This window comes from Paraburkholderia tropica (assembly GCF_900109265.1).
Lineage (GTDB): Bacteria > Pseudomonadota > Gammaproteobacteria > Burkholderiales > Burkholderiaceae > Paraburkholderia > Paraburkholderia tropica.
In genome coordinates this window covers 1-56,343 of the sequence record NZ_FNZM01000004.1, presented here as the reverse complement: position 1 = coordinate 56,343, position 56,343 = coordinate 1, and the positions used below count along the sequence as shown (strand labels likewise).

Annotated in this window: 54 protein-coding genes and 1 pseudogene (1 of these 55 only partly in view); 34 read left to right on the top strand and 21 right to left on the bottom strand. The window is 56.6% G+C overall.

What is annotated here, in order from left to right; all coding sequences use genetic code 11:
• Both BMY06_RS06990 and BMY06_RS40105 read right to left on the bottom strand, forming a co-directional pair.
• Positions 1-545 carry the 5' portion of a response regulator transcription factor gene (locus BMY06_RS06990; protein ID WP_074982305.1) on the bottom strand. 145 nt of this gene lie to the left of the window's left edge, so 545 of the gene's 690 nt are visible here — the first part of the coding sequence; the start codon lies at positions 543-545; the stop codon falls past the left edge of the window.
• Positions 546-645: 100 nt separating this feature from the next.
• A pseudogene (locus tag BMY06_RS40105) lies at positions 646-843 on the bottom strand (N-acetylmuramoyl-L-alanine amidase family protein); the annotation flags it as partial.
• Positions 844-921: 78 nt separating this feature from the next.
• Between BMY06_RS40105 and BMY06_RS40100 the strand changes: the two are divergent.
• Positions 922-1,059 carry a hypothetical protein gene (locus tag BMY06_RS40100; protein WP_234774723.1) on the top strand — a complete coding sequence of 46 codons (138 nt, stop codon included), beginning with the start codon at positions 922-924 and terminating at the stop codon, positions 1,057-1,059.
• A gap of 432 nt (positions 1,060-1,491) precedes the next feature.
• On the opposite strand, the gene BMY06_RS38065 is transcribed toward BMY06_RS40100, so the two are convergent.
• The 5 genes from BMY06_RS38065 to BMY06_RS06960 form a co-directional block, all read right to left on the bottom strand.
• A complete protein-coding gene (locus BMY06_RS38065; RefSeq protein ID WP_080180204.1) occupies positions 1,492-2,526 on the bottom strand; it encodes a transposase in 1,035 nt (344 codons plus the stop codon).
• Positions 2,527-2,596: 70 nt separating this feature from the next.
• The gene (locus BMY06_RS06975; protein WP_074982301.1) at positions 2,597-3,472 is read right to left on the bottom strand and encodes a TniQ family protein; all 876 of its coding nucleotides are present in this window, start codon (positions 3,470-3,472) and stop codon (positions 2,597-2,599) included.
• Positions 3,472-5,106: an AAA family ATPase gene (locus tag BMY06_RS06970; RefSeq protein WP_074982299.1), complete on the bottom strand. Its 1,635-nt coding sequence runs from the start codon at positions 5,104-5,106 to the stop codon at positions 3,472-3,474. Before BMY06_RS06970 ends, BMY06_RS06975 begins: the two co-directional genes overlap by 1 nt.
• On the bottom strand, positions 5,087-7,297 hold the full coding sequence (locus BMY06_RS06965; protein WP_074982298.1) for a cell envelope integrity protein TolA: 2,211 nt from the start codon (positions 7,295-7,297) through the stop codon (positions 5,087-5,089). The genes BMY06_RS06970 and BMY06_RS06965 overlap by 20 nt, the downstream gene beginning before the upstream one ends.
• Before the next feature lie 294 nt (positions 7,298-7,591).
• Positions 7,592-8,446, bottom strand: coding sequence for a heteromeric transposase endonuclease subunit TnsA (locus BMY06_RS06960; protein WP_074982296.1), 855 nt, complete (start codon positions 8,444-8,446; stop codon positions 7,592-7,594).
• Between the two features lie 471 nt (positions 8,447-8,917).
• Between BMY06_RS06960 and BMY06_RS06955 the strand changes: the two genes are divergently transcribed.
• From BMY06_RS06955 to BMY06_RS06935, 5 genes are all read left to right on the top strand, one after another.
• On the top strand, positions 8,918-9,148 hold the full coding sequence (locus tag BMY06_RS06955) for a DUF6471 domain-containing protein (protein WP_074982294.1): 231 nt from the start codon (positions 8,918-8,920) through the stop codon (positions 9,146-9,148).
• 1,283 nt (positions 9,149-10,431) lie between these two features.
• A complete protein-coding gene (locus BMY06_RS06950; protein ID WP_074982292.1) occupies positions 10,432-10,812 on the top strand; it encodes a hypothetical protein in 381 nt (126 codons plus the stop codon).
• 52 nt (positions 10,813-10,864) lie between these two features.
• A complete protein-coding gene (locus BMY06_RS06945; RefSeq protein ID WP_074982290.1) occupies positions 10,865-11,308 on the top strand; it encodes a hypothetical protein in 444 nt (147 codons plus the stop codon).
• Positions 11,309-11,490: 182 nt separating this feature from the next.
• Positions 11,491-11,736 carry a substrate-binding domain-containing protein gene (locus BMY06_RS40635; RefSeq protein WP_074982289.1) on the top strand — a complete coding sequence of 82 codons (246 nt, stop codon included), beginning with the start codon at positions 11,491-11,493 and terminating at the stop codon, positions 11,734-11,736.
• A 244-nt stretch (positions 11,737-11,980) separates the two neighbouring features.
• Positions 11,981-12,961 carry an NADPH:quinone oxidoreductase family protein gene (locus BMY06_RS06935; RefSeq protein WP_074982287.1) on the top strand — a complete coding sequence of 327 codons (981 nt, stop codon included), beginning with the start codon at positions 11,981-11,983 and terminating at the stop codon, positions 12,959-12,961.
• Positions 12,962-13,015: 54 nt separating this feature from the next.
• On the opposite strand, the gene BMY06_RS06930 is transcribed toward BMY06_RS06935, so the two are convergent.
• Complete coding sequence (locus tag BMY06_RS06930; protein WP_074982286.1) at positions 13,016-13,549, bottom strand: DUF1097 domain-containing protein; 534 nt, start codon at positions 13,547-13,549, stop codon at positions 13,016-13,018.
• Between the two features lie 311 nt (positions 13,550-13,860).
• Positions 13,861-14,526, bottom strand: a complete 666-nt coding sequence (locus tag BMY06_RS06925; RefSeq protein WP_074982284.1) for an SDR family NAD(P)-dependent oxidoreductase — start codon at positions 14,524-14,526, stop codon at positions 13,861-13,863.
• Positions 14,527-14,658: 132 nt separating this feature from the next.
• Between BMY06_RS06925 and BMY06_RS06920 the strand changes: the two genes are divergently transcribed.
• The 7 genes from BMY06_RS06920 to BMY06_RS06890 all read left to right on the top strand — a co-directional run bounded on the left by BMY06_RS06920 (position 14,659) and on the right by BMY06_RS06890 (position 21,712).
• Positions 14,659-15,597, top strand: coding sequence for a LysR family transcriptional regulator (locus BMY06_RS06920; protein ID WP_074982658.1), 939 nt, complete (start codon positions 14,659-14,661; stop codon positions 15,595-15,597).
• Positions 15,598-15,804: 207 nt separating this feature from the next.
• Positions 15,805-17,367 carry an amidase gene (locus BMY06_RS06915; protein WP_080180202.1) on the top strand — a complete coding sequence of 521 codons (1,563 nt, stop codon included), beginning with the start codon at positions 15,805-15,807 and terminating at the stop codon, positions 17,365-17,367.
• A 54-nt stretch (positions 17,368-17,421) separates the two neighbouring features.
• Positions 17,422-18,132: a nitrile hydratase subunit beta gene (gene nthB / locus BMY06_RS06910; RefSeq protein WP_074982282.1), complete on the top strand. Its 711-nt coding sequence runs from the start codon at positions 17,422-17,424 to the stop codon at positions 18,130-18,132.
• 13 nt (positions 18,133-18,145) lie between these two features.
• Positions 18,146-18,760, top strand: a complete 615-nt coding sequence (nthA, locus tag BMY06_RS06905; RefSeq protein WP_074982280.1) for a nitrile hydratase subunit alpha — start codon at positions 18,146-18,148, stop codon at positions 18,758-18,760.
• Between the two features lie 11 nt (positions 18,761-18,771).
• Positions 18,772-19,143, top strand: coding sequence for a nitrile hydratase accessory protein (locus tag BMY06_RS06900; RefSeq protein WP_080180201.1), 372 nt, complete (start codon positions 18,772-18,774; stop codon positions 19,141-19,143).
• Positions 19,144-19,282: 139 nt separating this feature from the next.
• Positions 19,283-20,344, top strand: a complete 1,062-nt coding sequence (locus BMY06_RS06895) for a HoxN/HupN/NixA family nickel/cobalt transporter (RefSeq protein ID WP_074982278.1) — start codon at positions 19,283-19,285, stop codon at positions 20,342-20,344.
• 243 nt (positions 20,345-20,587) lie between these two features.
• Positions 20,588-21,712, top strand: a complete 1,125-nt coding sequence (locus BMY06_RS06890) for a porin (RefSeq protein ID WP_074982276.1) — start codon at positions 20,588-20,590, stop codon at positions 21,710-21,712.
• A 132-nt stretch (positions 21,713-21,844) separates the two neighbouring features.
• Here the strand turns inward: BMY06_RS06890 and BMY06_RS06885 are convergent, their stop codons facing one another.
• Positions 21,845-23,401 carry an amidase gene (locus BMY06_RS06885; protein WP_074982274.1) on the bottom strand — a complete coding sequence of 519 codons (1,557 nt, stop codon included), beginning with the start codon at positions 23,399-23,401 and terminating at the stop codon, positions 21,845-21,847.
• A gap of 296 nt (positions 23,402-23,697) precedes the next feature.
• Here BMY06_RS06885 and BMY06_RS06880 point away from each other — a divergent pair, with 296 nt between their 5' ends.
• The 6 genes from BMY06_RS06880 to BMY06_RS06855 all read left to right on the top strand — a co-directional run bounded on the left by BMY06_RS06880 (position 23,698) and on the right by BMY06_RS06855 (position 29,567).
• Positions 23,698-24,921, top strand: a complete 1,224-nt coding sequence (locus tag BMY06_RS06880; RefSeq protein WP_074982272.1) for an urea ABC transporter substrate-binding protein — start codon at positions 23,698-23,700, stop codon at positions 24,919-24,921.
• A gap of 36 nt (positions 24,922-24,957) precedes the next feature.
• Positions 24,958-25,824: a branched-chain amino acid ABC transporter permease gene (locus BMY06_RS06875; protein WP_074982270.1), complete on the top strand. Its 867-nt coding sequence runs from the start codon at positions 24,958-24,960 to the stop codon at positions 25,822-25,824.
• Positions 25,821-26,951 (top strand): branched-chain amino acid ABC transporter permease, encoded by a 1,131-nt coding sequence (locus BMY06_RS06870; protein ID WP_080180199.1) that lies wholly within the window; start codon positions 25,821-25,823, stop codon positions 26,949-26,951. Before BMY06_RS06875 ends, BMY06_RS06870 begins: the two co-directional genes overlap by 4 nt.
• 13 nt (positions 26,952-26,964) lie before the next feature.
• Positions 26,965-27,681, top strand: a complete 717-nt coding sequence (locus BMY06_RS06865; protein WP_080180198.1) for an ATP-binding cassette domain-containing protein — start codon at positions 26,965-26,967, stop codon at positions 27,679-27,681.
• Positions 27,678-28,400, top strand: a complete 723-nt coding sequence (locus BMY06_RS06860) for an ABC transporter ATP-binding protein (RefSeq protein WP_074982269.1) — start codon at positions 27,678-27,680, stop codon at positions 28,398-28,400. The genes BMY06_RS06865 and BMY06_RS06860 overlap by 4 nt, the downstream gene beginning before the upstream one ends.
• 270 nt (positions 28,401-28,670) lie before the next feature.
• Positions 28,671-29,567 carry an alpha/beta fold hydrolase gene (locus BMY06_RS06855; RefSeq protein ID WP_074982267.1) on the top strand — a complete coding sequence of 299 codons (897 nt, stop codon included), beginning with the start codon at positions 28,671-28,673 and terminating at the stop codon, positions 29,565-29,567.
• A gap of 54 nt (positions 29,568-29,621) precedes the next feature.
• Here the strand turns inward: BMY06_RS06855 and BMY06_RS38520 are convergent, their stop codons facing one another.
• Positions 29,622-30,875 (bottom strand): DUF4427 domain-containing protein, encoded by a 1,254-nt coding sequence (locus BMY06_RS38520; protein ID WP_074982266.1) that lies wholly within the window; start codon positions 30,873-30,875, stop codon positions 29,622-29,624.
• A 580-nt stretch (positions 30,876-31,455) separates the two neighbouring features.
• Between BMY06_RS38520 and BMY06_RS06845 the strand changes: the two genes are divergently transcribed.
• From BMY06_RS06845 to BMY06_RS06830, 6 genes are all read left to right on the top strand, one after another.
• Positions 31,456-32,982, top strand: a complete 1,527-nt coding sequence (locus tag BMY06_RS06845; protein ID WP_074982264.1) for a CoA-acylating methylmalonate-semialdehyde dehydrogenase — start codon at positions 31,456-31,458, stop codon at positions 32,980-32,982.
• A gap of 96 nt (positions 32,983-33,078) precedes the next feature.
• Positions 33,079-33,363: a YciI family protein gene (locus tag BMY06_RS06840; RefSeq protein WP_074982262.1), complete on the top strand. Its 285-nt coding sequence runs from the start codon at positions 33,079-33,081 to the stop codon at positions 33,361-33,363.
• A gap of 160 nt (positions 33,364-33,523) precedes the next feature.
• Positions 33,524-33,961 carry a hypothetical protein gene (locus tag BMY06_RS38515; RefSeq protein ID WP_124263078.1) on the top strand — a complete coding sequence of 146 codons (438 nt, stop codon included), beginning with the start codon at positions 33,524-33,526 and terminating at the stop codon, positions 33,959-33,961.
• Entirely contained in the window at positions 33,954-34,508 is a 555-nt protein-coding gene (locus BMY06_RS06835; protein ID WP_216822698.1) for an acyl-CoA thioesterase, read from the top strand. Before BMY06_RS38515 ends, BMY06_RS06835 begins: the two co-directional genes overlap by 8 nt.
• A 45-nt stretch (positions 34,509-34,553) precedes the next feature.
• Positions 34,554-34,739, top strand: coding sequence for a hypothetical protein (locus tag BMY06_RS38510; protein ID WP_124263077.1), 186 nt, complete (start codon positions 34,554-34,556; stop codon positions 34,737-34,739).
• Positions 34,739-36,244, top strand: a complete 1,506-nt coding sequence (locus tag BMY06_RS06830; protein WP_074982261.1) for an amidase family protein — start codon at positions 34,739-34,741, stop codon at positions 36,242-36,244. Before BMY06_RS38510 ends, BMY06_RS06830 begins: the two co-directional genes overlap by 1 nt.
• Before the next feature lie 70 nt (positions 36,245-36,314).
• Here BMY06_RS06830 and mmsB (BMY06_RS06825) read toward each other — a convergent pair whose 3' ends face one another.
• Positions 36,315-37,208 carry a 3-hydroxyisobutyrate dehydrogenase gene (gene mmsB / locus BMY06_RS06825; RefSeq protein ID WP_074982259.1) on the bottom strand — a complete coding sequence of 298 codons (894 nt, stop codon included), beginning with the start codon at positions 37,206-37,208 and terminating at the stop codon, positions 36,315-36,317.
• 332 nt (positions 37,209-37,540) lie between these two features.
• Between mmsB (BMY06_RS06825) and BMY06_RS06820 the strand changes: the two genes are divergently transcribed.
• Together BMY06_RS06820 and BMY06_RS06815 are read left to right on the top strand one after the other, a co-directional pair.
• Entirely contained in the window at positions 37,541-38,464 is a 924-nt protein-coding gene (locus tag BMY06_RS06820) for a LysR family transcriptional regulator (RefSeq protein ID WP_074982257.1), read from the top strand.
• Positions 38,465-38,642: 178 nt separating this feature from the next.
• Positions 38,643-39,617 (top strand): quinone oxidoreductase family protein, encoded by a 975-nt coding sequence (locus tag BMY06_RS06815; RefSeq protein ID WP_074982255.1) that lies wholly within the window; start codon positions 38,643-38,645, stop codon positions 39,615-39,617.
• A gap of 76 nt (positions 39,618-39,693) precedes the next feature.
• Here the strand turns inward: BMY06_RS06815 and BMY06_RS06810 are convergent, their stop codons facing one another.
• The 3 genes from BMY06_RS06810 to BMY06_RS06800 all read right to left on the bottom strand — a co-directional run bounded on the left by BMY06_RS06810 (position 39,694) and on the right by BMY06_RS06800 (position 42,106).
• The gene (locus BMY06_RS06810; protein ID WP_080180195.1) at positions 39,694-40,632 is read right to left on the bottom strand and encodes a helix-turn-helix domain-containing protein; all 939 of its coding nucleotides are present in this window, start codon (positions 40,630-40,632) and stop codon (positions 39,694-39,696) included.
• 382 nt (positions 40,633-41,014) lie between these two features.
• Positions 41,015-41,416, bottom strand: coding sequence for a VOC family protein (locus tag BMY06_RS06805; RefSeq protein ID WP_074982252.1), 402 nt, complete (start codon positions 41,414-41,416; stop codon positions 41,015-41,017).
• 63 nt (positions 41,417-41,479) lie between these two features.
• The gene (locus tag BMY06_RS06800; RefSeq protein WP_124260563.1) at positions 41,480-42,106 is read right to left on the bottom strand and encodes a TetR/AcrR family transcriptional regulator; all 627 of its coding nucleotides are present in this window, start codon (positions 42,104-42,106) and stop codon (positions 41,480-41,482) included.
• A 197-nt stretch (positions 42,107-42,303) separates the two neighbouring features.
• On the opposite strand from BMY06_RS06800, the gene BMY06_RS06795 reads away from it, so the two are divergent.
• Positions 42,304-43,380 carry an NADH:flavin oxidoreductase gene (locus tag BMY06_RS06795; RefSeq protein ID WP_074982249.1) on the top strand — a complete coding sequence of 359 codons (1,077 nt, stop codon included), beginning with the start codon at positions 42,304-42,306 and terminating at the stop codon, positions 43,378-43,380.
• 67 nt (positions 43,381-43,447) lie between these two features.
• Here the strand turns inward: BMY06_RS06795 and BMY06_RS06790 are convergent, their stop codons facing one another.
• The gene (locus tag BMY06_RS06790; protein WP_074982247.1) at positions 43,448-45,631 is read right to left on the bottom strand and encodes an FUSC family protein; all 2,184 of its coding nucleotides are present in this window, start codon (positions 45,629-45,631) and stop codon (positions 43,448-43,450) included.
• Positions 45,632-45,930: 299 nt separating this feature from the next.
• Here BMY06_RS06790 and BMY06_RS06785 point away from each other — a divergent pair, with 299 nt between their 5' ends.
• The gene (locus tag BMY06_RS06785) at positions 45,931-46,866 is read left to right on the top strand and encodes a LysR family transcriptional regulator (protein ID WP_244144363.1); all 936 of its coding nucleotides are present in this window, start codon (positions 45,931-45,933) and stop codon (positions 46,864-46,866) included.
• A 17-nt stretch (positions 46,867-46,883) separates the two neighbouring features.
• Here the strand turns inward: BMY06_RS06785 and BMY06_RS06780 are convergent, their stop codons facing one another.
• Positions 46,884-47,561, bottom strand: a complete 678-nt coding sequence (locus tag BMY06_RS06780; RefSeq protein WP_124260565.1) for a gamma-glutamylcyclotransferase — start codon at positions 47,559-47,561, stop codon at positions 46,884-46,886.
• Positions 47,562-47,819: 258 nt separating this feature from the next.
• Between BMY06_RS06780 and BMY06_RS06775 the strand changes: the two genes are divergently transcribed.
• Together BMY06_RS06775 and mmsB (BMY06_RS06770) are read left to right on the top strand one after the other, a co-directional pair.
• Complete coding sequence (locus tag BMY06_RS06775) at positions 47,820-49,469, top strand: MFS transporter (RefSeq protein ID WP_244144364.1); 1,650 nt, start codon at positions 47,820-47,822, stop codon at positions 49,467-49,469.
• Between the two features lie 144 nt (positions 49,470-49,613).
• Entirely contained in the window at positions 49,614-50,519 is a 906-nt protein-coding gene (mmsB, locus tag BMY06_RS06770) for a 3-hydroxyisobutyrate dehydrogenase (protein WP_074982246.1), read from the top strand.
• Between the two features lie 109 nt (positions 50,520-50,628).
• On the opposite strand, the gene BMY06_RS06765 is transcribed toward mmsB (BMY06_RS06770), so the two are convergent.
• Complete coding sequence (locus BMY06_RS06765; RefSeq protein ID WP_074982244.1) at positions 50,629-51,402, bottom strand: short-chain dehydrogenase/reductase; 774 nt, start codon at positions 51,400-51,402, stop codon at positions 50,629-50,631.
• A gap of 630 nt (positions 51,403-52,032) precedes the next feature.
• Here BMY06_RS06765 and BMY06_RS06755 point away from each other — a divergent pair.
• Positions 52,033-53,049 carry an L-dopachrome tautomerase-related protein gene (locus BMY06_RS06755; protein WP_161495533.1) on the top strand — a complete coding sequence of 339 codons (1,017 nt, stop codon included), beginning with the start codon at positions 52,033-52,035 and terminating at the stop codon, positions 53,047-53,049.
• A gap of 149 nt (positions 53,050-53,198) precedes the next feature.
• Here the strand turns inward: BMY06_RS06755 and BMY06_RS06750 are convergent, their stop codons facing one another.
• The 3 genes from BMY06_RS06750 to BMY06_RS06740 all read right to left on the bottom strand — a co-directional run bounded on the left by BMY06_RS06750 (position 53,199) and on the right by BMY06_RS06740 (position 55,091).
• On the bottom strand, positions 53,199-53,900 hold the full coding sequence (locus tag BMY06_RS06750) for a hypothetical protein (protein ID WP_124260566.1): 702 nt from the start codon (positions 53,898-53,900) through the stop codon (positions 53,199-53,201).
• Between the two features lie 47 nt (positions 53,901-53,947).
• Positions 53,948-54,511 (bottom strand): hypothetical protein, encoded by a 564-nt coding sequence (locus BMY06_RS06745; protein ID WP_124260567.1) that lies wholly within the window; start codon positions 54,509-54,511, stop codon positions 53,948-53,950.
• A 376-nt stretch (positions 54,512-54,887) separates the two neighbouring features.
• Complete coding sequence (locus BMY06_RS06740) at positions 54,888-55,091, bottom strand: cold-shock protein (RefSeq protein ID WP_074982234.1); 204 nt, start codon at positions 55,089-55,091, stop codon at positions 54,888-54,890.
• 373 nt (positions 55,092-55,464) lie between these two features.
• On the opposite strand from BMY06_RS06740, the gene BMY06_RS06735 reads away from it, so the two are divergent.
• Positions 55,465-56,145 (top strand): type VI secretion system Vgr family protein, encoded by a 681-nt coding sequence (locus BMY06_RS06735; RefSeq protein ID WP_080180194.1) that lies wholly within the window; start codon positions 55,465-55,467, stop codon positions 56,143-56,145.
• Positions 56,072-56,343: transposase (locus tag BMY06_RS06730; RefSeq protein ID WP_143064410.1), on the top strand; the 272-nt coding region annotated here is incomplete at its 3' end. The genes BMY06_RS06735 and BMY06_RS06730, both read left to right, overlap by 74 nt.

The window sequence follows — 56,343 nt, the reverse complement described above, 5'->3', positions numbered from 1 at the left end:
AGCCACAGCGCTTCCTCGAGACGCGCGCGGGCCACCACCGACGGGCTTTCCTGCATGAGAATTTTCAGCAAGGTCATGGGCGCGGGCGGCAGACGCAAGGTTCGGCCCGCGCGCGCGAGCTCGCGCGTGTCGAGATCGAGCACGAGGTCAGCGACCTGCAGCGAGCGCGCGACCGAGCGTTTGCGCGGACGCTGCGAGAGCGCCTTGACGCGCGCGCCGAGTTCGGCGAGCGCGAACGGCTTCACGAGATAGTCGTCGGCGCCGGCGTGAAAACCCGCGAGCCGTTCGTCGAGCGTGTCGCGCGCCGTGACCATGATGAGCGGCGTTTCGCATTGCGCGTCTTCACGCAGGCGGCGGCACAATTCGTAGCCGTCGAGCCGCGGCAGCGCGAGATCGAGAATGATGACGTCGTATTCGTTGCGCGTGGCGAGCGCATAGCCTTGCACGCCGTCGAGCGCGCAATCGACCATCGTGTTTCGGGCACCCAAATAGCTGGCGATATTGCCGAGAATATCGGGGTCATCTTCAATCGCGAGAATTCGCATGGTCGATGCACGGAGAAAAGTGGCTGAAATCGCGGGCATTTTAACAGCGCACCGCGAAACAAGCTGTCCTGAACGTCGATGTGCGATGTGGTCGCGAGATTCAAACGGTGACGTTGCGCTTAAGCGGCGGATGACTGGCGAAATATTGACGGATGCCGTCGTAAATCGCATCGGCCATTTGCTGGCGGTAAGCCGGAATCTGGAGTTTGCGTTCTTCGTCCGGGTTGCTGATAAACGCGGTCTCCACCAGAATCGATGGAATATCGGGCGCTTTCAGTACGGCGAATCCGGCCTGTTCGCGGCGCCGGCTTATCTCGAAGCGCATGGCACGCCGGTCGATGTGGTCGATTTGAGTTGTCACGAATTCGCCTCGTATGTGAACGACCTGATTCAACTCGATACGGTGCGCTGGCTCGATGAAGTGGTGAGCAATCCGCGTCTGTCGTTCCAGTCGTCGAGCATGATTGCGCAATTGTTTGCGGCGATGTCGGCGGCGGGCATCGTCATGCATTAAATCGGTGACGCAGTTTCTTCAGGAAACGATCGCCCGCGACTATCCGTTGCCACGCAGCGCTCAATACATTCGTGAGTGAGGTGGTGAAACGCGAGGGTCTGTGGTGGCCGGCATTCGATAGTTGTCCAGCGAACGGCCTCTAAGCGACTGAAAATATTGAGATTGTAAAAAATGCATGGCGTGTCGTTTTGGAAACAAATCTGGTCTGCGACACGTCGAATCACCAACTTGTGGTTGCAAACGAAAGCTGTCCTGAAATCGCTCTTAGTGTTGTCCCACAGGGAAGACCGGGCTGGATGTTTGTTGCGATTTGGGTCAGTCGGCCTAGAGTCATTTTATATAGCGACACAAAAAAAGACCGCCCGGTTGGGCGGTCTCTAACAAAGCCGTGCCGATGCTAGTCAGCCGTCAGACTTCGACCTCTGCTTGGCGTTATGCTGCTCTGGCGACAGTGGATTTTTGTTTTCTCATTTCGATGATGGTTGCGACGAGCTCGTGCCATTTTCCAGACTGTCGATAGTCTCGATAGAGCGAACTCACGGCCGAAATTGTTCCGTGTTTTGAATTTACCGAGGTCCAACCGACTCCCGTTCCGAGCTTTTCCAAAATTGCGCCTACAAACGCGCGCGCTTGTTCGCCGCTCCGACATCTAGGTCCAGTTGGAAACAGGTATGCGACACACGCCCACTCATCATCGGAGAGCTCCCAGCCAGCAGGGCCTTCAATAATGTCAGGGTCCGCGAGTATCGGGTTGAGGCGCTCCCCTGGTGCCGGCTCTCTGAGCCGGAAATGTTGTGGTTGCCGGCCGGCCCAGTCAAAAGGTGCTTCAAGTGGAACACATTTTGCAATGTTCAAGCCCGACACAAAAAATTTTCGTCCCCTAAGACAACCTTTTAGACAGATATCTATCTCAGCTGTTGGCAACTTGATTCCGACGATTCCGGAAGTAGCGCTGGTATAAACCGAGTCAAATGCGGCTCGAGCAGAGGGGAAGCAGTAAAGCCATCGAAGTCGCTCGAAGCTGGTGTCGCCAACCGGGACATGTTGTCGAAGCTTTCGAGGGAGAAGTGCAACAGACATCGAACCATTGGCGCTCACGGGAGCGAGTAGCATATCGAGTCCTGAAGGTCGAAACAGATATTCAAAGACAGTCGCATTCGGTTTGAACAATGCCTTGAGCACAAGTATCGCTGGCAACACTAAGCGAAGCCCGTTATGGTCGACCTCAAAAATCTGGTGCCTGTTAGCGTCGGGGTTGGCTTTAATAGCCATTTCTGAGAAGTACTCGGTGGCATCCACGACCTTCCATCGTGAAAAGCACGTTGCTCCGGACATCCGGCTGGTGCTTGCCCCGGGTATGGCAGCTTCCCAAGTAGCTTCGACGTTCATCCATTCAGTATCACTATCTCCTTTCACCATCTTTGCTGCCAATACTCCATTTCTTCGTTCAATCCCTTGCAGCCACATGTCCTGCGCTCCATAGTTGTCTATAGAGCGTGTAGCTATCAGCAAAAGAAATTGCGATGCTGGTCGTCTTCTAAAATTTTAGGAAAAGACGTAGCAGGATGTGGCGAAGCTGAAACAGTGGAGAAAGGCGTGCACCGTGAGCGAGGCGAGCTGGCCAGGAATCCGAGCCGACCGAAGATAACTGAAGGCCGACCTTGTCGAGGAATCGGTCGCCGTAAAAGCGCTTGAAATCAAGCACACATTGCAGCACGTCCCAGCAGCATTGCCGATTGTTGGCGTCAATTTTCTCTGCGTATCGCTGATATTCATTGCTGACATCGTTCCAGGTCTCTGCGGGTAACGCTATTGACTCGAGCACGACAGCGGCGAGTCGCTGCAATGTTCGCGCGTCGAGCCCCCAGTCGACTGGTGAACCGTCTACTTCTTGTGGAAGCTTTGCGTTTACGTTTGACAGCTTTGGTAACACGGAGATGCCGGAGACGCATAGTGGCTCACCGTGTTGAGGGCATACGAACACGCCCGGGAGCGCATGCAGGCGATGCCAATAGCTTTCACCGATTTTCTTACATTCCTCAGCGCGACATTGCTTGCAAAACCGCCGACGGGACATGTCTTCGACGTGTAGGCCTAAGGAGGCGCGCAGGCGGACGCTGTTTCCTCGTGCCGTGGCGGTCAGAAGCTCGCGTTCTAGGAGGGACCGCCTTTTTGTTGGCAATGCTATTGCCGCATAGGGAAACACAGTGTGGTTAAGCAGCAGCTCGCTCGAAGAAAGATTGGTTAGACGCGATAACCCTTGGAAGAACGACGGGTACAGGTAAAACAGGTCACTTGACCTGTCTTCCAGGACTTTGACGAGCGATGCCGGGGCAAGCCCGAGATGATGGCAAGCCCGGATGAGCACGCTGCCAAGCAGCTCATCCGGATAAGGTGTCGGAAAATAACGCATTAAACGTAGCCGAGCAACTCGTGCAGGGGCCGTGCTGCTCCCATGGCGACGAGTTCGTCGAAGGTTGTCGTGTCGCTTTCACTCGCTCGATGAATGGCGTTCCGATAATCGTCCGGCGCAAGTTCTACGAGCGCGGCTGCATCGATTGCCCGCTTCTTTTTCCCGCGAACGGGAGCAGGAGGCTTCGCAAGCTTCAGTGCCGCACTGGTGGCGTCGACGAGGCCGACCGCTTTGCCTTCCTTCGCGACTTTTGAAGCCATTGAAAATGCCCGGTCTTCGTTGATGCCCGCCTCGACCAGTATGCTGGCGACACGCGGTACCAAGGCAGGATTGTCGGCAGTAAGCGCCGCTCCACGCTGACGCACGCCTTCATAGGCGTTAAGGGCATCGTCGAGCAGCGATGTGAATTCAGGTGGTGTGATGTCTTCATAGCGGCAGCGGGCGTCGATATCACCGGTTTTGAGCGCATCGACGATTGGTGCGACTCGCGAGAGCTCGTTGGACATGATTGCGGCGAGAGTCTCAATGGAGAAAGTCTCGGTACCATCGAGGACGCCCCGCCATTGTGCGCACATGAACAACTTGACGGCAAAGTCCGGGATTCCCTGGCAACATTCGTACATGAAGTTGGACATGACGTCATCGAGTTCCACTGGCTTCTGCAGCCACTGAAACGGCCAAAGAGTCGAGATGAGGTCCTCCCACTCACCGGGCTCGTTCAGGTCGCCGCTTCGCGACAACGCATCCCAGGTGGGAAAGCCAGCACCGCTGCTGCGGCGAGCAACGCTGGCATCGACCCCAAGAGCTTTGAGTGCCTTCATTGTGCCAGCGAACACGACGGGAACGCTAAGCTCGTTCGCGCTCGTTACCAGTGAGGCCATAAGCGCCCCGTTCGTCTTGCCGGCATTCCGCAGATTTTGGATTTCGTCGATTACCAGCACCCCGACATAATGGTTGTGCAAGGCACGTGCGCAGTGATTCAGCAGTACATCTGCTGCCAAAGATGGCTTGTACAGTTGGAAGTAATTTGCATCTGGCACGAGCAGGTCGAGCTTTCTCAGGATAGAGAGGGCCAGGCCTTTAACTGAAATGCCGTCGTGCGGACATTCGATGTGCAAGTACGGAATCTGCATGACTCCGTCTGAGTGAAGAATAGCCTCCGGATAGCGGAGAAATATACGGCGCACGGTTGTAGTCTTGCCAGTCCCAGGAAGTCCAATTAGGGCTGACGATAGCTGGGGATTTGCCTTGCGTTTACTCTGGGTCGGAAAGGCGCGACCCTCCTGTTTTGCCTCGTAGAGCCGTTGATAGGTCTCAATGTGTTCCTTCGAACGGATTCCGCGACGCGAATAGCCGGTTCGCATAAGCGTGTCAAACGCGCGCGCGAGACTGAGGTGTCGTTGCAGTGGCCGCAGAAGATGGGCGAGTTCCGCCACCATGCAGAGGCGCTCGCTCGCGGACCAGTCACGTTGCTCAACGGAGAACTCCGGAAGCTCGAACAGCTCCTCCGCGAGTTGCTCGTCCGAAGGAATGGGCGGGAGTGCAGCAATGAGCGCGTTATCGCGGAACTGAGGGATACGTTGTTCCGTGTATCGGGCTTCGACACAGTAAGGATTAAAGATGGGTGAGTTCATGCGTTTTCTCCTGTGCTTTTCGGCGCAGCAAATTATCGATAGGCGAGCGCGGGCGTTCGGCCGCCGCCTCAACTAGTGTTCTCGGTTGTTGGTGAGCGCCGACTCCGACGTGGTCTGACGGGTGCAGCGTTATCACATTGCGGACAGGCTTCAACTCGCTGCTTGTGGGCGGCAAAGTTGTCTCTGCTCGTCGACGACGGCTCTTTTCGGCATTGCGTTCAGCGGCGGTATCTGCTTTTCGCGCGGAGCGCGCCCCGCCTGTTCGAGCCTGTTTGGTCGCGGCTTTTGCTCTTGTTACGATAGCTTCTGCCCTTTGCCGTCGGTTCATTTCAGCCTGATTGGCCCCATCTTCGAGCAATTTCTCCGCCCGTTTCTCTTCTGCGAGGACGTATTCGACCTCTGCGAACGAGTAACCTGAGAAGCGGGCACTGTCTTTGGCCAATTTGCACTTGAACGTTCGTCCCTTGGAGTGAACAATGATGTAGTCAACTAGTCGGAGGTCGTAGGAGCAGTGCACCTCCGGTGCCTTTCCAAGGCCTGCATTGACCATCCATTGTCGAACGGTCGGGTCGTCGTCTACGGACTTGTAGACGCAATTTTCGAATTCAATGCCCTGCTGCGTCACTTTTGCCTTCTTGCTTTTGGGGGCGTCTGTTGTTCGAGGCAGCAATTGCAGGTGAAGATAGTCGTATGTGTAATTGGCACCGGCACATCCATTGTGCTCGACTTCCTTTTTCCAAAGCTGAATCGGAATTGCATTCCACCCAGAGAGGACTTGTGCGGGTGATAGCGGGTAGTTTTTCATCACCGTCGTGTTGTGCTTTATTACTTGACCCAAGATAAGCGAAGTACATTCTTCGACCGTCAAAGCTGCATCTAGATGATATTTCGTCCCGCGACGTTTGACAGCTTCCATAGGAGGCTCGTAACCTGGTGCCAGGTCCTTAATCGCGCAGTGAGCGGCGTGGAACCCTGCCTCCACCACGCCCTTTCCGATAGGGAGAAGAGACTGTGTGTTCGAGATGATGGCCTCCATGCCGTCGCATATGCGGTCACTGTTTCGTGAAGCCATTTCCCCTCGGTCACCGAGAAACTTCGCGGGAAATATTCCGTTGGCGGGCCAATGAGCGGGGTCGTATGGGTGACCGTATTTCTCACACAGTGCATGCTTGTCCTCAGCAATGCTTAGTATTGCGAGCATTGCGCCGGTCCACGACGCGTTTTCGAGACCGAGATAGAATCCGACAATCAGACGCGTCTTGCGGTCGTGTATCAGGTACAGGGTCGGTTTTCCGATGATGCAGTGCCGATTGGCTTCAGCTACCAAGAAGATATCGAAGACGGTCGCATCAATTTCATAGATGTGACCGGGCGCGACAGCTTCTTCGAGCGAACTACCGGTCATCGGCTTATTTTCACGGTCGAAGTTCTTATCGCCCTTTTTACCGCGCTTCACATCCTCCGGGGTAAAGCACGTTTTGAGGATATGTCGAAACTGATGGATAGAGGGATGTTCGCCCTCGGGACGCTTCACGAGGTCCCCGTTTCCGTCCCTGAACGAGTAGTGTTTGGCTATCAGGTCAATATGGACGCCCTTGAGCGAAGCGTGCTCTTTTTTTATGTAGCGCTTTTCGATGAAGTCTTTCGCCCGCTTGATATCTTCGGTGCCCATCTGGAATACGTTGTATCGGCCGTACTCTGGCGTACGCCCACGGCCACTCGTTCCTGACGTTTGATTCAGGCCATTGCGTGCGCTTCCAGGAATCAAAACATACTTGCTCTGTCCCTGTGACCACCATTTGTTTAGATACTTATAAATGGTTGTCTTGGAAATGCCAAGTTCTTCGGCGCGTGCACGTACAAGCCGATTGCGTTTAGTCCCGTCAAGGATATCCGCATTCTCAGACCCATCTGCATTCAGAAGCAGGGGCTTAATCGCCTCGTATGCCGCATTGGCGCGATTGCGTGCATTTTCGGAGTAAAACGCAAAGTCGGGCGACTTCGAGCAAGTAGTGGATTTCGCGTCGAATTGAGAGTGACTACGGAGAACGCCAAAGTCGCGCTCGACAGGCCACGAGTGTGCCTTGGACAGATTTACGACCCAGCCAGAGGTGGGAGAGGAGGTTTTGACGACACGATATTGGCAGCCGTCGTTGCCATTAAAAATGTCGTTTTTCAAAAGGACCTGCATGATAGTCTCTGTGTATGTTGTGACGGTGGATACGCCGATTTGCTAGAACGCTCGGTTCGTTTCCGCGATTGCATTCTCGACAGTCTGAACGGACTGGTCGTAGGTGAGCGATGAATCGAGGCAGGTTGATTCCCGTGAGTTCCTGTGGAACGGACGAGTTCTAAACGTGCGGACGTTCTGGAAAGTGAGGCGTTGAACAGCAGACTCGACGGCGCCTTTTGAGTAAGGATTGCTAGGAAACATGAGATATGTCCTTGTAGTTGGATGAATTGCAGGTCTGGTTTGGTTCGTGCGTCACTGCCCGACGGCTCGCTGAGAAGCGCAATCAGGTTCAACAAGGAAGCTTTGGAGTGGAAGCTTTGCTACATCAGAGTTGCGCAGGTCGCATTTCAGCCTGTGGCCCCACAGAAGCGTTCGAGCGGCTCGTGACGCGTCGCCACTTCGCAATCCGTGGCGTTCATCGAACGCCTGGCAATACTCGGCGAGGGCTCCTTTGTACGAGGTGTTCGCGAGTTCGTAGAGCATCTGGTCGGATTTCTCTTTGATGTAGCCGACGTACGCTTCGTCTTCGCCGGTCTTCGCGATTCCCCCGCGAATCCACTCGATGTTTTTGACCAGTTGCGTATGCAGCTGTGAATGAAGTACGAGATGATGTGGCACATTCATGCCGGCGAAGTAGGTTCGCGTGATTTGTAGCTTGGCGATGATGTGGTCAGCGTTCTTTGCATCCATGTCCTCAGAGCGTTTGCAATCAAAGGCAGCGAAGCGCAGGTCTCCACCTCGCTTATCAACGCCGAGAAAATCCACAGTCATCACCGTCGGAACATTCGTGCCAGGGTAGTAGGGGTGCTTGACGCCGAGTGCTTCCGCAATCTCTAACGTGAGTTTGCGTTCGAGTGGATAGCCTTCGTATAACTCGGGAAATTTTCCGGAGAATTCGAGCAGCAAGAAGCTACGCCACTCAACGTCCGACTGAAGGTGTATGGTGCGGCCATAGACCGGGCTCCATGCGCGATGCGTGCGCCCCGCTGATGCCATGTCGTGCACGCCGAGCCACGGCACGTAATCGGGGCCCTCTCCGGAACCTTGACCTTCTTTGATAAGCCGTTCAATTACCGGCTCGCTCCACTTCTGAATTCCTTTTGTCATGACAACTCCCGTAGTGAATGTTCTTGAGCGATATGTGCTCAGGACATATAGCGAGAAATGTCCGCATGAATTTTTCCTAAAATTTACGGGCGGGCGTGGCGGGGCCAGTTCTCTTTAGACAAAGTGGGGCCTTTGGCACGTGAGTTGGCACGGAGGTTGTTGCCGAGGTGGGACGCAGGCGAGACGAACCTAAAGAAATCCCCTTCGCCGACGTGAATGCGGTGGCGGTTACACAAGCGCAATCCGTCGTCGTCGCCGAAACGCAGAGAGTGTTGTAAAGAAGTGGAACTCGGTCATCTGCAGCTCCTTACGCGGAACGACGGTCTATCGACAGCGTCCACGCGCGTAAGCATCTACTTTTGAGATAAGACGAAACTCGTATATGGCGTAAAAATCTCATATATGAGATTATAGAAGCGTATACGAAGGAGGCAAGGAATAATCCGCCTTTTGCAATCAGGTCACAGGCGGATGGCGGACTGGTACCAAATCGCGGGGAATGTGCTTCGGGCCGAACTTGCTCGCCAAGGCGTGACATACCGTCAGCTTGCCGCTGCGATGGCTCAAATTGGCGTATCCGAAACCGAACGCTCAATCGCAAGCAAGCTTTCACGCGGGAGTTTTAGTTTTGCCTTCTACCTGCAGGCCATGCTGGCGCTTGGCCGAACTGACTTTCGCGTGGACCTGACCGACGTGCGCTAGCTGGAGCGCGGCCTACGCCAACCCTTTTGCTCGCGCCACTTCGTTTTGCCGCGCGTAGGTTTTAAGTCTCCTTTTCTTCGCGCCCCATTTCTCACCGCAAAGGCGCATCAAGAGCGCCTGCATTCGGGCTCGCCCTCCAATTTGTATGTATTTGCATAATCTCATATATGAGACTATCGTCTCATATATGAGATTATGCCGCGCTGCCTTATAAGGAGCGGAGATGCTGAAGATAACCGCAGAACTGCTCCCGTCCGGGAGTTCTGCGGGCCGCAGGACTGTGGGAACAGTTGAAATCGTCAACATTGGCGGCGACGCCGCATATGTCTCGTACGCAATCCGGGTTTAAGAACACAACACTGAGCTCGCAAGAGTTTGGCAATAGGTCGAACGCCCACGCTTTGCTGCCAGAGTGTGTCGGGCCTTGTGCTGCGAGGCATAGCGGTCGCGCCTGCGGGCAAAGAAGAAATGCCACCAAGACCCACCCGTGGCGCGGGCAGCCTGAGGCGCAAATGTCAGGAACCGCGTCGGCATAGGTAAGAACGGAAGTCGAAGAGTGGACGGTACCTTATGTACGTGTACGGCGACCTCATATTGGCGACGGTGATACTAATCTCGTGCGCGGCACTGGGTTGGTTGATAGGGAGACTCATTAGGGGGCGTCCGCCGAAGGTTGAGGCAATGCGGCCGCGGCTTTCTATTAGCACAGCGTGTCTCAGGGACGCGCACAACTCAGCACTGTCAGTTCATACACGACTTCGATGTGCGTTCGAGTCCGCATACTTTTGTTGCTGTGAAATCGCTGAGAAGTCCGGCAAGAATATAGAGGACTACGAACATCAAAGTAATGATGTTATGAAGATTGGGATGATGAAATTGGGAGCGAGAGAAGATGAACGGCGTGTTTTTTTGCTGCTCGCAAGATGGGTATCGTCTGCTAGCCCGCTTTTGCCAGAAGTCGGAGTGAAGGAGGCATGTGGGTTTGCTATCCACGTGCATGATGAGGCGGTACGAGTTTTATCGTAGACAGCAGCGATGAACCAATCATGGGACAGGCTCCGGCTGGTCTTTTTGTAGGAGAGCACTTGCGATTTCTTGGTAATTGAAAGAGGAGGTCAATACACTGCAATCAAAGCTTTGTGGTGGACATCGCCTCATTCTCGGCGCTGACTGGGGGCGTACATCCTGCAAGAGCGTTCTTCGACCCAAATGGACCGGCCCTTACTTTCGAACAGTTCCGCAGTTCCGTGGTTGTCGCCACTAGGCCTCTTGGAGGCAGAAGCATGAAAATAATCTCGATTTATGACGGAGAGTATTTCGCCGGTGAGTCCCCGTTGCCACTTCTCTGCGAAATTGAGGGCAGCGTGACCCCTTACGGGAGAGAGCCTTTCGGCATCCTTGAAGAGGCGGAAAAGGTACTGGAGATGTGCGAGGAGCGATATGGCGCTGCTCGCCCGAGTGGTGATTGCATGACCGTGGTCGTGGCACGGAAAGTTGGGAACGATGTCATGCCAGTCGTGAGGCTTGACATACACGCTCGCAACGGCACCGCGCGCGCGAGTATCCAGACGTATGATTTTCCGAGCTGGAATGCCGAGCCTACGACATATGCACCCGATGACGATGCCGTCACGATTCTCAGGAAGGTAATCGCTGCGTTGTGACGAATACAAAGCGTGGGCAATCGAGCCAAAGTAGTGCGACTCAGGAGGTCAAATGTTGAAGCTGAGGTTCTACCCTAACTCACGCAAAGTATGGATTGGGGAACTGCTTGGCGCTGAAACCAGGCTGCTCGCTGCGACGCATCCCGCGACAATAGCAGCAGCTGTTTTCGCGATGGATGAACACAAGCTATGCGTCGAAACGGCAAAAGGGCGCTGTAAGATGGCGTTTCCTTTCGAGGATGCAGAGGGTGGATTGTTGGCTGCGCTCATGCAAGACGCGCAGATGTACGATTGGATGAGGCTATTTTGTACGTTCTCACGTTTCGACTTTGCCAACCCTCTTCCGTACGATACTAAAGCTGATGTCCATTTCCGTGTGGCTGTATTTCATCTTCCGGCCGAGCTGGTGAAGGTCCATCCTTCGGAGCCAGAGCCAGAGAATTTTAAGCTCCAGTTGAGGAAGCGGAACCAGTTCATATACTACCCCTGGTGCTGAACACCTTGCAGCGCCGAAGTCTGGTAGACCGTCGACGAGTGCGTTGGCTTGCCATCTCCACTATTTTTCCGCGACGGAAGCAATGGACTCATCTTCGGTGTACCAAGCTCAGTACCGCAAATGAGCTTTACAAGGCAACAGAATTTGATGGCTACGTCGCGTGCGATTGAATCGACGCCAGCTTGCTTGGCCAATGTCTGCCTACGAACTCAGTATCACAAAAAAGCCCGCTGGGAAATCGGTCTTCCTGCCAACAATGCTGTGCTTATTCGCTCTCGACGGTCCGACAGGATACAGACGAGCAAGCGCGAGCAGCCGTGGCTGCTCTCCAGTCACTGGCATTTGATGCAGAAAAACGCGTGACGCACGTTGTATTGCCAGTGAAACTCGTGCTTCGAGGCTCTGTGCTCCCACTGCCGCACAACTAAGCGGATTGAGCGGCTTGGGCCACGAAAGGACGCCTTTGCGCACAAGTAATCGACAACGATTGCTGTATGACGCTCCACTTGCACTCGCAGGTTGTGCTGTTTGCTCCCAATCGTCCGTGAAAATGCGCACAATCGCGAAGGGCCAATCCGCTACTCTGTTGTGTGGAGCACGCTGGTCTAGTCGTCGTTAGGGCAGAGACCGCGAAGGAACTCACCGGCACATCAAGCGCTCAGGAGGCACGGAATGCGTCGCGCGGTGGTGAACAGTTTGGGAAGTCCCCTCACATTTTCTATCGAGTCGACTGAGCTGCCAGCGCCATCTCGCGGCGAAGTTTTGCTTCGCTGCGAGGCGACTGCTCTCGGATTTGTAGATGGCCTGATTGTGCAAGGCCGGTATCAGATAAAACCGGAATTCCCGTATGTGCCTGGGGGCGAAATCGTAGGGACTATCGAGGCGATTGGGGAGGGTGTCACCACCCTCGCTGTCGGCCAACGAATCGCGGTTTGGCAATTCGGGGGAGGGTTGGCTGAATTTGCAGTCGCAGCAGCAAAGGACGCGACCGTGGTGCCAGATGGCCTCGCAGCAGAAGTAGCGTCTGCAGTTCTGGTCGACTACTTGACTGCCTACTACGCATTGAAGGTGCGTGGGGTGCTACGGCGCGACGAGACCGTTTTGGTATTGGGTGCCGCAGGTGGGGTGGGACAGGCTGCTATCCAGATAGCACATCTACAGGGTGCGCGAGTGATAGCAGTAGTCTCATCTGCAGCGAAGGCAGCGCGGGTATCTGAGCTTGGAGTCGGACACGTTGTTGTGCACACGCCGGACAGCATCACACTACGCGAACAGTTGCGCACCATCGGTGTCGACGGCTCGATAGACGTGGTTGTAGACCCTGTCGGAGGGGCAGATTTCGAGTCGGTCTTTCGCACATTGACGAAGGGAGGCAGGCATCTCGTCATAGGGTTTGCCGCGGGGGCGATACCGACGCTCCCAGTCAATCTGGCGCTGCTCAAGTCGGCAAGTCTGGTAGGTGTCGACGTCAGATACTTCGTGAACTCCAATCCAGATGATGCATTGGCAGTGACGAGAATAATTTTTCAGCACCTCGTCGATGGCCACCTCAAGCCACCAGTTCGTCAAAGCTATGCGTTGCAAGAAGCGGAAGCTGCTTTCGCTGCACTTGCTGACAGAGAGCGCATAGGAAAGGTCGTTGTCACCCCTTGATGGTACGTCGCAACGCTCCTCCCGCTGGTGACAGGAGCGTTGACGACAGGTTCGTTAGATGGCCGTCCGCTTCATTCGGTTACGGAGAAACATCCATCGACCGTTCTCGTCCAGGAAGCGTGCGCCCGAGATGTTAACGTAGCCGAGCAAGATGCCGAGGCACAACGTCAACATGACATAGAGCCATTTGTCGGCGCCGGCAAAGAAGGTGCTCGCAATGGCACCGAACATCATTGGGATGCTACAGAACAATCCAAACGGCTTAAAAATGCCGTGCACGGAGCACAAGACCGACGTGGCGATGAAGACAGCAATCACCAGGGCGGTGCTGGACGCGAAGTGCAGGAGGGAGAGAACTGCGCTGAGCTTGATATAGGCGAGTCCCCAGACAACACCGAGCAATGCACTCGTCAGGTGGTTGGGCATTTGCTCCAGCTTCCCGCCGCCGTTCAGAAAAATCGGCAACGCGATGAAGGAGCAGGGCAAGACGCCGCCGGCGGCTAGCGGGCTCATCAGATATAGCCAAACGTAAATCGCTGTCGTCAGCCCAATCCAGATGCCGAGGTTGATAGAGAAGCGGACCTTCATGATTTCACCTGTAAGTAGTTTTAGTTCGAGAGTCCGTACTGAACGAGTGCAATTTCGTTGGTACCGGAACGAGATACAAAACTTCAGCGCGCAATGGTTGTCGCGCGCTCGTCACAGGTGACAGGGTTGAAGAGACGCTCCGCACATCATGACGTGAAATGCATCGTAGATATGCAAATTCGGAACTGCTTGACTAGGAACGCCAATTTCTATTGCTTGGCACAGACATGCAGGATTGGTGCGGGTACTCACTAAAGCTCGCCTTAGTAGGCATCGATTTCCCCGCACGCTGAAAAGCAGTTTGTGCGCTGTTAATTCACGATTCGTTCCCAGTCCCACGCGGCTTGCTCGGGTTGGTTATGCAGCTCCCAGAAAGTCGCCCCGATTTCACGCGACTTCTCGGATTCCGGCGAGACGAGAGTGGCTACCGTAACCGTCGCGAGGTGGACGTTGATGGCGCGCAACGGCTCGAACAGCGCTTTCGCAGCCGCACGGAGGCCTGCCTTTGCGACGCTGATGTTGATGAACGACGCGGTGGGCTCGATGCCGAATCCGCCGCCGGTGAGAAGTATTGTGCCTCCGCGGTGGGCGAACAACTCGCGGGCTGCCTTGACAGCAGCCAGGGCGCTGACGAGGTTGATTGTGGCTTCGCTCTGCAGGCTTTCAACGCTCTCTGACTCCAGCGGCGCAGTCCGAAGTGCGCCGCTCGCATCGTAGTGGAGAACGCCAGCGTTGTAGTGAACTACCGCAAGGTCATCGCCGAATTGCCGAATCAGTTGCTCGACAGCGTGCGGGTCTGCTGCGTCAACCGTAGCGAATGAGATGTTGGCTCCCGCTTCATGCAGCGAGGTAATGGCGTCCTTCAGCTTGCTTTCCGCACGTGCTGCGAGTACGACGCGATATCCCTCAGCCGCGAATTTTTGAGCGGTTGCCAGACCGATTCCAGGGCCGGCGCCAATCACGAGATAAGTTTTCAATTTCTACTCCTTGCACTGATGTTGAAGAACTCGCTGTTGCGAGCGTGTGGCAAGGGTAGGAGGTTCGGGGTGGCGAGGGAATCATCGCGAGACTACACTCATTATGAACAAAAAATTCACAATGAGGCCGCTATGAGTGGACGTTTGGCTCTCGGTTCGTCACCGAGCTTGACCGCATTGATTGCCTTTGAAGCGGTCGCTAGGCATCAGAATTTTCGACAGGCAGCAGCTGAGTTGCAGGTCACTCCGACAGCTATTTCAAGGACCATAAAGCACCTTGAGGAGCAACTGAACGTCAGACTTTTCAATCGCACGACCAGGAGCGTTGCGCTAACGGATTGGGGCGCGGAGCTTGTCGAGTCCCTTGCTCCAGCGTTGGACCGAATTTCGGAGTCGGTTCAGCACGTCGGGGAGACCATCGACGTTCCGCGCGGGACACTTCGAATAAATACTTCCTATGTGGCGTATCAGTGCTTTATCCGTCCGATTCAACGGGAATTCGTGCAGCGCTATCCCGAGGTGACTTTCGATGTTTCGATTGATGACCGTCTCGTCGACATAGTGGGCTCTCGCTTCGACGCAGGCATCAGGCTCGGACATGCCGTGCAACAGGACATGGTCGCAGTGCCTCTCGGTGTCGAGCAGAAGACGGTTGTCGTCGCGTCTCCCGACTATCTGCTAAAGCACGGAACACCGCGGACGCCGGATGACCTCTTCGGGCACCGGTGTATCCGTCAGAAGTTTGGCGGTAGCGGCCGATACTTCGAATGGAGGTTCGGGACTCGCAAGACACCCTTCTCGATGGACGTGGGCGGCAATCTCATACTGAGCGAGATGCGCACGGTAGTGGAGGCTGCAGCCGACGGACTTGGCCTGGCCTATGTTTATCGCCAGTTTGCGGAGCCAGCACTTGGCAGTGGGATGGTGCGGCCGGTCTTGGAGCGCCACTGTGTTCCCGGCGCCCCGTTCTATCTCTACTACCCTCACAGGACACGCATGCCAGCGAAGCTGCAGGTCTTCGTGCATTGGATGCGAGAAACCTACGGCCCGGCGAGCTACCCGAAGCGTTAGCGTAGAACGGCGGTCGTGTTTTGCGCCCGGATGCAGGCTCTCCCGCCCCTAAATTGGCTTCGACAGTCAATTCCGAATGGCCGTTCGGGACAAGCATCTCGCATATTGGCTTCGTAGCATGGAAGCAAGGTCGGAACTCGCCCCATCTGACTCGGGCTCCGCGACCTAGCCTTAACCATGTACTACATTCACCATTGCGAGGTTTAAGTGAATACCCGTAGCTCCGACCGTTCCGGTACTGCCCAGAGCAGTGTTGCCAACATTCCGGCACCGACCCCGGAGGATATTCTCCAGATTTCTCGTAACCTCGGCCTCGGCGTGAACGAGTCCGAGGCTGGCTTCTACGCTGATGTCGTGGCGAAGAGCGTGAAGAGTTACGACACGGTCTTCTCGATTGCAGCCGAGGCTGCGCCGAAAGCACCGGTCGGACGCGAATACGTCGAGCCTCCTGCCACGGAAAACACCAACAACGCTTGGTACGTCCGCTCAGCAATCGTTGAGTCGAAGACCGGACCGCTTTCGGGACGCCGCGTTGCCATCAAGGACAGTATTCCGGTCGCCGGGCTTCCCATGCTGGCCGGCTCGAATATCTTCGATGGCTACGTCCCCGAATTCGATGCTGAAGTGGTTCGTCGCATCCTCGCCGCGGGTGGCGAGATAGCCGGTAAGGCGCATTGCGAATATCTGTGCTTCTCGGGCAGTAGTCACACGAGCGTCGCTGGGCGCATCCAGAACCCGTGGGCGGACGGTTTCTCGTCCGGCGGCTCGTCGTCCGGCTCTGCGGTGCTCGTCGCGTCCGGCGAAGTCGATATGGCACTCGGAGCTGACCAGGCGGGCTCGATTCGTATGCCTGCGTCGTTCAGCGGCATTGTTGGCCTGAAGCCGACGTATGGCCTCGTCCCGTACACGGGCATTGCGCCGCTCGACGCGTCGTTTGACCATGTCGGTCCGATGACCGCTACGGTCTCCGACTCCGCGCTGCTGTTGAGCGTTATCGCCGGCCCGGATGGCAGCGACGCACGCCAGCACGGCGTCAAGCCTTCGGACTATGAGGCCGCTATGGCCCAAGGCGTCAAAGGCCTGCGCATTGGGGTGCTCAAGGAAGGGTTTGAGGTCCCCGGCAGCGACCCGGCCGTAGGCGAGCGAGTGCGCGCGGCGGCCAAGGTGCTGGAAAAGCTCGGCGCCACGCTCGTTGACGTATCTGTGCCCCTGCATATGCACGGATTCGATATCTGGACCGCAATCGGCTGGACCGGCATGACGGAAACGGTCTTGAAAGGCAATGGCTTCGGTATTTCCCGCAATGACCAGTATCCGATTTCGATGATGGAATGGGCTCGCGACAATGCTGTGGGTATCGACCAGGCACCGCCGAGCGTGAAGCTCTTTTTCGTCATTTCGGAATATGCGAAGCGCCACATCGGCTACGTAGGCTACGGCAACGGCATCAACGCTGGCCGCGTACTCCGACGGAAATACGATGACCTGCTCAAGGATGTCGACCTTCTCCTGATGCCGACGACCCCGATGACGGCCACGCCGTTGCCGGACGAGTCGACGTCCATCGAAACCGAACTGAAGACGTCGCACCCGATGGCCCTCAACACCTCACCGTTCGATTTCACGCATCACCCGGCGCTTACGCTTCCCTGCGGCGGCGTGAACGGCATGCCGGTCGGCCTGATGCTCGTCGGCCGTCACTACGACGAAGCGACTGTCTTCCGCGCCGCCAAGGCGTACGAGGCAACCGGCGAAGGGGCATACCGCTAACAGCAGTAAAAAAACGCCCCTGGTCACAGGGGCATCAACGACTGGAGAGTTAGCATGATTGGCATTCACGACATCGGCGGATACCACAACCTCGGTCCCATTCAGACGAAGGACGATGAGGTTTTCCACGAAGACTGGGAAGGGTTGACCTTCGGTCTCCTCCTCGTCGCCGGTACGGTTGGAACTTGGGCGCTCGACGAATTCCGGCACATCATCGAGCAGATGCCGCCGGCGCGGTACTTGGACACGCCATATTACGTCCACTGGCTCGAGGCCATCGAAGAACTCGTCGTGCGCGATGGCTTCGTTTCGCGTGACGAAATCAACGCACGTCAGCAGGCAATCCGCGAAGGAAAGCCGTTGCCTGACCTGAGCGGAATGAAACTCGACCCGGCGGTCGTGGAAAAGCTGCGTGAAGGCGCGAAGAAGATTGCATACGTTGGCCTTGGCGCTCGGCGTCCCGACCAGAAGCAGAATTTCTCCATCGGCGACCGGGTGCGTGCACGGATTGCTCCCGTACCGGGCCACAGCCGCTTGCCGCGGTTCATTTGGCACAAGCCGGGCACCATTGTGGCGTACAGCGGAACGTATCCGCTCGCCGATACGGTCGCCCATCGAAAGGGCGAGAACGCTCAGCCGACGTATGCCGTCCGTTTCGAAGGCAAGGACCTCTGGGGCGACCAGGCTGAGCCGAATACCAGTGTGACCATGGACCTCTACGAGTGCTACATGGACCTCGACACCGCACCCGCAGTTGCAGCATAAGACGGAGAATCAAATGAGCGAACATCATCACGGCCATCACCATCCGCACGAGCTCTCCGAGGGCGAGGTCCGCGCTCGGGCGCTGGAGTCTTTGCTGCGCGAAAAGGGCGTTTTGCAAGGTCCCGTCATCGACGAAATCATTGACACGTACACGAACGATATCGGCCCCATGAACGGCGCGCGAGCCGTGGCCAAGGCATGGGTCGACCCCGAGTTCCGCAAGCGCCTGCTCGCGAACGCTACGAGCGCAGTGGCTGAGCTCGGCATCAGCGGGATGGAAGGCGAGAATCTCGTAGCCGTCGAGAACACCGACGATGTTCACCACGTTATCGTCTGTACGCTGTGTTCGTGCTATCCGTGGCCGGTGCTGGGCTTGCCGCCGCGGTGGTATAAGGACGCTCCGTATCGCGCGCGCGTCGTGCGCGAACCGCGTGCCGTGCTCGCCGAGTTCGGCACGACAGTGCCGGAAAGCAAGCCGGTGAAGGTGCTCGACAGCAACGTCGAAGTCCGCTATTTCATCATCCCGCAACGCCCGAAGGGCAGCGAGAATCTGACGGAAGATGCGCTCGCAAAGCTGGTTACTCGTGACTCGATGGTTGGCGTGACAGTTCTGCCGGCAATCGTCTAGGAGCTGCGGAAATGGAAACGGCATACACCCCTTGCGCGGCTGATACTGCTGGCGCGGAACTCGACCGTAACGTAACCGCCATGACCGGCGAGATTGCGATGCCTCGCGCGAATGGCGAACTGGTTTTCGATGCGCCTTGGCAGAGCAGAGCGTTCGGGATGGCGGTCAGCCTGTCCAAGGCAGGGCATTTCACTTGGGACACGTTCCGCGGCGAACTTGCACGCGCAATCCGCGAGCACGGGCAGAACGGTGTCGACGAATACTACCTCCGTTGGCTCGATGCACTTGAAGCATCGATGGCAGGTAGTGCGTTGATTGACCATGAAGCGTTGCACGCTCGCGAACACGAGTTCCGAGACGGCGTGCGAGACGAGGTCTTCTAACTCGTTGGGTGTCTCGCGGTTGACATTTAGACACCTACACGTTGTTCCTCCTGTTAGCAGCCGGCCTGGTGCGTAACGCCACCGGCCGGCTCTTCATTGCATACCGAATCCTCGACTTGGATGTCGACCGGAGGCTTGCGTGTTCAAAAAATATATTGCCACTTTTAGTGACGATAGTCGCGTAGCGCTGCGAGCACGCGTCATCGCGATGATTGCGGTAATCGCTATCGCGAATGTCTTCGCGTGGATTTACGCGGTTGTCGCGCTTCGTTCTCATCCGCTTTTGCTCGGCACAGCCTTCCTCGCCTACACGTTTGGGCTGCGCCATGCCGTCGACGCTGACCATATCGCCGCGATTGACAACACGACGCGTAAGCTTATGCAATCAGGGAAGCGCCCTGTATCGGCTGGCTTTTTCTTCGCGGTCGGGCATTCGACGATTGTGATTCTACTGTCCGTGGGCGTTGCGTTCGCAGCGTCTTCAATCGAAGGTCACTTCGACCAGTTGAAGGCAGTCGGGGGCATCATCGCGACGAGCGTCTCTGCGACATTCTTGCTGGTGCTGGCCATTGTCAACATTCAGATTCTCTATTCAGTTGTTCAGACGTTTCGTCGTGTGAAACTCGGCGAGGCGCTAGTGGAAGACGACCTCGACATTCTGATGAACAAGAGCGGCTTTCTCAGCCGTATTTTCCGGCCGCTCTTTCGTTTGGTGACGCGTAGCTGGCATATGTTTCCCATCGGCTTTCTGTTCGGTCTGAGCTTCGACACAGCGACCGAGGTTGCTTTGTTCGGAATATCGGCTTCGCAGGCAGCGAAGGGAATGTCGGTGGAAACTATCCTCGTATTCCCGACGCTGTTCATGGCTGGAATGACGCTCATCGATACTGCAGATGGCCTCCTCATGCTTGGGGCGTATGGTTGGGCGTTTCGCCGGCCGGCGCGGAAGCTTTTCTACAATATAACCATTACGTTTGTCTCGGTTGTGGCCGCGGTGCTGATTGGTGGAATCGAAGTTCTCGCGCTGTCAGCCCAACAGTTTCAATTGAAAGGCGCCTTCTGGGACTTCGTTGGAAAGATATCCGATAACTTCGGGATGGTCGGATATCTTGTCATCGGGCTGTTTATCGTCAGTTGGTTGGTGTCGGTGGCTGTCTACAAAATCGGTAAGTACGATGAACTTCCCATCAATATCAGCTAGGACGCTAGTTAGGATAGGTTTTCAAGGGGCTCGTTAAAAAAACTTACTTCCCAAAATCCTTCTTCTCTATAGAGAAGAAGGATTTTTGTTTTGTAGACTTGAAAACGGTTCAAATTTCAAACGTTAAAACGTGGCTGCTATGGTCAACTGATGCTGTCCTTGGCGGACTAGCGGTAGAAAATTTAGATAAATAACATCGGCGCTGAAATACCTCGGTAAAAATCAAACGGAGCCAAGTCGAAAATGAAATCGCTAGTGAAGAACGGAGTTGCACTCGCTGTATGCGCGCTTGTTTCTGGGGTGGCTAATGCTCAAAGCAGCGTCACGCTTTACGGTCGACTCGACGCGGGAATTGAGTACGTCAGCGGACTGCCTAACAACGCGTACACCGGCTCGACCTCGCGCTGGAGAATGGAAAGCGGGAACTGGGGAACGAGTCTCTGGGGGATGAAGGGGGTTGAGGACTTGGGGGCAGGCAACAAAGCATTGTTCCAGTTGGAAGGGAGCTTCAGTACAACGAACGGTTCGCTCGGCGCCGCGGGCACGCTGTGGAATCGCTGGGCGACTGTTGGATTTGCGAATGACAGCTATGGCACGCTGCTTCTTGGTCGCGAACTCGCAATCACGAATGGCGTTTGGGATTTCGACCCCTTCGGGCAGACCAATTGGTCGTCCGCATCGCTTGTGCGTGGTCGCAACTGGCCTCAGACCAGCAACAACATTTCGTGGCAGTCGCCGAAGTGGAATGGATTCGACGTGTACGGGCAATACTCCTTCTCGAACGCGACGAACTGGAACGGAAACGGAACGACGACACAGGGGCGCTCGGATGGAATTCAGGTAACGTATTCGAACTCGCTTTTCCAACTGCGCGGCATCTACGACGAAATTCGCAACGCGTCGAATGGCGGCCTCGACGACGTGTTCAATTACTCGCGCCAATACTTCGCTGGGGCGAATCTCTTCCTTGGACCGTTCAAAGTCCAGGCAGTGTACCAGGCATCGCGGACATCGGGCGCTACGGTCGCGGCGTATGGTACGCCAACCACGACCGACCAGGAATGGGGTGGCGTGACCTGGCAAGCAACTCCGGCGGCGGCTCTTATCGCAGCGGTCTACCACGTCAACGCGAACAACGGTGGCGGCAACGCGACCATCTACAGCGTAGGGGGGTCCTACAATCTGAGCAAGCGCACGCTGCTTGATGTGCAGGTCGCAACGGTCCGCAACAGCAAAGCTGCGAACTTCGGATTGGACGCGAATAGCGCTGGTGCGGGCGGGGTCGGTAGCGACGGGACTTACAACGAGAATCCTTTGCCGGGACACAGCCAGACGGGCTTCTACGCAGGCATTCAACACTCGTTCTAATGTGTTGATTGTGGCGGGACTTCGGACAGGTGCGGTGGCCATTTTGAACCGCACGTTCTCAGCTTTTTCGAACGCTGCACGTCTCCAAAATGCGGCAGCCTCACGGTAGGTGAGCTGCCGCATTGCGCATCGTCACATCGTTTTCCAGTCGCCGAGTGATTCGAACGCAGCAGAAGCTGCAATGAGCGTGTGCTCATCGAAGTGACGACTAGTGAGCATCATGCCGATAGGGAGTCCGTCGCGGACACCACAAGGGATGCTAATAGCGGGATGGCCCGTAAGGTCTGCGACAACCGTATTGCGCAGTTGGTCGAGCGCGTTGCCAACGAGGGTGCTGGGAAGGTCGTCTCGGTCCGCCATGAGCGTCGCTCGATGTGGCGTGGTCGGACATACGATGATGTCGTATTTTCTCAACATGGCGTTGTAGGCATCGGTGACGATGTGGCGCATGTTCTGGGCCTTTGCATAGTACCGGTTGAAATAGAACTTCCGCATGTATTCACCGCTGAGCAGCACGCTGAGAACCGTCGGCGGAAGGTCGTGCGGGCGCGAGCGCATGCCGCGCGCCAGGTGTTCTCCCATAGCCGTGTTGTACCAGCCTTGCCAGTTTGTTCCCAGCCCATGTCCATTTAGCATGAACGCAGATGCACCTTCGATTGCAATGGCGGTCCAGAGCGGGTACGCATCCAGATGTTCGGGAATCGAGACGTCCTCGACAGTTGCGCCGAGCGTGCGCAGCTTTTCGACCGCGGCGCGGACGCATTCGTCGACCTCGGGCTCCGAGGTAATGAGCCCGTATTCGCTGCCATCTTGCCCGAACCCCTCCTTCAGAACCCCAATCTTGAGGCCGTCGACGCCGCGACCAAGTGCCGGCATGTAGTTCGTGTCGAAGCCTGGCGCAACGCGCCCTTGCTGACGAGGGTCATCAGCATCGAAACCAGCGATGGCGGTCAGCAGTTTAGCGATGCCGCGGGTGGTGCTGGCCATCGGCCCGACGTGGTCGAGGGTCGCTTCAATCATTGCGCAACCCGTGTAGGGGACGAGACCAAACGTCGGCTTCAGACCATAGCAGCCGGACATTGCTGCGGGCAAACGGATGGAGCCGCCTTGGTCGCCGCCGATTGCGAGGTCTACTTGACCTTGGCTGATTAGGACTGCGCTGCCATTGGACGAAGCGCCGGGGTTGTGGTCAGGCTTCCACGGATTGCCGACTGGCCCATAGCTGCATGTCATTCCTCCCGCGGAAAACGAGAAGTCTTCGCAGCTTGCCTTGCCGACGATGGTTGCTCCTGCGTCCAGCATCCTCGTCACAATCGTGGCGTCGACATCAGGCACGTAGCCTTCAAGAAGCTTAGAGCCATTCATCATGGGCACACCGGCGACGCAGACAGTGTCTTTGACGGCAATACGCTCGCCGGCAAGGATGCCGTCACTCGCGCCCGGGATATCGCAGCGCCAGTACCACGCGTTTAGTGGATTCTCATCCGCTGCCGGGCGATACCCAGGCGTGCGCGGGTATTTGACGGGCAGCTTGCGCTCCACAAGCTGGTCAATGCGCCGATACGACTTGAACGTCGTCACCATCATATCGAGGTAGTCGGTGGCGAGTTCGTTGCTGAGTTCCACGCCGCAGTCCTTCGCGATGGACTTAAGTTGTTCGAGTGTAGGGAGTTCTGGGCCAATAGACATTAGCAAACCTCATTTCAAGGGGATTCAATAGCAGCCTCTTCGTCGGCGATGCACGAAGGGAGCCACAGTGCCAATCCTGCCCTTACAAAATTTCCGGCCCTTGTCTCGTACGGCCAATCAGGTTTGCTGAGACGGCCAGCAGGGATATCGAGAAGACTGCGCCTGGCAGTCTCAGTCAAACGCTGTGGCCTTGTTCGCCAAGAATCACAAATTTCGAAACTTTAAGCTGCCTCTAAAGCTGTGAAGCATCACAGCGCACAGAGTTGGAAATTTGCTGATTTCTGGAGAAAAGAGATATGAATCGTCGTTCGTTTATCAAGACGTCGGCTGTATCGCTGGCTGCGGCCAGTGCGGGGATACCGTTGGCCGCATCTGCGGCAGACGAGATTCTGGTTGGTGGTCTGCATGACCTCTCCGGCGGAATTGATATCTACGGCAAGCCGATGTTCGACTGTCTGACGTTCGCCATCGAAGAGTGGAATGCGAAGGGTGGGTTGCTGGGGAAGAAGATTCGGTTCATCAACTACGACACGCAATCCAACATGCAGTTGTACGCGCAATACGCGCAACAACTGGCATTGAAAGACAAGGTCGCGGTGGTGCACGGCGGCATCACGTCCGCGTCGCGGGAAGTTGTGCGTCCTGTGCTTGACCGATACCGCACGCTTTACTTTTACAACCAGGAATACGAGGGTGGCGTTTGCGACCGCAACACGTTCTGCACGGGCGTCACGCCGGCGCAAACGGTAGCGAAGCTTGTCCCCTACGCGATGAAGAAGTGGGGCAAGAAGGTGTACGTCATCGCGGCTGACTACAACTACGGACAAATCACGTCGCAGTGGATTAAGAAGTACGTGCAGGAAAACGGCGGCTCGGTTGCCGCTATCGATTACTTTCCGCTCGACGTCACGAACTTCGCATCGACCATCTCGAAAATCGAATCGGCAAAGCCCGACATGATTGTTTCGTGCCTGGTCGGCGGTTCGCACATGTCGTTCTATCGACAATGGGCCGCGGCAGGCATGCAGAAGAAGATACCGCTGGCTTCGACGACATTCGGTATCGGCAACGAACAAATCATCCTTTCGCCGGCCGAGTGCGATGGGTTCCTGCTGGCCTACAACTATTTTGAGTCGGCAGATAACCCCGTCAATCAGGCGTTCAAGACGAACTTCAGAAAGCGCTTTGGCGCCAACTATCCGAATGTTACTGAGCTCGCAATGAGCGCATACCAGGGGTTCAACCTCTGGGCGGAAGGTGTCAAGAAGGCCGGGACGGTGGACCGGATGAAGGTCATCGCAGCACTCGAGTCCGGCATTGCCAATGACGCCCCGAGCGGAAAAGTGTCGATTGACCCAGCCACGCACCATTGCATTCAGAACGTGAGCATTGCAGAGGTCAAGAACCATCAGTTCAAGGTTCTCGAATCGTTCCCTGCGCAACCGCCGAGCGATACGAGCGCGGTGTGCAACCTCATCAAGAACCCCCAAGATAACCGGCAATACACCATCAAGTTCTAATCTGATGGCACGGAATTTTCGATTGAGAGGTACAAGATGGACCTTGTAGCCGTTGTTGCCATCCAGGTCGCTTTTGCGATTGCGAGCCTAATTGTTGTGTCGGCCGGACTCGCTGTTGTGTTCGGGATGATGAAAGTCATCAATCTCGCTCATGGTGAGTTCATGATGCTGGGTGCGTATGCCGTCATTACTGCAACGAAGTTCGGCATCAACATCTGGTTGAGCATGTTCGTCGTCGCTCCCGCTTTCGTCGCGCTTGTTGGCGTTGTCCTTGAGCGTCTCTTCATTCGCAGGCTGTATGGACGCATGGTCGATACGATGCTGGTGACTTGGGGCCTGTCGTTGCTTTTGATTGGGGTTGTCACCTCCATCGTAGGCAATACGACTACGGGAATCTCGGCGCCGCTCGGCAGCTTCTCGGTGGGCGCGTACTCCGTCAGCAACTACTCGCTCGTCATCATCGCCGTCGCTATCGTCTTGGTGATTGCGCTGCGATTGTTGCTGGTCAGGACGTCGCTGGGGCTGATTGCCCGCGGGACGATGCTGAACCCACAGATGGCCGACGCACTCGGTATTGACCCCGGCGTTGTTTATTCGGGCACTTTTGCGCTGGGTGCAGCGCTGTCAGGACTGGCAGGCGCGCTGCTCGCGCCTCTCACAGGTGTCGTGCCGACGATGGGCGGCGCATTCGTTGCAAAAGCATTCATCACAGTAATTGGCGGCGGTCCTGCCGTCGTCCTTGGACTCGTGACGTCTTCAGCGCTGTTCGGTGCAATCAACCAGTTGATGACGTTCGCTTCTACGCCCGTGTTTGGTGAAGTCGCGTTGCTCGTGGGCGCAATCGTCATGCTTCGCATTTTGCCCCAAGGCATCACTGGCCGATTCTTCAAGGGGGCGCTATGAGCCACGCTGGAGAGACGAAGGGACAGCTTGTTCCCGCCGCGAGCACGGTGCAGCGCTTTGCAAAGTCGTGGAAGAGCGCTGTGCTTACACTCGTGATTGGCGGGGCACTTATGCTCGCTTTGCCGCACGTCCTCGACGATTTTGCGCTCGTGCAAACAACCGTGTACGTGGTGATGGCAATACTTGCCGTCAGTCTGGGTTTCATTTGGGGATTTGGCGGCATCCTGTGTTTTGGGCAGTCCGCATTTTTTGGCATCGGAGCGTACACGTACGCGGTTGCGGTTGCCAATTTGGGCGACAGTACCTTGCCGTTCGCGCTATCCATTGTCGTGCCAGCGCTGTTTGCCGCAATTCTTGGTTATCTCATTTTCTACGGCCGACTCTCCGACGTGTACATGGGCGTCATCACGCTCACTGTGACGCTTATCCTCTTCAACGTGATGAACTCGACGGCTGGGCCGGAATGGAACGTCGGCAAAGCATCTCTGGGCGGCTTTAACGGGATTCCGGGTATTCAGACTTTGAATAATCCGGGGAACCCTGACGATATCATCGGGCCGCAGGGCATCTTTTACATCGCAATGAGCTCGCTCTTGGTCGTTTATGGGTTGTTGCGTTGGTTGCTTGCGAGCAAGGTTGGACGCGTCATTGTTGCGGCCAAAGAAAACGAGCAGCGCGTTTTGCTCCTTGGTTACGACTCGCGCGCGTACAAGCTCGCGACGTTCGTGCTGGGCGCAGCAATTGCCGGACTCGCTGGATGCCTATTTGCCAACTGGGGTGCCTTTACCAGTCCGACTATCTTTGGGCTGTCTCAGTCGGCCCAGATAATCATCTGGGTCATCGTTGGCGGGTTGGATACGCTTGTCGGGCCCGTTCTCGGGTGCATCGCAATACAGTGGCTCACAACTCAAATCGGCGCGCAACAGGTCGTGAACTCCAATCTTGTGTTGGGTGCGGTTCTTGTCGGGTTCGTGCTACTCGTCCCGAAGGGCATTGTCCCGAGCATCGGGAACATCGTCGACTGGATTCTTAGGTTGCGCCGCAAGGAGTCGAATGAGACGCAGGATGGCCGCAGCGAAGCGATTGCCCGCCAAGGCACGGCGGATGTGGCTAATGCGGACGTATGAAGGATATGCCGACATGACACCACTTATTGAAACACGGAATCTCAATGTACGGTTCGGCGGCGTGCACGCGACGCGCGATGTCAATTTCAAGCTCGATGAGCGTGAGCTTCGCTGCGTTATCGGTCCGAACGGAGCGGGTAAGAGCACGTTCTTCAAGCTTCTCACGGGACAAGTGAAGCCGACGTCCGGCGAGATACTCTTCCGCGGTCAAGATATTGCTGGTATGCAGCCGCACGAACCTGGTCGGCTCGGTATTGGCATCAAGACTCAGGTGCCGAGCTTGTTCAACGGACTCACGGTTTGGGAGAACGTCTGGATAGCAGCTCGCCGTAAACACGCGCCACTACAAACCGAACGAGTTACTGCCGAAGTGCTCGAGCGCGTCGGGATGCTCAAGTTTCGCGATGCAATTGTCGGTCTGCTCGCTCACGGTCAGCGGCAGTGGGTTGAGCTTGGTGTTGTAATCGCAGGAGACCCCCCGTTGATACTGCTGGACGAACCCGCCGCTGGTATGAGTGACGCGGAAGTCGAGCGGACGGCAGAGCTCATTCTGGAAATCAATCGCAATCACGCGCTCGTCGTTGTGGAGCACGACATGGGGTTCATTCGAAAGATTGCGAAGAAGGTGACTGTGCTCCATCAAGGCGCGGTTGTTCGTGAGGACACGCCGGAGAACATCATGAGCGACCCCTTTATTCAGCAGATTTATCTCGGGAAGAAGCCGCAATGAACGCAAAAGAGAAGCTGCTGGAAGTCAACGGATTGCGCTCGGGATACGGCTCAGTTCCTGTGCTTTTCGGCATGGATTTTTCAGTTGAAGCCGGTGAGTCGGTCGGAATTCTCGGTCACAACGGGATGGGCAAAACGACGTTTCTCCGAACTTTGATTGGAGCTTTGAAGGCGACGGACGGCGAGATTCGTCTGTCAGGGGCGGACGTCACTGGACTCAAGCCGCACGACCGGGCGCGCAGAGGACTTGCGTACGTGCCTCAAGGTCGCGCCATATTCTCGACGCTTACGACGCACGAAAACCTCCGTCTCGGGTTATACAAAACGGGGCAGGACGCTAGTCAAGCAATTGAGGTACTTCTCGAGCATTTTCCGCGGCTGAAGCGGTTGTTGGACCGACCGGGCGGGTCCCTGTCTGGCGGGGAACAGCAACTTCTTGCATTGGCCCGCGCGTTGGCGGGAAAGCCCTCCATTCTGCTTCTCGACGAGCCGACAGAGGGTATCCAGCCGTCAATCATCGAGGAGATTGCGGAGACGTTAGTGAATTTGCGTTCGACCATGAATCTCGCAATTGTCCTGGTTGAGCAGAACCTCGATTTCATTTCTGCCGTATCTCAGCGGGTGCTTGTGATTCGGCGCGGCCAGTTTGTTGGAGAGATTCCGCGCGAACATCTGAACGACCTCGAAATTGTCAGCCAGTACGCTGGTGTGCATACGTAACGGTTGCAACGGTGTGACACGTAGCAATAAACGGCGTCGAAATGTATAAAGTAGCCCGATTCATATCTAGCTTTCTACGTTGAGTTTGCAGTGCGCGCTCGATGGTTCGTGCGGCTGGGTGCTGGTCGGAAAAGCCTGTCCAGCGGGCGATATGGCGTGCGCGGTGACTCGGCGTCGCTCGCTTTGGATTTTCAATTCCCTTGTTAAGCCGTATATTCCGAAGTAAAGCTCGGTACCCAATCCGTTGGCTTCATGGTCAGGAGAAGCTCCATGCTGAAGACGGTCGCAACCGCGCAGTTGCAAATCTCCTACGAAGAGTCCGGAGAGGCAACAGGCTGGCCGGTCGTGCTTCTGCATGGATTCCCATACGACATTCACGCGTATGATGAAGTCGTGCCTCATCTGGCCAGCAACGGTGCGCGCGTAATACGGCCGTACCTTCGGGGCTATGGCCTGACGCGCTTTCATTCAACTGCGACACTGCGTTCGGGGCAGCAGGCGGCTCTGGGCACTGACCTTGTTGAACTGCTGGATGCGCTTTACATCGAATCCGCAGTGCTTGCTGGCTACGACTGGGGGGGCCGTGCAGCGTGCATCGTCGCAACCCTCCATCCTTCGCGTGTGCGTGGTCTCGTATCCGTTAACGGATACAACATACAAAACATTGCCAAAGCGCGGGAACCGGCAAATGCAGAAGCGGAACATCGACTCTGGTACCAATATTACTTCCATGGTGAGCGCGGTAGAGCAGGTCTAGCTGAAAATCGCCGTGAGTTCTGCCGACTTCTCTGGTCGATGTGGTCTCCAACGTGGCGATTTAGCGAGGCGACGTATCGGCAGTCTGCAGTGGCCTTCGACAATCCTGACTTCGTCGATGTCGTTATCCATTCCTATCGTCATCGTTATGGCCTGGTCGAAGGAGACCCGAAGTTTGATGAAATGGAACGCCTCCTAGCCGAAATGCAACCAATTCGAGTGCCTGCTATAACTCTTGAAGGCAGCGATGATGGTGTTACGCCTGTGGGCGGTGCAAGCGAAAGTTTGAGATATTTCATCGGCCGCCACGAGAACCGAATTCTGGCCGGTGTAGGCCACAATGTTCCTCAAGAGGCACCACTTGAGTTCTCGCGAGCGGTTTTGAGCGTCTACAAGCGGTCAGAGGACTGACCGCCAATAGTTGCGGCGACGCCAGGGCGGCTCGTTGAAACGCCAAGATGTAAATCAGGCATGCTCTCGGTATGCAGTGTTGTAGAAGCTGATATCGCGGTCATGCTGGCCAGCGTAGCTAGGGGCATCTTCTGGATTGTCGCTTTGCGATACAGAGTAGAAGCAGCAAGGGACGTTGAACTGCCGAAAAACAAGTTCTGCGAGCTGCGTTGTCATCATTTCTCGTTGGCGTAAGCCTCGATAGTCTGAGAACTCGTGCAAGGACGCCAAATAATGTCCTTCTTTTGTGACGACCACGCGGCCTGCTTGCAGCAATGCTCGAGTCAAATCTGCGCGATTGTCATGAAGCCAGAGCCAGCATCCGCCGTAATCCCGGTCGGTTTTGTACGCGGTTGTCGCCTCAACCCGCGCGACTAACTTCGCGAATGAATCCACGTAGTAAGTGTACTGCGAGTGGGAAAGAGAATAGAAACGATTCAAATTGACCATACTTTTCTCAAGCTCGTTCTTCAACTGAACGCGGCCTTGAATCGAGTTTGGTGACGGTAAGTTATCACTTACAAGGACAAAGCCAAATGTCGAATGAGAGGCTAGCTTTCGGTCGATAAGCATCAAGATGTCGTGGAGGACAAGATTCGCTTGTCGCCGTGTTTCCACAATCACGCCAATACCTTCGATTTTCTTTAGATAAAAATCGAGGCCGGGAATATCACTCCATTCGCTGATTGTGCGGCCCGGGTCTTGATGACCTTTAGACCGTGAGCGATATGGCCATCGCCACTCTCGCTCGTGCATCCAATCCACTACCTTCGAGTCCTCTATGAAGTGCGTTACATACCGGTACTGTTCATGGGATGGAAGGGCCCAATCAGGCAGCAAGCGTTCTTGGCCGTCGTCACCATTCGGCAACGCAACATCAGCGCTCAGTCCGTAGATTGCGGCACGCGCGCCGAGTCGTTGAAGAGCGCCTTTGGGGAATGCGAACGCAAGTGGACTCATTGCCTCGCCATTCGCCCGGCGAGTTTTTCCTGCTTCGAGGAAGGCTGCTACCGGCATTTCAGTGAAGCAAACCGCGGGGTCCGGCCCGAACACAGTGCGCCTTCCTCCGCGGTAGGACCAGGTCGACCAAAGTCGCCCGGTTCGCAAAGCCGCTCTTAAGAGGAAGTACGCAGGCAATTGTTCATCCTCGAACACATTATTCCACCCCATGTGTTCAGGAAAAACGATACCAGAATCTCCGCCAAGGTCGACATCTCGAAAAAAATGAATCAGATAATCGGACAGGTCGAATCGGATGCTGTTTTTCATGTGATTTGAGGCGCATTTAACTCCCGCGAAGATGATACAAGGAAATGATGACAAGCTGCGGCCCCTAATAAAGACGCCGTTTCAATTCGACTTGACGACTGTTCGACGTGCGCTGCCCGACTAGGTCTCGGAGCAGCTTGCCCGTTCGGAATGTCAGAAGCGTGAGCGCTCCGGGCATCCGCTCGCCGGCCCCCGCGGGTCTATGGCTCGTGCGATTTATGCACAACCATTGCGGATGCTTGCACTTTTTCTGTGCCTTCATGACGGAAATAATGGTTTCACGCTAGTCATCTCCACCGAACCGCCTGTGGGCGTCGGAGGGGGAAAGCGTGGCTCGGGTGAGGCAGGTGCAGCGGCATTTGCCGTGCTCCGACGAGAACCGAGGCCGCCATGGGCGTTTGAGCGAGCCACTCGGCTTTGCTCGGACTTTGGCTCATGCGGAGAGGAGACACCGGTTTGTGCCAGCCGTCAGATTTGCGGTGCGACCGTGAGAGACGCTCGGTTGGGTAGCCGTAAGAGCGTATGGTCGCGCTCGAGCCATTGTCCGGCGGTTTAACCATTTCCATATCAGGCTCTGCACATGAACAACCCCAAAGACCATGTCCACAATGCTGTGACGACCGCAAAGCTGTTGATTAACGGCGAATTCGTCGAGTCGAAGACGAGCGAGTGGCGCGATATCGTCAATCCGGCGACGCAGGAAGTAATCGGTCGCGTACCCTTCGCGACGGCTGCCGAAGTGGATGCCGCTATCAAGTCGTCGCACGAAGCCTTCAAGACCTGGCGCAACACGTCGGTCGGCGCGCGCATGCGCATTATGCTCAAGTATCAGGAGCTGATTCGCGCGAATCTTCCGCGCATCGCCAAAATTCTCAGCGCCGAGCAGGGCAAGACCGTGCCCGACGCAGAAGGCGATATCTTCCGCGGGCTAGAAGTCGTCGAGCATGCAGCCTCGATTGGTACGCTGCAGCAGGGCGATTTCCTCGAGAATGTTGCCGGTCGCGTCGACACCTACACGCTGCGTCAACCTATTGGCGTGTGCGCCGGCATCACGCCGTTCAACTTCCCGGCGATGATTCCGCTGTGGATGTTCCCGATGGCTATCGTCTGCGGCAACACGTTCGTTCTGAAGCCGTCGGAGCAAGACCCGCTTTCGACGATGGCGCTGGTGGAACTCGCTATCGAAGCTGGCGTTCCGAAGGGCGTGCTGAGCGTCGTGCATGGTGGCAAGGACGTTGTCGACGCTCTCTGCACGCACGAACACATCAAGGCGATTTCGTTTGTGGGTTCGACGGCGGTCGGTACGCATGTTTATCGTCTGGGCAGCGAACACGGCAAACGCGTTCAGTCGATGATGGGCGCGAAGAACCACGCCGTCGTGCTGCCGGACGCGAACCGCGAGCATACGTTGAACGCACTCGCAGGCGCTGGCTTCGGTGCCGCAGGCCAGCGTTGTATGGCGACGTCCGTCATCGTGCTCGTGGGTAAGACGGCAGAGTGGCTGCCTGACCTCGTGGAGCGCGCGAAGACGCTGAAGGTGAATGCCGGCAATGAGCCGGGTGCTGACCTCGGCCCGGTCGTGTCGCGCGCTGCCAAGGAGCGCGTCCTCAAGCTCATCCAGAGCGGTGTCGATGAAGGCGCGAAGCTTCTCCTCGACGGACGTGACGTCAAGGTGAAGGGCTACGAGTCGGGGAACTTCATTGGCCCGACCATCTTCGCCGAAGCGACCACGGACATGCAAATCTACCGCGAAGAAATCTTCGGGCCGGTGCTGGTTGTTATGACGGTGCCGACGCTCGACGAAGCGATTGCGCTGGTCAACCGCAACCCGTTCGGCAACGGTGTCGGTCTGTTCACCCAGAGTGGTGCGGCAGCGCGTCATTTCCAAAGCGAAATCGACGTCGGCCAGGTGGGCATCAACATTCCGATTCCGGTGCCCGTCCCGTACTTCAGCTTCACGGGTTCGCGCGGTTCGAAGCTTGGTGACCTCGGCCCGTACGGCAAGCAGGTGGTTCAGTTCTACACGCAGACCAAGACGGTGACCGCTCGCTGGTTCGACGACGCGACCGTCAACGATGGCGTGAACACGACCATCAATCTGAAGTAAGCCGATTCGGGTGTGCCACAGGTAGGCGCAAGTGCTTGTGGCACGTTGAGTTGTTCGCCGACAGACCAGACACATTGGCAACACATGGAGACAAAAATGAACTTCGTGATTTATTGCACCGACGACCCCGCAACGCCGAACGCGCGTGAAGAACACTACCCGGCACATCGGGCGCATCTTGCTGCTGCAACGGTCAAGCTGCTGGTCGCAGGGCCGTTCACTGAGGTCGCTGGCGAAAAGAAAATCGGCAGCATGCTCGTGGTTGAAGCGAACAGCATCGAGGACGTGCGGGCGTTTGCACAACGCGACCCGTTCTACGTCCATCGAGTCTGGAATAGCGTTCAGATTCATCCCTACGTGAAGTCGACCGACAATCGCTGACGGATGAATTGCTAGCGTGAGGGTTGCAGGCTTGCAGCCCTCACGCAGTACGAAGGGGCTCTAGCCGACTCTGCGGAGTCGGCAACGATTTACGATGTCGAGGTACCAAGTGGCCGCGTTGAACAGTTCGTCCGCCATCGCATCGACGATACAGTCGGTAATGTCAAACAACGTCGCAGTGCGTTATGAAAAGAGCGAACCCCCACCACAATCGCTCCGTGACGAGATTGCACTGCGCTATCGCATACCTCTCGAGGCCGCGCGAGTCGGAACCAAATGGCTAGGCGCAGCAACATGGATTAGCGAAGTCCTGTTCTTATGCGCCTGGTTTGCCCACAAAGGATATGGTGCGCTCTCACGAGAATGCATTGTGAGGCTAGAACAGGCTTTGCGCCTTTCTATATCACGCGGCCGCATAACCGGAACCTTCGAGCTTGAGCCCGATGTGTTCGAGGAGTTCGCACGAGTGATGGATATGCACGAATTTCAGCTGATGACCTCCTCGCTCGCTCAGCTGGAAGAAGGCGTTCGCCTTATGGGTATTTTCCGTGAAGCTGGTCAGACAGGGAAAGCACGACGGAGGACTGGACGTGCGTGACCTCGAGTACACGAGCAATGGCCCTACCGGCGGGATTGCGCCACGAGCGATGCCCGAGACCATGAATAGTTATTTTGCGCCGCATGTAAACGACGCCGTGCATGGGCAGGCGACACAAACACAACAAGAGATGAATACACGCGATAGCTCCGAACAATCCAATGTCCACGCCTCGCCGCCGGATGTGCCTGTTGCAATCAGAGTGACAGCTATGCCTGCTGATACGAACCCCTACGGGGATATCTTCGGTGGCTGGCTCGTAAGTCAGATGGATTTGGCGGCATCCGCGTTTGCGTCGCGCCATAGTGGCGGTCGCACGGTTACGGCCGCGATTGATGCGATTTCGTTTCTTCGGCCGGTGCGTGTTGGCGACGAAGTCTCGGTGTATGCGTCGCTTCTCTCTGTCGGCCGCACGTCAATGAGCATCGCTGTTGAAGCTTGGCAGCGCGACCGGAACAGTGAAGATACGCAGCCAGTGACCAAGGCGAAGTTTACCTTCGTCGCCTTGGACGAAACCGGACGCCCGCGTCCTGTGCAGTTTCAGTAGCCGGATTGCAACCGCAAATCCGGCATTAGTACGGAGGAGCACACCATGTCAAACTACCACGCAGAGCACGGCCTCGACGAGTTACGGGACGAGCCGACTCGACGCACAAGCACCGCGCGTAACGATGTCAATCGATATCGGCAGATGCATTCGCATCCCGTTGCTGCCTTGGTGCGTAGTACCGACGAGCGGCCGGAAATCGCGGATGCCGTGGTTCTCGGCTATAACTGATGGAGTCGTACGCGCCGCACGCAGAGATTGCGGCGCGTATCCGCGCGATTGGTGCGGACGTCGGATTAGAGCTCACAGCTCGCGAGTTACGCGATTGTATTGAGCTCCTGGCCGAGCTTACTAAAGCGCACAAGAGCGCCCGAAGAATCGGACAAAATGCGCCGATGTTGTCACCGAGGGGCCGCGAATTTATCGTGCCCAGAACTGCGGACAATCGGAACAATGCGTGGCACGTCAAGTGTGAACTAACGAGCCAGGCTAGTGGGCCTCTTGCTGGCCAGCGTGTCGTCATTGACGACAGCGTCGCGATTGCAACCCTTCCCATGCGTGTCGGAACAGACATGTTCCGGGGCCACTACCCATACTTCGATGCACAAGTAGTCACGCGCGTCCTCGACGCCGGTGCGGTAATCGCAGGGAAATCGAACTGTGAGTACCTTCGGCTTGGCTATGGCAGCCATACGTCAATCGGCGGCCCTGTAAGAAACCCCAGTTCCAGCCAACATATCGCCGGTGGCCCCGCATCTGGTGCCGCTGCTATCGTCGCTTCCAGCGAGGCGGAAATGGCGGTAGGCGTGGGCTCAATTCTTGTTCCGGCAGCCCTCTGCGGCTTGGTCGCCGTCAAACCAACAAATGGTCTGATTCCCACCGATGGCGTCTGTTTGCTCGGCGCAGCGTGGGACCACGTTGGCCCCATCGCTCAGGAGGTGAACTCTGCGAGCCGCTTGCTATCCGTTTTGATGGGAAGCGGACCAGAGCAGATTGAACGCGAGCACAAAGGCGGGCGCCGACGTGATGGCGGCGATAAGAGGTTGCGTGTTGGGTTTCTGCGTGAGTCGACGCGCGCTGGTCCGTCGTTCGATGGACGCGTCAGTGCTTTAGTGCGCAAGGCGGCTTTCGCCCTCCGCCGCGCGGACCTCGACGTAGCGGATGTCAGTCTGCCACTTCATCGCCATATCGCAGCGATACGAAGAGCCGGCGGCCTGACTGCACTGGGAAGCAGACTGTCGTTATCCAAGGCCGTCCTTGGCGCATTATGTGGCTTCCCATCTGGATTTGATGCCTCCTTCGAGCAGCGAGTCGCTTTGGACGCGGCGCCGACTTCCGTGAAGCTCGCGCTGGCCATTGACGCGTACGTTCGACGCGCGGTCAGTGGCTCCCACACGTGGGTCGAGGTTGCGGCAAACAGGCTGCGCAGTGGCTATAACGAACTGCTGCAAGAATGTGACGTTTTAATGCTGCCGACCGTGCCGTCCACGGCGCCTCGCCAGGTCCTCGCAGGAACCGAAGCGACTTGCTTCGATGACCGCTTCGAATACCTCGGGAGCAATTGCGGCGGAATTGACCTTACCGGGCATCCTGCGATAACTGTTCCGTGCGGGGGCATCGACGGTTTGCCTGTCGGTGTGATGTTCGTCGGGAGGCACTACGACGAGAAGACGCTTATCCGCATTGCTAGCGTTCTTGAAAAACAGGAAAAGCACGCTCGCTACTTGGAGCTTTAACAAAAAAACCCCGGATGGCCAAGGCCGTCCGGGGCGCTAACTATCAAATCCCTCTTCGTCGAGGCCTTACTTACTTCTTGCCGCCGTTCAGGTGCAGCACGAGTGACGTAGCGTCGAGGTCGTGGCCACCCGTATCCGAGTGTTCCGTCATCAACTGGTGTGCGATTTCCGCAGTGCGCAGCTCCGCGCCGACTTCCTTGCCCGCTTCGATTGCGAGGTGCAGGTCTTTCGCGAGAAGCCACGTCTTGAAACCGGCCGCATAGCCGCGCGACGACGGTGCGTCGGGAACGACATTCGGAGCTGGGTTCCAGAGGCGCAGCGACCAGTTGTCGGCAGACGAGCGCGTGGCAATCTCGAAGAATTCCTTCATGTCGAGACCGAGGCGCTGGCCGAGCGCCGTTGCTTCGCAGTTGACCGTCACGCTCACGCCCATGATGAGGTTGTTCACCACTTTCGCGGCCTGGCCGGTGCCGGCGCCGCCGACGTAGGCAATGTAGTCGCCCAGCGGCTGCAGCATTTCCTTGGCCTTGCTCGCGTGCTTTTGTTCGCAGCCAATCATGAAGGTCAGGGTTGCGTCACGTGCGCCTTCGGTACCGCCCGACACCGGAGCTTCGACGAAGACTACGCCCTTTGCATCGGCTGCCACGTGCAGCTTGCGAGCGTAGTCAATGCCGATGGTCGAACAATCGATGACCATCGTGCCCTTGCGCGCGCTGGCAAAGACGCCGTCTGCCCGCGTCATTACGTCGTGCACGTCACTTCCCGAGGGCAGCATCGAATAGACGACGTCAGCGTCCGCAACAGCTTCAGCAATGGTCTTCGCAACCTTCACACCGTTTGCCGCGGCGCGCTCGCAGGCGCCGGCGTCGATGTCATAGCCGCGAACGGTGTAGCCGGCTTTGATGAGGTGTTTGGACATGGGGTTGCCCATGAGGCCGAGGCCGAGCCATGCGAGAGTAGGCATGGATTGCTCCTTTTGCGATTTGGTTATCAGGGAAGTCCTTGCTTGTGACCACTGCGTGTCTCCTATGCAGTTGTTGGTCACTGGACGAATCCATGGTAGGGCCGCAGCGTGCGCCACAACAGCGCATGACTTGCCAACGGCTGTGCGCGTTTTGCACGACTGCCGCATTAAAAGCAGAACGCTCGAGCCAGTTATGAGCAGCTGTTGCAATGCAGTGGCACACAAGTTTCGGCGCGATAGCCACGGCCTGCGCTTAACGAGAGTGACCTGGCCCGTCATTTGTGGTGGGGTAGAATCGTGACGACTACAAGATGGAGCGGAAGAGACACCACATGCCGGCAAGAAAACAGGGCGAGAATTGGGACGACCTTCGATATTTCCTGGCCGTCGCACGGACCGGGACACTATCGGCGGCTGCGGAGCGGTTGGGCACTGAGCACACAACCGTTTCCCGCCACATCCTGTCGCTGGAGGCGGAACTCAAGAACAGGCTCTTCCACAAGAGCAACGCAGGTTACGTCCTCACTCCGGCGGGAGAACGCCTGCTTCAGGCGGCGGAGACAATCGAAAGTGCGTGGTTGCTTTCCAAGTCATCAACTAGCGCGGACGAACAGCAACTGCAAGGTGTAGTGCGTATCGGCGCGCCGGATGGATTTGGCAGCATATTCCTCACGCCGAAACTTCATGAACTCACGGACTTGCATCCAGGCCTTGAAATTGAGGTGCTCGCGGCGCCACGGGCCTTCAGCTTGTGGAAGGGCGAAGTAGACATCGCGATTAGCCTGTCAGGTGCGGAACACATGCGCGTCGCGTCGAGGCGTCTGACTGACTATCGGATGTTCGTCTATGGTTCGCGCAGCTATTTATCACAAGCGGAGCCTATCAAGACCGTCAAGGACCTTGAGCGACACCCCTTCGTTGGGTACGTTGAAGAGGGACTTTTTGCCCCCGAGCTCAACTATCTCAGTGCCATAAGTAACGACATCTCACCGCACATTCGCAGTTCGGCGTTGTTGCCGCAGGTGTTTGCGACCCTTGGAGGGCAGACGCTCGGCATTCTTCCAGCATACATCGCAGCCTTCTTTCCGACACTTGTGCGCGTTCTGCCCGAAGATATTGCGTTGACTCGGTCATTCCACATGCACGTTCACCAGGACCATCGAAAGGCTGCACATATCCGCGAGGTCGCTAACTTCGTTGCGGATGCCGTTCATCGTAACGCTCGGTTATTCATGGGGGAGTCCGCACAAAAGTGACGGCGTTGCTACGCAATACGTGCACAACGGATGTTCATGTTTTGAGTTACGCGTGCTGAGGGCCGGCGCAAAGATTTAGGTTTTCTATGTCGAGATGGTCCCAGCCGGTAGAGAGTTGGCAGTTCGTGCCGCTCGGCCGCGTATGAACGTCTCTACCGCACGGAGATGAGGTGATTGCATGACGCGAAGAATTCAGGTGCACGCTGCGGGCGGCCCCGAAGTGATGAAGTGGGAGGAAGTCGAACTCGGCGCGCCTGGTCAAGGCGAAATTCGTATTCGGCACACGGCAGTTGGATTGAACTACATCGACGTCTATCACCGCGAGGGCTCTTACCCGCTTCCCATGCCAACGGGACTGGGGGTCGAAGGTGTCGGCGTTGTTGAAGCTGTCGGCGCGGGAGTGGAGGGATTCGCGGTAGGCGAGCGTGTGGTCTATGCAGGCGGCCCTCCTGGCGCCTATGCGACCGAGCGTCTGCTGCCCGCTGCGCGAGCGGCGAAGCTGCCCGATGACATCAGCGACCAACTTGCGGCCAGCGTCTTTTTCAAAGGGCTAACCGTCGAGTACCTGATTCGACGCTGTCATGAAGTCAAGAAAGGCGACGTAGTGCTTTGGCACGCGGCCGCTGGCGGAGTGGGTTCGCTGGCAAGTCAGTGGCTCAGACATATCGGCGCGACGGTAATTGGCACTGTTGGAACAGACGAGAAAGCTCTGCGCGCGCAAGAAAACGGATGTGCCCACACCATCAACTATCGCAAGGAAGACTTTGTCGCCCGCGTGAAGGAGATTACCGGCGGTAAGCTGGTTTCTGCGGTCTATGATTCCGTGGGGAAGGATACAGTGATGGGCTCCATCGACTGTCTGCGTCCGCGTGGCATCCTGGTCAGTTTCGGCACCGCGTCGGGGCCGACTCCACCCATTGACTTGTCGACTTTAGGGGCGCGTGGCTCCCTGTATGTCACCCGCGCTTCGGTCGCACACTACACTGCGCAGCGCGCGGAGTTCGACGCCGGTGCCGACGCTGTCTTTGAAATGCTGCGTGCAGGCTATTTGAAGGCGGAGTCGCCGTCGACATACTCGCTTCAAAATGTCGCGGAGGCGCATCGCGATGTACAAGCCGCAAAAACATCCGGCTCAGTGATTTTGCTTCCCTGAGAATTGAGCGAAATCTCCCTGCCAGGCGGAAGTGCCGAAGACTAGGTACTTCCGCTCAAGACATCTGCACCTGCCATCAACGCCGCTTCAGTAGCGTGCTAGGCGATACCCCGTATACCTTCTTAAAAAGTCGGCAGAAGTGTGAGAGGTCTGCGAACCCTGATTGGTACGCAGCCTGTGTAACCTGTCGAACCGTCCCTTCACTCAGTGCTGCGTGACTAGCTTCAAGGCGCCTGCGCCAGAGCTGCTGCATCGCAGTCGTGCCTCGCACGGCAAAGATTCTCGAAAGCGTTCGCTCAGATACGTGCAAGGCATTCGCTAGCGCGTCGATGCTGAGCTCGTAATCATCGAGGTGGGCCTCGATGTAGTCCATTGCCTGCTTGTACAACTGGTCATGCCGCGTCGCTGAGGCACTGGTCTCCGTCTGCGACTGAATTTCCATCGCTGCAGTGAGCGTATCAACGAGCGCGCTCGCATAGCGAGCCTTCGCAGCGCTAGGCGCATTCAAATCAAGTCGAAGCGCCTCTTGCATCATATGTGCGAGCAAGCCTGCCATTGGCTGGTCGCTGGAAATCTTGACGTTGATGAACGACTCTGCTCGCGAGAATCGAGAAAGCAGCATGGTCCGCGGCATTCTCAATAGCAGAAGCGAATCGGTATCCAGGTCGTGGATAAAGGGACGCGCGGAGTCATTGAGTGTTATGTCGCCCGACTGAAGTGCAACCTGTCTGTCTTGCTGCGTCGAGAGCGTTGTGCCTGATTCGCAAAAGAGTAAGACAAAGTCGTCGATGGAATCGCGCCGGATGCGCTTATCGGTGCGCTCAAAACTGTGATGCAGTGCGCTGAAGCGCCCAATGCTAACGTTCCCCAACGTGTGACCGTGGAGGCTTCCTGCGAACTCATCCACCAAGGAGAATTCTCCGTCTGCGGGCATGAATTGCGCCGCCACGGCATCATTCCAGAATTCCGGCCGTTGTCGCGCAACGATACCATCAGTCGAATAGTGAAATTCCATCGCTAGCCTGCTCAAAGGACCGCCAACCAAAAAGATTCGCGTCGTAGTCTCGGTCTAGCAATTAAGCAATCATCGAGCCAGTTGTCGCGGCGCGCGAACCCCATTTTTGACAACAATATGGCTGGGTTTGGATAGGCGCAATGCGGACTTTCACCGTTACTGCATGCTGGCCGCAGGGCCTTGGGGAGTTAATCCCCAATCTGGGGCTGCGATGATTGTTGCTTTGCAGGCTGCGCAGTGAACACTTATATCGTAGGAATTGCGAGAGAGGACGCAGGCTTGCTGAACTGGCTGGCGTGGCCTGGCGAGCAACGCGCATCAATGCAACGTTTGAATACGCCGCCCTCATTGGAGCGGCGCAGCGAAGATTCGTCGAGAGTCTTCAGCGATTGAGAGTACAAAAGAGGGCGACCTTGTTGCCGAGCGGGTCGCGGAGGTAGGCAACGTAGAAGTCATCGCCATAGATATCGCGGAAGCCGGGGCCACCGTCGTCGGTGCCGCCTGCAAGCAAGCCTGCCGCGTGAAGTTCTTCAACCTTTTCTTTGCTGGTCGTTCGGAACGCAGTCATCGAACCGTTGCCAACGGTTGCCGCTTCGCCGTTGAATGGCTTGGTGATATACACAGCACCCGGGCCGTTGTAACGGTCAGGCACGTCGGGAAGTGAAAACACGACTTTGTCAGCACCCAACTCGGCTTTCTCGTAGCCGAGAGGGGCGAGGAGAGCGGTATAAAACTTGTCTGACGCGGGGATATCGTTGGAGCCCAGCATGATATAGCTCAGCATAAGGAATCCTTAGTGAAGTAGTTTGCCGTCACTGGGCGGCGAGAACACCCTCGGCTGCTGCATTTATCGGTCTCGCAAAACCACGGCGAACACCAACGCCGCTTCGATGATTTCGTTGATTGGCAGCGCAAATCCGCTTTCCATCCACTCAACGCCAATTTCCAGGAGTGCAATTACAGAGCCGCTGCGTACAAGCGGGTTGCCCGGGCTGGCGTGTTTGTTCAGGGTCTGTGCAACCAAAGCCCCAAAACTTTGACGCCAGTTGGCGCAGACTTCCTTCGCCGCGGCGCTGATGTAACCCGCGTCGATTGCGAAGAGTCGCGCCGAGATGGGGTCTGCGCGAATGTCCTCGTAGTAAGCAGCGAGCATTGCGTGAACCTTATCCAATGACTCGCCTGGACATGCGTCGGCCGCCGCAGCAATCGTGCGAATGATGCGGTCGCTGGTTGCCTTGTGCATAGCGATGAAGAGCGCTTCACTGTTCGCGAAGCTTTCATAGAAATATCGCTCGGTGAGGCCAGCCTCATCGCAAATCGCACGCACGCTCGCGCCGTGAAAGCCCCGCTCGCCGAATACCTTTCGGGCCGCCGCCATAAGCTTGTCGCGGCGCTCGAGGCGACGTGACTCAGCATTAGTTCCCCGGTACTGCCCCATTTTTGCTCCATCAAAACTGGAAATCAGAATTGTCACATTAGGAGAGGGTGCGGTTCAATGCCCCACCTGACAGGCTCCGACCCTCTCGCCATATTTGACAATCATCGTTGTCAAATATAACCTGTGTTCTGACGACTCGTCCAGTGTTCGATGTAGTGGGCTTGTCGCAGGCTATACGGTCACCGGCACCGCCGAGACGCGAGAAAGAGTGCTCAGGCCTAGATGGGTGAAGTATGAAATCGAAACTTTTTGAACCTCTCACGCTGGCGCATGGGCCGGCAATGAAAAATCGCTTCATGCTGGCTCCGCTGACGAACCAGCAAAGCGCACCCGATGGGGCTGCAACGGACTACGACGTCGACTGGGTGAGACGAATTGCTCTGGGCGGATACGCACTGGTTCAGACTTGCGCGGCGACGGTTCAGGGAACGGGGCGAGCTTTCAAAGGGCAATTGGGCATTCACAGTGACGAGCAACTCGACGGATTGCGCAGAATGGCGGATGCAATCCGCGAGGGCGGCGCGCTCTCGGCTGTCCAGTTGCATCATGCGGGCCACAGGGCACGGCCGGAACTCGGTGGTGTGCCGGCACCGGCGTCGGACGACCCACACGCAGGTCTAACTGCAATGACCACCGAGCAAGTCGAACGGTTGCGGGATGACTTCATTCGCGCAGCCCAACGTGCCCAACTCGCTGGTTTCGACGGAGTTGCAGTGCATGGAGCTTTCGGTTTCGTGATTTCCGAATTTCTGTCGCCGTTGCTTAATCGCCGGCGGGACCGATATGGCAGTAGCATCGAGAACCGCGCGAGATTGCTCTTCGAAGTCATTGATGGCATTCGCCGGACGTGTGGGCCGCAGTTTCAGATTGGGCTGCGTCTATCCGTCGAGCGCTATGGCCTTCGTATCGAAGAGTTGCGTGACATCACCGCGGAAGCATTTCGACAGGCCCAGATTGACTATCTGGACCTCGCATTGTGGAATTCAGCGCAGTTGGTCATGGATGGCCCGTTGGCTGGGCGAACCATGCTTAGTGTGTTCGCTGACCTTCCGCGAGGAAATGTGCGTCTTGGCGTTGCCGGCAAGATTCGTAGCGCGCAGCGTGCAAACGAGGTCATCGAAGAAGGGGCGGACTTTGTTCTCATTGGTCGCGCCGCAATCCTGAATGCTGATTTTCCCCAACGCATTTTCACTTGCCCGGAATATCACGCTCCGGAATTGCCGATTGATGTTGCACATCTCCAGCGTGAAGGCTTGAGTCCCCCTTTCATCAACTATATGCGCACCTCGTGGGACGGCTTCGTCGCTTAGGCGGCGGGGCCAAAAGTATGGCTGGTTTCGACGCGTTCGGAAATCAGACATACCGATGCGTTGTCGGCTAACGCGAACTCGGTGCAGCAACACTCGGCTGGCCGGTTTGTCCCAGCGCATTTTGTGGGTCACGCAGAGCGTGTTTGATGCGGTTGAGAGCAGTCAGCAGGTCTCGATAACGACTCCTTTCACTCGGAAGTAGAGTTGCGTCGTCCGCCGCAAGTCTTGCGGCCAGCATACTGTCTCGGAGTGCGTCAATCGCTACGCTCCGTAGTTCTCCCGTATTCTTTTTAAACAGCGGGAGCACTGCACGAATCGCAGCTTGCGCGGGCCCGAGATGGGTTAAGCCCGCTCGTGACGTGATATCTGCTGCGGCTTCGCGGAAGTCGATGATGGCCGTTCCGATTTCGAGCACGCTATTGAGCCATGCCATCGGTATTCTGATAGGCAGGCCTTCATGGCGCGGTAGCATGAGTTGCTGTGCCATTAGGTCGCGGACGCCGTTTTCGAACTCAGCCCGAAGACCGCGCAGAGGTGCGCCGTAGGCGGTGGCAATCTCGGCCTTCAGACGCGCGGTAATGCGGTGGCGGAACCACAGCGAAGTTGCAGGCATGACCAGGGCCTGCGCTGCTGCTGCGACGACCATGGCAATCACTAGCGCCACTGCATCATTCATAAATGCTTCAGGCAAATAGCTTTGCGGGTTATCCGGCCCTGCGAGAGCTGGCATAAAGACACAGTATCCAATGCCAAATCCAGCTACTTTGGGGCGGGTCATGATAAACGCGCCGGGCATCGTCGCCACTGCGATTGCCAGTGCCAGCAGCGGGAAACCGTCGAGGTGCGGATAGACGCCAAACACCAGTATCGTTCCCACGACACCGCCGATTAACGTGCCACCGGCAATCTGGATTGCAAGGCGGAATGGGTTTGTTGCAGTCGATGCGAGTGCACAGATTGCTGCCCCTTGCGCCAGTGCCGTGCTGCCACTCGGCCAGGCTGTGGCAATCCAGAAGAATCCCAGCGTTAGCGTTGCTGCCGCAGCCCTGGCGCCCGCCGCCAATGCGACGAACGGGTCCGTCTTCGGTATGAGTGCCTCGAGCCAGTTTTCACGGCTGTGTCTTTCGTCTTGAAGAGACGCGTACGTGTGGACGTAGGCAGACAGCTCGGTGCCGAATCTATTGATTAGGTTGGAAGCAGTTGCGAGGTTCAGCGACGAGACAGGGGTGAAGCCGTCTTGCTTCGCCACGTAGGCGAGGTGGCGTTGGACTCGAAGGCGCAGACGGTCAAGTCGTTGCGCTGTTCCGGTGGCGGAGGCATAGGTATCAAGCACATCGGGCGACCTCGCCAGTAGTCTGCCTATGGCACCGACGCAGCGGTTGACTGTGTCAAGCGTCTGATGGTCCCCCGCAAGGCGCAACTGATTTCGAAAATGCAGCAAGATGTGAAAGCGAGTCGAAGCGGCCATGAGCTCAGAGGTCAGCCGCTTCATGCGCTGACTGCGGCTCCTCATCCCGTGGGTTTCCAGCACGGCCACAACCCTCAAGGACTCGAAGTTCACCAATGAGGTGATGAGATGCTCATGCATCGCAACGACGTCTTCAACTGCTTTGCGTGATGGCAGCGTTTTCGCGATGTACGAGAAGAAGCTGGATGACTGCGCTCGTAACGTGGTTTCAATTTCATCGCTGGCATGCAGCGGAAACACGAGAGCACTGACGACGCCTGCACAGACGATTCCCAATGTCAGCTCCGCGACTCTCGTCGAAGCAATCATGAACGCCGCATTGGGGTCTTGAAGGGCTGGAACGCCGACGAGAGCCGCTGTATAGCCTGCGAGCACGAATCCGTAAGACCTGGAGTTGCGATTTCGCGCAGCACCGGCCGTGCAGATAGCAATCCAGATGGCCGTTAGGGCGATGAAGACATCGGAATACTGTCCGAACAGTGCGATGAGAGTCATCGCCACCGTGACGCCAACCATCGTGCCGCATAGCCGGTAGAAGCCGCGTGCGAGCACCAAGCCAGTCTGTGGCCGCATCACGATGAAAACTGTGACCATGGCTGTTTTTGGCTGCGGTAATTCTAGCTGCATAGAAATACCGACCGCCAGGATGGCGGCGAGTGCGGCCTTGAAAGCAAAGAGCCACGCGAGACCATCCGACTTCAGCCAAGCCTTTAGGCTGTCCAGGATTGAAGCGTACAGCGCGGCACCGAGAAGAGGGCGTGGGGATTTGTACTGCGACGTCATGCTGCCTGTTCGCAGGCGCAATGTGCAAGGGGGAAAGCAACGCGCCCGTAGAGTCTGGAAAACCGCACCGATGGTAGTGGTAACTGGCCTAAAGCGACTAGGGTACGGACACCCGATGGTTGTGCATAAATCGCTCAACTGATGGCTTGAGTAGGGGCGAAAATACGGATTGTGCGTGCCTATCGACTATTTTTTGCACAGCCGAATAAGTTTTGACTGGTTTCGGCTTTCCAGTGGCTCCGGTGCGCCCACACCAATCGTTGTCAGACGTATGGAAGATGATGGACAGGATTGATTCAATGCGGCTGCTGATTCAAGTGGTCGATGCGGGCAGTTTCACGGCAGCAGCACGTGCTTCCGATATGAACACGGGGGCAGTATCGAGAGCCGTATCGGACCTCGAAAAGCGTCTCCGAACGCGTCTACTGAATCGTTCAACGCGGCGGTTGTCGTTGACTGCTGCAGGCGTGCGCTACGTGGAGCGATGTCGTGCGATTGTCACCAGCGTAGACTTGGCTGAGGACGAGGCATCGGATGCACATTTGCATCCAGTCGGCACGTTGAAAGTGCACACCTACACGTCTATTGGGCGCCGATATGTGCTGCCTGCGATTCAGCTTTATCGTGAAAGTTACCCGGATGTCGTCGTCCAGCTCAACTGTTCGCAACAAATGCCGGACCTATTTGACGGAAGCTGTGACGTCGCAATAGTTGCAGCTCGGGCATTGCCGAATTCAGACCTTGTCGGGCATCAGATTGGCTCGACGCACAGCGTATTGTGCGCGTCGCGTGAGTACCTGGTGAAACGTGGGGTTCCACGATTGCCTGCCGATTTGCGCACGCACGATTGTCTGACACTGGAGGTCGCAGCACCTGAGGCCGGTCTCTGGGTGCTGGATGGCCCGGACGGGGCTACAGAGGTCAGCGTCAACGGCGTGCTTCAAACCAATGTGTCTGAGCTCATCGCATCCGGTGTGAAACGAGGGATGGGAATTGGCATTCTTCCGCTATTTGCCGCGGTAGACGGTCTCATAGATGGAAGTCTCGTTCGCGTCTTACCCGAGTTCACTTTGCAGCAGTTGAACGTCTTTGCCATTTACCCTTCACGACACTTCCTGGACGCGAAGATTAAAACGTGGATGGACTGCTTGCAAAGCTATGTTCCGGACGCGATTCAACGCGAGGAGATTGCATTGCTATCGCAGGAAAACAGGGCATGCGCCGGGACTGCATAGTCGATGCCGGCCGAATCTTATTTTGAGTTGCCCGTACACTCGTCAGCTGAGACGGCTTTTGCCAGCTCTGAGATATACGGGTCGTGGAGCCCGTGCTGTGAAAGTGAGGCCTCGAGGCGAAGCACATAGTCGATGTTGTCGCCAAGCGGCCCTGCAGCTTTCATGATAGGCGAAGATATCGCTGCAACTGTGGAGTCCTCCTCGTAGAGCGCGTGCAACTCGTTCGCGACAAATGCAATTGCGTGAACGATGTCGCCGTTCTCCAGTTCGACCCGTGTCCACGTTGGACGATACACGCCTCCAATCATTTCCCGCGCCCATATTACCGACAAGTCTTCGTATATGCAGTCTTGACGAAGCTGGTATGCAACACCCGATGTCACTCCACCTGCTTCGAGCGCCAACATGCGCCCCGGTACTTCTGCGGTGCCGCGGCCGATTACCAGGCGAATGCAAAAGCTGCGATGCCAGCCATGTAGCATTCCCCGCTCACCTCGCACGAAATCGAGCAAAGGGTTCCACAACAAAGAGCCATAGGCAAACAGCCAAACGGGGCCGCGTTCCGGTTGCAGCTTGAGAGTCGACTGGAGGGACGCATCTAGTTCGGCGGAAGTCCAGAGCGGATGTTCTTCAGCGTTCGCCAGCGCGGTACGGTACGCACCGCTCTCAATGAAATCCTTCGTCAGCTTCGACACACCTACCTCGAGTTATCGCTTCGTACAGGGGTTAACCTGACTTGCTGCCTGAACAAGCTGGCAACGGTAATGCAATGCGTGGGCGGTTCTGCAATACACGCACAATCAGTGTTGATTTTCTCTCTTATCTCGGTCCCGCTATCGCTCCACTATTTGCTTGACGACCTGGCTGCAATGGCTTGGCGTTCGCGGCGAGGCAGAAAAAATGTGACGCCTCATGACTTTGCCGCGAGACATATCAAAAATGGAGACAAGGCAATGACTGCAGTTCTGACCGCAGCGGGCCCCGCGAAAATGAGCAGCAAAGACCGTTTGATTGTCTTTGCCTCGTCGCTTGGGACGGTGTTCGAATGGTACGACTTTTTTCTCGCTGGCGCGCTGGCACCCTACATCAGCAAAACGATTTTTGCCGGGGTCAATCCGACTGCGGCATTCATCTTTACCTTGCTGAGTTTTGCCGCGGGCTTCGCGGTGCGACCATTGGGCGCGGTCTTCTTCGGTCGACTCGGGGACATGCTCGGGCGCAAATATACATTCATGGTGACCATCATATTGATGGGTTCTTCGACATTTCTTGTTGGCCTCTTGCCGGGATATGCCGCCATCGGGATAGCGTCTCCAATCATTTTCGTCGGCATGCGGTTGGCGCAGGGCCTCGCGTTGGGTGGAGAGTACGGTGGTGCGGCGACGTACGTCGCAGAGCACGCGCCGACCCATAAGCGTGGCGGTTGGACGTCGTGGATTCAGATGACAGCGACTCTGGGTCTGTTCCTGTCGCTGCTCGTGATTTCGACTGTCCGTATGAGCACCGGAGAAGCGGCGTTCGCGGCGTGGGGATGGCGGGTCCCATTTTTGTTGTCAGTAGCATTGCTGGCGGTGTCGGTCTGGATTCGATTGCAACTGAGCGAATCGCCGGCGTTTCAGCGCATGCATGCGGAAGGGAAAGCTTCGAAAGCGCCCATCAAAGAAGCGTTTGGCCAATGGAAGAACGTCCGCTTGATGCTCATCGCCCTGTTCGGTGTGACCGCTGGCGAAGCTGTTGTCTGGTACACGGGGCAATTCTATTCGCTGTTCTTCCTGACCCAGACCTTGAAGCTTGACGGGGCGACGACAAACGAGATACTGCTCGCAGCCTTGCTCATTACGTCGCCGTTCTACGTCGTGTTCGGCGCACTATCCGACAAGGTGGGGCGCAAGCCAGTGATGTTCATCGGCTGCCTGCTGGCGGTGTTGACCTATATTCCGATGTTCAAGGCTCTCACGCACTACGTGAACCCCGCATTGGAAGAGGCACAGGCCCGGGCGCCCATCGTGCTGCTTGCCGACCCTCAAGAGTGCTCCTTCCAGTTCAATCCCGTTGGAACCTCGAAGTTCACAAGCTCCTGTGATGTCGCCAAAGCAGCGCTCTCGAAGGCTGGTGTCAGCTACGAGAATCGTCCGGTGGCGAGCGGCGTAACTGCGCAGATACAAGTCGGTGGTGTCGCAGTCGCCTCGTACGATGCGAAAGGACCCGCCGCTTCGAGTCAAGCCGCGCGCTTCGACACGAGTTTGAAAGAGGCATTGGCCGGAAGCGGATATCCGCTCAAAGCCGACCCCGCCAAAGTGAATGTTGGAATGTCCATCCTGGTCCTCATCGTGTTGATGCTCTACGGCACCATGGTCTATGGTCCCATGGCAGCGATGCTTGTTGAGTGCTTTCCGACGCGCATTCGATACACGTGCTTGTCTGTGCCGTACCACATAGGTAACGGGTGGTTCGGTGGCTTTCTGCCTGCAAGTGCATTCGCGATTGTGGCCGCGAGCGGCAATATCTACTCAGGCCTTTGGTATCCCATCGTAGTCGCGGGCGTCGCCTGCGTTGTCTGCCTCTTCTTTGTGAAAGAGACGAAGGGCATCGAAGTCGACTGACGCAATTCCCGTATGCGAGCAATCGGGCGATGAACATAGTATTCATACGTCCACGAGTCTCGCGTCGCTGCATACAGGTCCGCGGCAAGACATCGCATGTCAGAGCGCGGTCGTGCCGCTCCCGCAACGTTTGGAGTTCACGCAATGATAAGTGTCGGATTCATCGGAATTGGGAATATGGGCTCGCCCATGGTCCTCAATCTGCTCAAGGCGGGCCATGCAGTCACGGTGTTTGACGTCAATGATGCAGCGTACTCGCAGCTGATGGACGCTGGTGTCGCGGTCGCGAATTCTGCGCTGGAGGCGGCCGTTGGCGTCGATGTAGTGATTACGATGCTACCGAACGACAAAATCGTTGGAGAGATGTATCTCGGTGAACACGGGCTGATTGCTCACCTCGATACTCGGCCACTACTGATTGACTGCTCGACCGTGTCGGCAGAGATTGCTCGCAAGGTTTTCCAGGTGGCGCTAGAAAAGGGATTTGCGTTCATCGACGCGCCTGTCTCCGGTGGTGTTATGGGTGCGCGTGATGGGACGCTGAGTTTTATGGTCGGCGGAGAGAAGTCCGTAGTCGAAGATGCGTCTATCATCCTTCACGCAATGGGCAAGCGGATTTTTCATGCGGGCCAGAGCGGTGCAGGGCAGATTGCGAAGATGTGCAACAACATGCTCGCGGCAGTTCTGATGGCCGGTACGGCGGAAGCGTTGGCGCTTGGCTCGCGTAACGGAGTCGACCCTAGGGCGCTGACGGAAATCATCAACCACAGCACCGGGCGGAACTTCATGTCAGAGAAGTGGAACCCGTGGCCCGGCGTGCTTTCCGATGCGCCTTCAAGTCATAACTATCAGGGTGGATTTCAGGTCGCGCTGATGGCAAAGGACTTAGGGCTCGCGATGAGCAATGCCCAAGCGCATGGCGCTACTATTCCGTTAGGAGCGTTGGTGCGTAATCTGTTGATGCTCCATCAGAGCCAATCCGAAGGTGCCGCAAAGCTCGACCTATCGAGCATTCAGCTACTGTTTGCTCCGTCGTTAAAGGCCGTGTGACGTCTCTTGAGGCGTCACGCGAACGATGCAGCGCACGTGTCCGCGGGTTCGTGGACTGATGTGCTCGGCGGAAGCAGGCCGCAGGAGAAGCTGCGGCCAATCAGAGCTATTAGCCGGCGTATTGCGCGCCGCCGTCGGCATCGATGACCACGCCACTCAGGTAAGCGGCACGGGCGGAAGCAAGGAACGCGACTAGGTCAGCGATTTCTTCGGGCTTCGCCGGACGCCCAAACGGCATGTCGCCAAGTAGTTCTCTCCAGCGTGTACGGTCACCAAATCTCGCTTCGGCGCGTGTTTCGTACAGCCGCACCAGGCGGTCAGTCTCAGTCGGTCCCGGGTTCACGCCCACGATTCGCACGCCGCTGCGTGCTGCAAAGGCGCCAGTCGCCTTCGTGAATGCAATGAGAGCAGCATTCGCCATAGAGCCGCTCACATAGTCGTATCGAGGTGCTGCGCCTGCAATCCCGATGACGTTCACGATTACGCCGGAACTCCTGGAAAGCATCGCAGGAAGCGCCTTTCTGGTGGCATCTATATAACCATAGATCTTGAGGTCCCACGCGGCACGCCAAGATTCATCGTCGACGCGGTCAAGCCCGCCGCCGGGTATTGCACCCGCATTGTTCACAACGACGTCGGAGGAGGCAATCGCGTGGCTAAGGATGTCGCGGCTGGATGCGTCGGAAAGGTCCAGTGCGAAGCCGTTAAGCTTGCCTGGATGTGGCGCGGAAAGAGATTGAAGCGCTGCATCAACGCTTTCCTGGGTGCGTCCGACGATTGTCACCTCCGCGCCTTCGCGCGCGAAAACCTCTGCGCACGCGTAGCCGATGCCTCGACTACCACCGGTAATAAGCACACGTTTCTGTTGAAGTCCTAAATCCACGAGAACACTCCTGCTAAAGCATATGACCTATGTGGCAAGCAATGTGGTGCGAAGCATCGACGCTGTTCAATGAGGCGGTTATTGATATCGCCACCAAACGACTCGCCTGCCATTCTGGAATTTACTGAGGGATTGCCGCCTGCTCGGTTGATGAGGCTGACTGAGTGGCGAGTGGGCAGTTTAAACATGGATTCGATAACGCGCTGAACGCTGCCAATGTGCCTTTCAAATTCGAAAGAAAATGTCGAAGGAATGAGAGCAATAGCGCGATGGAGAAACGTCTGCGCGTGATGAATGTTGCTGATGGAATTTTACTTAGACGGATGCTTTGCGGTAGCGGTGTACACTGTCAATTCGCTGCTGACCCCAACGCTTCTCGATTGCGAAGCGATTATCGCATCCGGGTGTTTCGGCAATTGGCTAGACAGTATAGCTAGGCGCGATTCGACGTGCTGTCGATTGAACGTGCTTGAGCAGAAGCAAGAAGTGGAGTATCGCGAAATTTAAATGGCAATTAACAGACGGCAGTTCCTCTTCGCAGCTGGCGCGTTCGGAGCGTCTTTCAGCACAGGGTCGGTTCTTGGAGCGGACGCTCCGCTTGAGTTGCGAGTTGCAGTCCGCTCCCCTTGGATGGCGAATCAAGTCGCGCTCACAAGCGATGGTGTGCTTTTCCTCGGTCTGCCTCGTTATGCCTCCGATAACCCAACCCCTTCAATCGCGCGGCGAGCAGTGGACGGCACGTTGCTTCCGTTTCCGGGGAATGCTTGGAATGATTGGCGGCCTGGTAACGACGGTCGTGACGCATTCGTCTACCTGAACTCGGTCCACATCTTTTCCGACGACACGGTTTGGTGCGTCGACCAAGGCACACTCAGCCCAGGTATTTTTCCCGGTGTGAATGCGTCCCTCCATCCGGATGCTCAAAAGCTCGTGCAACTCGATGCTCGCACCGGTGCCGTACTTCAGGTCTTGCGCTTCGATAGGGATGTTTTGCCACCCGGCGCGCAGATGAACGACCTGCGGTTTCACGGGCAGATGTTGTACATCAGCGATTCGGGCCTGGGTGGCATCATTGTTCGCAACATGAGTACCGGGACGACGACGCGGAGGCTATCGGGTAACGCGGTTGTGATGGCGTCGACGACGGCGAAAATCCCCGCTGTGCTCGCACATGTGAAAGGGGGCAAGACGTTCACCCCGCCGAACAGCGACCTTATCGAAATCACGGCGGACGGGAAGTGGCTTTATTGGGCTGCGCCTACGGGGCCGCTCTACCGGGTTGAGACGCGATACCTGAACGATATGAGCTTGTCGGACGACGAACTAGCGCAACACGTTGAGCATGTGTTCGACAACGCTTTCGCCGGCGGGTGTGCGATGGATTCGCGCGGGAACGTCTATTTTTCCGAGACTGTCACGAACCACATCACGGTTGTGGCGCCGTCTGGACGAACAGAGACGCTCGTCGCAGACCCGCGACTCATCCGTCCAGATGGAACGTTCATTAGCCACGACAGGGTGCTCTACATCCCCGTGAAGCAGCCATCGGTCTCCGGCGCGGGCGATTCACCGTACGTCACGTACTCGATTGCGTTGCCGAGGATGCTCGGAGATATTGAGCTCGGAGACGCGGTGAGCGGCGCTTAGACGTTGGGAACCTTTTCGGAGCACTAAGTGCTTGGCCAACTTACAGTTCGAGCTCGTAATGTTTTGGGTCGGCCAGGGGGGAAGCATCGCTGCCTCGAATGCGTCGATTTAGCACTCCCGCCCGGACAACGCCAGCGGGCAGTTGGTGGTCATTTCGCTGGAGGAGGCGGGGGCGGCCGACGCTCGGGTGGAGCAGGGCGATGTGGCTCGGGTCGCAGCTCCGAAATGATATCGCGCTGCGCTGCAGTTACTGATGGCAGTTCGATGGCATCCTCGTCATCCGAGGCTTGGGCGGGTGGCTCAAGCTCTGGTAGAACCTTCTGGGCAGATTCAACAGTTCGAACGAGGCCGACGCCTAAATACTCTTCTTCAAGCTGTCTCAGCTGCTGCTGAAGCTCGGCTCGTCGCTCAAAAGCAGCCTTTATCTGAAGCGTAAGGACCTCACGCTGGGCTGCCGTCCCCTTTTTAACAGGCAGCGCATCCAGGTCAGCGGAGAGGCAGTTAATCCGTTCGTCGACCTCTCTAAGCTTCTGGCCGACGTAATTCTCTTCTTCAATGCGGGCCGTGCCTGCGCGCGCGGGAATATAGCGCCCAACCCCGAGCCCAACGGCTGCGAAAAGCACCGGTGTTACGGCTCCTATGAGGGTCGCCTCGAACGCGCCATAGTTGTTGTAGTGCAAGAAGACCGTGACAGCAATGACGCCGAGCGCGCCGCCGGCGACTCCGCACAACCCGGAATTCGAAAGCAACTGAAGCCGTCTCGCTTGGGCAATCAGAGCGGTCCCGGCTTTCTCGATGAAAGCGAAATAGCTGGCAAACGCCTTGGCCTTGTCCTTCCAGTGCTGGTGCATCAGGCCCCCTCTGCCACGGCGGGTCATATCAAGCTCGACAAGGTCGGTTATTCGCCGTACCGAGAACGCTGCTTTCGGTATCTCATATCATCCGGCTCGACGTGAATGCCGAGTTGGAAGTTGAGGTCGAAAAGTACGGCTTTGCGCACCGCATAAGCACCCCTGAGACGGAATGCGAGGATATCTGTCTGGGCGAGGGAGTACGCCACCAGGGTCGCGACGACAATCGAAAAACTCGCGAGCGCCGCGCATACTCCTACCGCGGAGGCCGGGACATAAATTCCCAGAGGAATACGCACACCTAAAGCAGCGGCAAGCGCCAGCGCGAAGAACAATGCGAAGAAACTGGCAATGCCAAACATTGTTGCAAGCAAGCCTTTTTGGTGCTGCAGTACCGCGCGGGTCTGGTCTATTTCATCCATCTGAGCACGCGCGATGCCGGCGTGATAGACGAGCTTGCTCCGGTCATCCTCCACAGCGCTGCTGTCGGCAAGTTCCGGGTCTGCGCTCGCGCTGCTCACCGCCTCCTCGAATCGCTGCGGAGGCGCGTACGCGTCCGCACCATCGGCATCTTCTGGGTAATCGCGGTCAGGCGGTCGCGTCATAGTCATGTTCCGCTCCTCGAAAATGCTGTAATAAATGTAGCACTGATTTTCCGATTTGAAAGACAATCGGATAGAGCAGCTCGACCAAAAGCCTGCTGATGACGTTGTTAGTTAACGACGAGTGTGCACTTTCGGATGCGTTATCGGGGCCGTCTCAACGATGCTGCTGAGAGTTGCCCACGCCGTCCTGAGCTGAAGCCGTCAAATGCCGGCGTTCATCGCAATCTGGCGATTCCAATCGAGAAAGGCGGTGGAGGTAGCAGGGTTTCGTGCGGCATCTTCAGCGCCTATTGTCGACTGAGGATTTGAACTGTGTGACGCAACGGTCGCGCCGCGCGTTCCCTGCTGTTCGGCTATAGACACACGGAATTGGCCGCCCCGGTTACACCGGCTGAATGTTAGCAGCCTGTTTTCCCTTCGGACCCTGCTTCACTTCATACGTCACCTTCTGTCCTTCTTGAAGCGACTTGAATCCCTTTCCCTGCACTTCGGAGAAATGTGCGAAGAGGTCTTCGCCGCCGTCGTCCGGAGAGATGAAGCCAAAGCCCTTTGCGTCGTTAAACCACTTCACGGTACCCGTTGCCATTTTCTGCGTGCTCCTGGAGTGTAAGAACGTTGGCGAAGCTATCGCCAACGCGTATTGATGTTGCAAGGCGAAATTTAGCGAATTGAGGTGTTGGGAGCAAGCTAGCTGTTGTGCGTGACGAATCGTAGGGTTTCGCGAATACCTTTTCACCATTCAAAGAGTAGGGCGCGAAGACGCCACTTCGACTGTCCGCGCGCCTGGCGCTTAAGTGCCACGGTATCAATAGTCGGCGCAGGCGTTCAAAACAATCTATGGCGCATAGTAAATCTGAATGTCAAAAAAGCCAGGCAAAGTTAGATAGATTGTCGAGTGCCAAGTTTTCCATTTATGATTCCGCTCGACTTTAAGGGATGGCCCATAGAAGGAAATATCGATGGGAGCGCAGGACATTATTTCGCTGATGCAGTCTGGATTAACTCAGGCAGAGCGGCTGCTTAAGCTCGATACTCCAGCCGGAGAAGATAAGCTATTGCCCCAGATTGTGATTGGGACTTCTCGGCTCGGTCGCAACTATGAATATTCCGTCGATGCCGTGTCTTTAGATGGTGAACTTGAGCTGAAGTCACTCATCGCACAGCCGGTCACACTCTGGATTCAGCGTGCCGACAAGAGTTATCGGCCGCAGCACGGTTACGTCCATACCGCGCGGAGGCTGGGCGCTGACGGGCAGCTCACGAGTTTTCAGCTCGCGTTCTCATCATGGCTCCATTTCCTGAAATTCAGAAAAGATGCGCGTATTTTTCAGGATAAGTCAGTAGAAACTATCCTCGACACGGTGTTTAGCGGTCACCCGCAGGCACTCGGTGCGTACCGGCTCGACATTCAGAACGCATCACTGGAACGCTCCTTCTGTGTTCAGTATGAGGATGACTGGTCCTTCGTGCACCGGCTGCTGGAGTCCGAAGGCTGGTTCTATTATTTTGAGCATGCTGAACCGAGCCGGGTTTGGTGGAGGCTCCAACTCTTGAGAGAATGGAGCCATGAACAAGAAGGCAACCAAGTTTTCCCCGGAAGTCCGCGAGCGCGCAGTGCGTCTGGTGCGCGAGCAACGTAGGGAACATCCGTCGATGTGGGCGGCGGTCGAATCGATTGCACCGATGATCGGCTGTACGCCGCAGACGCTGCACGAATGGGTCAAGCGTGACCAGGTTGACCAGGGTGAGCGTGATGGCGTGAGCACCGACGAACGCGAACGGCTGAAGGCCCTGGAGCGCGAGGTCAAGGAATTGCGTCGTGCCAACGAGATTCTCAA

Excerpts from the sequence above, each read along its gene's own strand:
- BMY06_RS06810 (WP_080180195.1), bottom strand. The coding sequence starts at position 40,632 with ATGGAATTTCACTATTCGACTGATGGTATCGTTGCGCGACAACGGCCG.
- nthB (WP_074982282.1), top strand. The coding sequence starts at position 17,422 with ATGATTGGCATTCACGACATCGGCGGATACCACAACCTCGGTCCCATT.
- BMY06_RS06955 (WP_074982294.1), top strand. The coding sequence starts at position 8,918 with ATGGCGGACTGGTACCAAATCGCGGGGAATGTGCTTCGGGCCGAACTT.
- BMY06_RS38510 (WP_124263077.1), top strand. The coding sequence starts at position 34,554 with ATGTCAAACTACCACGCAGAGCACGGCCTCGACGAGTTACGGGACGAG.
- BMY06_RS06855 (WP_074982267.1), top strand. The coding sequence starts at position 28,671 with ATGCTGAAGACGGTCGCAACCGCGCAGTTGCAAATCTCCTACGAAGAG.
- BMY06_RS06805 (WP_074982252.1), bottom strand. The coding sequence starts at position 41,416 with ATGCTGAGCTATATCATGCTGGGCTCCAACGATATCCCCGCGTCAGAC.
- BMY06_RS06930 (WP_074982286.1), bottom strand. The coding sequence starts at position 13,549 with ATGAAGGTCCGCTTCTCTATCAACCTCGGCATCTGGATTGGGCTGACG.
- BMY06_RS06820 (WP_074982257.1), top strand. The coding sequence starts at position 37,541 with ATGCCGGCAAGAAAACAGGGCGAGAATTGGGACGACCTTCGATATTTC.
- BMY06_RS06785 (WP_244144363.1), top strand. The coding sequence starts at position 45,931 with ATGCGGCTGCTGATTCAAGTGGTCGATGCGGGCAGTTTCACGGCAGCA.
- BMY06_RS06885 (WP_074982274.1), bottom strand. The coding sequence starts at position 23,401 with ATGTCTATTGGCCCAGAACTCCCTACACTCGAACAACTTAAGTCCATC.
- BMY06_RS38065 (WP_080180204.1), bottom strand. The coding sequence starts at position 2,526 with ATGTGGCTGCAAGGGATTGAACGAAGAAATGGAGTATTGGCAGCAAAG.
- BMY06_RS06790 (WP_074982247.1), bottom strand. The coding sequence starts at position 45,631 with ATGACGTCGCAGTACAAATCCCCACGCCCTCTTCTCGGTGCCGCGCTG.
- BMY06_RS06935 (WP_074982287.1), top strand. The coding sequence starts at position 11,981 with ATGCGTCGCGCGGTGGTGAACAGTTTGGGAAGTCCCCTCACATTTTCT.
- BMY06_RS06945 (WP_074982290.1), top strand. The coding sequence starts at position 10,865 with ATGTTGAAGCTGAGGTTCTACCCTAACTCACGCAAAGTATGGATTGGG.
- BMY06_RS06735 (WP_080180194.1), top strand. The coding sequence starts at position 55,465 with ATGGGAGCGCAGGACATTATTTCGCTGATGCAGTCTGGATTAACTCAG.
- BMY06_RS06950 (WP_074982292.1), top strand. The coding sequence starts at position 10,432 with ATGAAAATAATCTCGATTTATGACGGAGAGTATTTCGCCGGTGAGTCC.
- BMY06_RS06840 (WP_074982262.1), top strand. The coding sequence starts at position 33,079 with ATGAACTTCGTGATTTATTGCACCGACGACCCCGCAACGCCGAACGCG.
- BMY06_RS38515 (WP_124263078.1), top strand. The coding sequence starts at position 33,524 with ATGTCAAACAACGTCGCAGTGCGTTATGAAAAGAGCGAACCCCCACCA.
- BMY06_RS06830 (WP_074982261.1), top strand. The coding sequence starts at position 34,739 with ATGGAGTCGTACGCGCCGCACGCAGAGATTGCGGCGCGTATCCGCGCG.
- BMY06_RS06890 (WP_074982276.1), top strand. The coding sequence starts at position 20,588 with ATGAAATCGCTAGTGAAGAACGGAGTTGCACTCGCTGTATGCGCGCTT.
- BMY06_RS06865 (WP_080180198.1), top strand. The coding sequence starts at position 26,965 with ATGACACCACTTATTGAAACACGGAATCTCAATGTACGGTTCGGCGGC.
- BMY06_RS06745 (WP_124260567.1), bottom strand. The coding sequence starts at position 54,511 with ATGACTATGACGCGACCGCCTGACCGCGATTACCCAGAAGATGCCGAT.
- BMY06_RS06965 (WP_074982298.1), bottom strand. The coding sequence starts at position 7,297 with ATGCAGGTCCTTTTGAAAAACGACATTTTTAATGGCAACGACGGCTGC.
- mmsB (WP_074982246.1), top strand. The coding sequence starts at position 49,614 with ATGATAAGTGTCGGATTCATCGGAATTGGGAATATGGGCTCGCCCATG.
- BMY06_RS06740 (WP_074982234.1), bottom strand. The coding sequence starts at position 55,091 with ATGGCAACGGGTACCGTGAAGTGGTTTAACGACGCAAAGGGCTTTGGC.
- BMY06_RS06900 (WP_080180201.1), top strand. The coding sequence starts at position 18,772 with ATGGAAACGGCATACACCCCTTGCGCGGCTGATACTGCTGGCGCGGAA.
- BMY06_RS06880 (WP_074982272.1), top strand. The coding sequence starts at position 23,698 with ATGAATCGTCGTTCGTTTATCAAGACGTCGGCTGTATCGCTGGCTGCG.
- BMY06_RS06795 (WP_074982249.1), top strand. The coding sequence starts at position 42,304 with ATGAAATCGAAACTTTTTGAACCTCTCACGCTGGCGCATGGGCCGGCA.
- BMY06_RS06845 (WP_074982264.1), top strand. The coding sequence starts at position 31,456 with ATGAACAACCCCAAAGACCATGTCCACAATGCTGTGACGACCGCAAAG.
- BMY06_RS06960 (WP_074982296.1), bottom strand. The coding sequence starts at position 8,446 with ATGACAAAAGGAATTCAGAAGTGGAGCGAGCCGGTAATTGAACGGCTT.
- nthA (WP_074982280.1), top strand. The coding sequence starts at position 18,146 with ATGAGCGAACATCATCACGGCCATCACCATCCGCACGAGCTCTCCGAG.
- mmsB (WP_074982259.1), bottom strand. The coding sequence starts at position 37,208 with ATGCCTACTCTCGCATGGCTCGGCCTCGGCCTCATGGGCAACCCCATG.
- BMY06_RS06755 (WP_161495533.1), top strand. The coding sequence starts at position 52,033 with ATGGCGAATCAAGTCGCGCTCACAAGCGATGGTGTGCTTTTCCTCGGT.
- BMY06_RS06750 (WP_124260566.1), bottom strand. The coding sequence starts at position 53,900 with ATGCACCAGCACTGGAAGGACAAGGCCAAGGCGTTTGCCAGCTATTTC.
- BMY06_RS06775 (WP_244144364.1), top strand. The coding sequence starts at position 47,820 with ATGACTGCAGTTCTGACCGCAGCGGGCCCCGCGAAAATGAGCAGCAAA.
- BMY06_RS06870 (WP_080180199.1), top strand. The coding sequence starts at position 25,821 with ATGAGCCACGCTGGAGAGACGAAGGGACAGCTTGTTCCCGCCGCGAGC.
- BMY06_RS06860 (WP_074982269.1), top strand. The coding sequence starts at position 27,678 with ATGAACGCAAAAGAGAAGCTGCTGGAAGTCAACGGATTGCGCTCGGGA.
- BMY06_RS06970 (WP_074982299.1), bottom strand. The coding sequence starts at position 5,106 with ATGAACTCACCCATCTTTAATCCTTACTGTGTCGAAGCCCGATACACG.
- BMY06_RS06875 (WP_074982270.1), top strand. The coding sequence starts at position 24,958 with ATGGACCTTGTAGCCGTTGTTGCCATCCAGGTCGCTTTTGCGATTGCG.
- BMY06_RS38520 (WP_074982266.1), bottom strand. The coding sequence starts at position 30,875 with ATGAAAAACAGCATCCGATTCGACCTGTCCGATTATCTGATTCATTTT.
- BMY06_RS06975 (WP_074982301.1), bottom strand. The coding sequence starts at position 3,472 with ATGCGTTATTTTCCGACACCTTATCCGGATGAGCTGCTTGGCAGCGTG.
- BMY06_RS06920 (WP_074982658.1), top strand. The coding sequence starts at position 14,659 with ATGAGTGGACGTTTGGCTCTCGGTTCGTCACCGAGCTTGACCGCATTG.
- BMY06_RS06815 (WP_074982255.1), top strand. The coding sequence starts at position 38,643 with ATGACGCGAAGAATTCAGGTGCACGCTGCGGGCGGCCCCGAAGTGATG.